The organism is Lysobacter sp. TAB13 (assembly GCF_052113885.1).
GTDB lineage: Bacteria > Pseudomonadota > Gammaproteobacteria > Xanthomonadales > Xanthomonadaceae > Lysobacter > Lysobacter gummosus.
In genome coordinates this window covers 1-57,671 of sequence record NZ_JBFRDR010000022.1, presented here as the reverse complement: position 1 = coordinate 57,671, position 57,671 = coordinate 1, and the positions used below count along the sequence as shown (strand labels likewise).

The window sequence follows — 57,671 nt, the reverse complement described above, 5'->3', positions numbered from 1 at the left end:
AGACTTCCTGCGCCAGCTTTTGTGGGAGGGAGCTTTAGCCCCGATGCTCTTCGCTCAGGTCACCACGCCCTCACATCCCCACCCAAAAAACAAAAACGCCCGGCCAAGCCGGGCGTTTTCGCAAACATAGAATCGGCCGCTAACCTCAGCCCGCATCCTGCATCTTGAAAGTCCCCGGCAGCGCCGTATTGCGCTGATCGCCCCACATCATCATCGACACGAAGTCCTCGCAGCCGGCCTGGCCGCTGCGCGAAATCGCGGCGAACACCTCATCCGGCGTCTTGGCGATGGCGATCTGCTCGGTCACATCGTTCGGGAACGGCGTTATCCGCCCGGAGTCGAGATCGCGCAGACGCTCGCCGCCGTGTTCCTTGCCGCCCAGGTTGCCCACGCTCTGGCGGGCGCGGTCGCGCAGCGACATCAGGCTCGAATCGGTGAATTCGAACTGCAGATGCTGGTCGCCGTCGAACTTCTTGTTGAGCTCGCCGGGGTGATAGGCCGAGTTGAAGTACGAAGCGGCGACATCGCTGGTGTTGGGCAGCACCAGGGTCCACTGGGTGGAGTCCTTCACCGGCTTGCCGTCGGCGCCGACCTGGAACTGTATGTCGGTGGTCTTGCCCATCGACTGGTAGCTGTTGGTCTGATCGACCGTGCCGTCCTGCCAGACGTTGCGGGTGATGGTGAGCTGGCTGCTGTTGCCGATGCCCAGCGACACCGGGCCCAGGTCGATGCCCAGGCGCGCGGCATGCTCGGCGTTGAACACCTCGGTGGTGCCCGAACGCTGCACGCCCGGCGGGCTCCAGTCCGGCACTTTGCCGCCGCTCATGAAGGTTTGATAGGCGTCGCGGCCTTCCTGCGTCGACAAGTCGATGCGCGCGGTCTCCAACGAGCGGGTTTCGCTGCTGGTCTCCACGCTCAGGCCGATCGAATACGAACCGACCTTGCCCAGGCCGAACATGGTCGCGTTCTCCACGGTCTTCATGGGGCCGGCGTAGACCTCCACCACCGAGCCTTCCATCTTGCGCACGCCGAAACCGGCGCCGTCGAGTTCGGTGTGGGTGCCGCCGATACCGGCATAGGACTTGTAGTTGATGGCGAAGTCCGAACCGGTGAGGTTCTGCCCGCGCATCATCACCGAGGTGCCCTCGGGCATCGACAGCGGATCCAGCGGGTTCGGCATGCCGCTCATGTCGCCCTTGTCGAGCTTGGCGCCCTGCTCGGGGGTGACGCTGGCCTCATAGCTCAGGCGCGAGCCTTCGAATTCCATGTAATGGCCGACCACCGACGGCGCCTTCAGCGCGGCCTTGAGCAGCTTGGAGTTATCGACCAGTTCCTTGACGCCGTCGGGCACCTGGTTGAAGCGGTCGGCGTACTTGTACAGCTTCTGCAGAGGCGTCTTCGAAACCTCCAGGCCGGCTTCGGTGTGCAACTGCACCGAGGCCTTGAACTGCTGGCTCTTCTGGAAATCCACGCCGGTCTGCACGTCGGACAGCTCGACCTTGCCTTCGGCGACGATGTCGGTCTTGAGCTGCGGCGAGACCACGCCCGGCGTGCCGATGCCGGCGATCGGGGTGCTGTAGGTGACCGACATGCCGGGGTTGATCGCATACGACAGCACGTCGTCGGGCAGCAGTTTGAGCAGTTCGTAGCTCGAAGCGATCTGCTCCGGGGTCGGCTGGTCCGGCAGTTTTACGCCCAGCGTGTCGAGCGCGCCGCGCACGGTCGGGAAGTCGAGCTTGGCCACCGCGCTGGGGTTGGCGTCGGTGCTGTTGGTCAGGTACGACGGCACCTGCGTCGGCTTGTCGGTGGCCTCGCCGACGATGCGCTGCAATTCCTTGACGTAAGGATTGCTGTCGAACGCATCGCGCGACTGTTGGTACTCGTAATTGGCGGTGGCGCCGTTGAGGCCGCTGTTGCGGAAGTCCTCGAGCTTGGGCTCCATCCGGTCCAGCGCCGACTGCGCTTCGGTGCGGCGGGTGTTGTTGAACTCGGTGACGCGCGGCTGGTAGACCGAGTTATAGACCTCCGAGGGCATGCTCGAAGACAGATCGCTGTTCTTGGGCAGCGGCAGGCCGTGGATCGAGCGCACCGCTTCTTCCGGCGTCTTGGCCTCTTTCGGCGGGGGCGGCGGCGGGGGCGGAGGCGGCGGGGGCGGCGGTTCCGGCGGGGGCGCCTGCGGGGCCTTGGCGGCATCGAGGATGGCCTGCCGGTCTTCCGGCGGCAGATTGCGCAGAAGCTGGTAATTGACGCCGTCGATGCCGCTCATTGCTGATCCCTCGTCGTGGGTAGGCGGGCGCCCCGAAGCGCCCAGACCGTCACGATAAGAGTGCGCGTTCAGCTAGGGAACTGGGGCCAACCCTAGACCTGTCCAGTGCACCGCCAGCGCCGCCGCGCCTGCAGGCCCGGCCTTGCGCCAGACCGCGGCCAAGCCCGCGCGACCGGCCGAAACCATGACGCGGCGCACCGCAGCCGCGCCGTTGCCATGCCCGGATTCGCCGCAGCGCGCATTCCCCGGGTGACCCCGGTCGCGGAACCGAAAACCGGGGCCGCAAACCCGGTCCGACCGCACTTGCCAGTCAAACAAATGCAGTACAAAAGCCGCGCGGGAATTTTTAATTCTCATGGGGAAGACGAACATGAACGAATATTCCGTCCGCCAGTCGGACCGCCGTCAGCCGTGGTTGTCGTCGTTGTCGTTCGCCGTAATCGCCGTACTTGGCCTCGCCGCTTCGGCCGCCCAGGCCCAGGCCGCGCCGGAGGACCGGGCCCTGGCCCAGCGCCTGCGGATCGAAGAATCGCTGGCGCGGGTCGATCGCCAGCTCTACGCCGGTTATTTCCGCCAGGCCTACGCCCGCTATCCCTCGATTCCGGCCGGCACTTTGGAATCGGTGGCTTATGTAATGAGCCGTTGGCAGCACCTGCGTCCGCAGACCGCGGCCTACGGCGAGCAGCACCAGCACATGCCGCAGGCCTACGGGGTCATGGGCCTGTACCACGGCGAAGGCTTCGCCGATCAGGTCGGCGAGGGCGCGCGTCTGCTCGGTGTGCCGGTCGCGCGCGTGCAGCGCGATCCGCTCAGCAACATCCTCGCCGCCGCGGCTTTGCTCGACCGCGAACTGCGCGCCGACGGCGTGAACGCCAAGTCGCCGGTCGAAGCCACCCGCGCCGCCCTGGAGCGCTATGCCGGTTTCGCCCGCGGCCAGGACAAGAGCGCGGTGCAGTCGCATGCCCGCGCCAGTTTCGCCTTCGATGTGTTGTTGGCGCAGGACAAGGGCGTCAACGATCGCGGCATCGTCGTTCCCGAACGCGCGGTCGCCTTCGAACGCGCGTTCGATGCGCGCACGCTGGTGCAATTGCGCGCGCCGTTCGTGCGGCTGGACGTGGCCCGCGACCGCGTCGAAACCGGTCGTCTGAATCCCAAACAAGGCGATGCGTTCGCGATCGACCCGCTCAGCGAAACCCTGCAGGCGCCGGTGTCGGCCGCGGCCGACGAAAAGAGCACCGACTATCCGCCGGCGCTGTGGGTCGCATCGCCCTACCACCACGCGCGCACGTCCTACGACTCGGTGACCATCCACACGATGCAGGGCTATTACGCCGGCAGCATCTCCTGGTTCCAGAACAATCCCAACAGCGTCAGCGCGCACTACCTGATCCGCAGCTCCGACGGTCAGATCACCCAGATGGTGCGCGAGGACCGCGCCGCCCATCACGTCGGTGTGCATAACAACACCACGCTGGGCATCGAGCACGAAGGCTTCATCGACAACGCCAGCTGGTACACGGCCGCGATGTACAACGCCTCGGCCGCGCTGACGCGTCACTTCTGCGCGACCTACAGCGCGATCAGCTGCGCCAGCGCGTTCCGCGGCCCGGCCGGCAGCGGCATCAACGTGTTGCCGGCCAGCGTCAAGGTCAAGGGCCATCAGCACTACAGCAGCCAGACTCACACTGATCCGGGCATCAACTGGGATTGGGCGCGTTACTACAACCTGCTCAATCCGGGCAATCCGCCCGGCGGCGGCAGCGTGATCGACAACTTCGAAAGCACGGTCGGCCACTTCGATACCTCGCCGTCGTATTCGGGCAGCACCACCGGCATCTCGACCGCGTCGCTGAGCGAGCGCAACTGCACCACGCGCAAGAACGGCGAGTGCTCGTTGCGGGTATTGCTGAAGGACGACACCGCCAGCGCCAACGCCTGGGCGGTGCGCCTGTTGTCGGCCAGCGGCACTCCGGCCAGCAACGCCAACTTGACCCGCGCCAACGGCAAGGTCGGCTTCTGGGTCTACACCGGCGCCACCGGCCTGAGCGCGGCGATCGGCATCGACGACAGCGACGGCACCGAGCGCTCGCTCAGCCGTGCGATTCCGGCCGACACCTGGACCTACCTGGAGTGGAGCCTGACCGACGATGCGCAGTGGGACGCGTGGGTCGGCGGCGCCAACGGCGCGATCACCGCGGCGACCGTGAAGCTGGACGCGGTGTGGTTCTACCGCGACCAGACCGCGTTCGACGTCAACCTGTATCTCGACGATGTGCAAGTGAAAAACTGAGGGGCGGGCGCGCAGGCCGCAATCCCGCAGCGGCCTGCGCGCTTTTTCTCGTTATCGGATGAGCTCGGCCGGGTTTCAGCCCTTTTGTGGGAGGGCCCTTCAGGCCCGATGCTTTTCGCTCAGGCTCGACGCATTCACAACTGCGAACAGCATCGGACCTGAAGACACTCACACAAAAACCTTCGTACATCGCAGCGAACAGGCCGGACCAAACGACAGGGGGAAACACCGATGTCGGAACCCAACGATTCACCCGCGCCGAAGCGCCGCCGGCCACGCCGCGCACCCACATGGCTGGCGATCCTCGCGTTGCTGATCGCCGGTGTGGTGTTCGCGCAATGGCTGCGCACCGCGCGCGGTGATGCATCCATTGGAATCGCCGCCCCAACCGCCGTCCACATCGCCGCGACCGCCGGCGACCGCAATCTGCCGATCCGCGTGCGCGACAGCGTCAGCGGCCGCACCCTCGATTCGAACCTGACCGTGCACGCACGCGGCGCCCCGGCGCGCGTGCAGGATCTGCGCGCCGCGGCCAGCGGCGAACGCATCGCCACGCTGGCGCCGGGCGACTACGAACTGGTGATCGGCGCCGCCGGCTACCAATCGCTGACCACGCGCACGCGCATCGACGCCGCGCAGCCGTTGCCGACGACGGTGTGGCTGACGCCGGCCGCGCCGTCGGACGCGCTCGACCTGCTCGCGCTGAAGGCCGCGGCCTGCGCGCGCTGCGCCATCGTCAGCGGCCATCTCTACGATCGCGCCAGCGGCCGGCCGCTGACCGGCGCGCAGGTGCGCAGCAGCCAGGGCGCGCGCACCATCAGCGACCGCGACGGCTATTTCGAATTGTCCGCCACGCTGCCGCGCGCGCTCGCCAGCGACAGCGAGGCGCTGCCGGCGACGTTCGATCTGAGCATCGAACACGCCGGCTATCGCGGCCAGCGCCTGAGCGGCCTGCCGCTGCTCAACGACAGCCGCCATCTGATTCTCGATCTGGATCGCGGCGACGGCCTGGTCTCCATCGATCGCCACCACGTGCAGCAGCGCGCGCGTCAGCGCGAGGATCAGCAGCGGCCGCAGTCGGCCGAAGACGCGCTTCGCGCGCAAGCCGATGCGGCCGCGTCCGCGGATGAGGTCGGCCTGGATCCCGCGCGGCCGCAATCGGTCGCGCTCGCGCAACGCCTGGCCGCGCAGGCCGCGAGCGTCGCCGTGCCCGCCAGCATCCGCGTGGGCATCAATTGCTCCGGGCGTTCGTGCACGTCGGTGTCGGTATACAACTTCGAGGACTATGTCGGCCGCGGCCTGGACGAAGAGTGGATTCCGTCGTGGAATCCGCAATCGCTGGCCGCCGGCGCGGTGGCGTACCGCAGCTTCGCCGCGTACTACGTCGCCCATCCGGTCAACAGCCGCTACGACATTTGTTCCAGCACTTCGTGTCAGGCCTTCAACGCCGACAGCGTCGCCGCTACCGTCGCCGCGGCCGCGGCCACCCGCGGCGTGCTGTTGACCCGCGACGGACAGAGCGCGGCCTTCAGCGAGTACTCCTCCGAGAACAACGCCTGGGACGATCCCGGCGACGGCCTGTCGTGCGTCAACAACGATCTGAGTTGCGGCAACGGCAACAACGGTTCGCCGCGCAACGGCTGGCCGTGCCTGTCCGACGAAGTGGGGCGCGGCCGCGGCTGCTTCGGCCACGGCCGCGGCATGAGCCAATGGGGCACCCAGCGCTGGGCCGCGAGCAACGGCCGCGACTGGCGCTGGATCGCCAACCATTACTTCAATGCCAACAACAATCCCGGCGGCCAGCGCAACGCGTTCCTGGCCAACGACGGCGGCGGCCCAGGCGGCGGCGCGGTGGTGCTGGACGACTTCGAAAGCAGCGTCGGCCGCTTCGCCAGCGCGCCGACCTTGTCCGGCAGCACCGCCGGTATTTCGACCGCGTCGCTGGCCCAGCACGACTGCGCCACGCGCAAGAACGGCGTGTGCTCGCTGCGCGTGCTGCTAAAGGACGATCCGGCCGTGGCCACCGCGTGGTCGGTGCGGCTGCTGTCGGGCGGCGGCACGCCGGCCAACAACGTCGAGCTGATCCGCGACGGCGGCAAGGTCGGCTTCTGGATCTACACCGGCGCCAGCGGCCTGCGCGCGTCGTTGAGCATCGACGACAGCGACGGCACCGAGCGCGCGGTCGAACGCGCGATCCCGACCGGCCAATGGACGTACCTGGAATGGTCGCTGGACGACGCCGCGCAGTGGAACGCCTGGGCCGGCGCCAGCAACGGCCAGATCGACGGCGCCGGCGTGCGTCTGGACGCGGTGTGGTTCCTGCGCGAACAGACCAGCTTCGACGTCAACCTCTACCTCGACGATGTACAGATCGTGCACTGAGTTTCACCACCGATGTTTCGTCCTGTTGTCCCGACCTTGTCGCCGCGGCGCGAAGCTCGCGGCCCCAATCATGGAGTTGTGCTCATGAAGTCAGTCAATCGCACCCGCGGCGCGCTGGCGCTGTTCGCGTTCGCGGCCTTGTTCGGATCGGCCGCGCAGGCCGCGCCGACGTTCCAGATGCCGTTCCCCTGTGGCCAGGTCTGGTCCGGCCAGACCCGCAGCAATCACAGCCCGGCCAACGCGGTGGATTTCAACCGCGCCAACGACGAAGGCGACACCGTGGTCGCCGCCGCCGCCGGCACCGTCAGCGTGGTGCGCAATCTCGGCGATACCAGCTACGGCAAGTACGTGGTGATCGATCACGGCGGCGGCTGGACGTCGTTGTACGCGCATCTGAATTCGTATTCGGTCTCGGTCGGGCAGAGCGTGGCGATGGGCAAGTCGATCGGCACCGTCGGCACCACCGGCGGCTCGACCGGCCCGCATCTGCATTTCGAAGAACGCCTCAGCGGCAGCGCGCAGAAGATCAAGTTCAACGGCTCGCAGATCACCTATTGGGGCACCGGCAACTACACCAGCCACAATTCCTGCGGCAGCAGTGGCGGCGCTACCGGCACGGTCAACACCAACGGCACGCCGTTGAACGTGCGTTCCGGCCCGGGCACCTCGTATTCGGTCGTCGACAGCTTGAGCGACGGCGCGACGGTGACGATCCAGTGCCAGACCACCGGCACCTCGGTCAGCGGCACCTACGGCACCAGCAACATCTGGAACCGGATCGGCAGCGGACGCTTCATTCCCGATGCGTATACCTACACCGGCTCCGATGGGCGGGTGGCGCCGGATTGCTGAGGCGCGCGCGGCCCTCACCCCAACCCCTCTCCCGCAAGCGGGAGAGGGGCTTGAGCAAAACCGCCCACATGCAGTCCCTTCTCCCGCTTGCGGGAGAAGGTGCCCGGAGGGCGGATGAGGGCAGCTCAACACCCGCCGCGCGTATGCTTGAACCCGACCCAGCCACCTTTCGCCGATGACCGCCACGCGCGTTCTATTGATCGCCCTCATCTCCGCCGCGGTCGGCGCCGTTGCCGGCGGCGCGTATGTGGCCCATCGCGATGCCGCGTCGATCGCGTCGCCGACGGCACCGCCAGCGGTCTCTCCGACGCCGCCGAAGCAGCCACCGGCCGCGAACCAACAATCCCCCTATCCCGAATACCTGTCGCTAGGCGGCAACCACGTCAGCTTCCAATCCCTGCGCGAGCGCGCCAGCCGCGATCCGGCGTTCCTGCAAAACCTGTTGCAGCGCTTCCGCAACGAAACCGACCCGGCCGCGCGCGGCGAACTGCTGTCGCTGCTCAACGCCGTCTCCGGCGAGGACGTGCTGCGCTTCGCCCTGTCGCTGGCGGCGAGCACGCGCGCGCAGGACGAGCGCGACGGCCTCGACTTGCTGCGCGCCTATTCGATGGATCGCGCCGAGGTCCGCCAGGCCGTGCTGAGCAAGCTTGAGCAAAACGGCGATCCGCAGCGCACCGCCGAACTGGTCGGCATGCTGACCCCGACCACGATGCCCAGCGAAGACGCCGCGCCCGTGGTGGCCGAACTGAGCGCGCTGACCCGCCACGCCGATCCGGCCGTGCGCGCCGAGGCGGTGTTGCAGCTGGCGCAGTGGGACGACGGCGCCCAGGCCGAGGACGTACTGCATCGCGCCTTGCTCGACGCCTCACCGCAGGTGCGCGGCAAGGCCATCGCCGGGGTACAGAGCTCGCACCTGCGCAGCGACCGGCTCAAGGAGGCGCTGCTCGACATCGCCGCCGACCCGGCCAGCAGTCCCGCCGACCGCGGCGCGGCCGCCTTCGCCCTGCAGGACTTCCGTCTCAACCGGGCCGAATACGGGATCTGGCGCCGGGCCCAGACCCAGGCCGACCGCGACAGCGGCGAGGGCGGCTGAACAACGGTTCGGCGCAGACTGGCTCTCCAAGTACCCCTGCAGGCGGTTTAGGGGGCATCCAAAGCGTGACCGCGAGCCCGTTCAGCTCGTCCGCTCCAATAGTGCTGAACCGGGCTGGCGTGAGCCGGGTATTTTCCCGCTTCGTTGAAATAATTTCTCTTGAAATCAATTGGATAGAATTATGGTCAGGGCCGTTTACGCATACTTGCGCGGCCTGAACCGATACCTGTAATTGATAATTTTGTGCCAAATTTGGCAAATCGTCTGAACATCCAACCCCCAAGCCAATTGATTTTCCCCCCGGACGCAACTACGGTGTGCGGGCTGAGTTAGTCAAGGGTCACCGTAGGTCGTGACCCGATGCCGTAGATCAACGATCCACAGATCCACTCCATCGTTCCACGCTTCCTCCTTGCAACCAGCCCCACCGCCGTGCAAGCGGCATTCCAAATACATACGTTTCAAGGAGTTAGTAACATGGCAGATCGTGAGATCGGAACCGTCAAGTGGTTCAACGATGCTAAGGGCTTTGGCTTCATCTCCCGCGAAGGCGGCGATGACGTGTTCGTGCATTTCCGCGCGATCCAGGGCCAGGGCTTCAAGAGCCTGCAGGAAGGCCAGAAGGTCTCCTTCGTCGTGACCCAGGGCCAGAAGGGCCTGCAGGCCGACCAGGTTCAGGCGGTCTAATTCGCCCGTACCCGTGACCTGCGGCGCAAGCCGCGAGTCGCTCGAAAAGCCCGGCGCAAGCCGGGCTTTTTCGTTTTGGGCGCCCGGGCCGCCGCGCCGATGCCCCGATCGCCTCATTCCCGCGCCGGGCGTTTTCCATCACCATGATCCGTCCCCCACGCGATGCGCCGCCATGAGCTCACCCGACAACGAATCCGATTACGAAGACGACGCCTTCGACTTCAGCGGCAACGACGACGATGAGGACCTGGACGAAGAAACCCTGTTCTGGCAGTTGCTGCTGCTGATCAATCCGGGCGACGAAGAAACCGCGCTGCACCAGTTCGGCCGCTTCCGCGAGCTGCGCGAGGGCGCCGACGACGACGGCGAGGCCATCGACACGCTGCAGGAGGTGATCGACTGGACCTCGGGGTATCGGGTGGAAGAGGGCGACACCCAGTCCTTCATCGATTCGATCGCGCAATTGGCCGCGCGTTGGAATCTGCAGGTGGATTGGGGCGTGGAAGATCCCACCGACGAAGAGTTCCTGCAGAGCGTGGATGTGCCCGAGCTGATGTCGACCGCGCACGACCGTCTGCGCGAGCATGGCTATACCGTGTGGAATCGCGATACGCGCGACGATACCTTCGCCGGGTGGATCACTTTGCGGCGCGATGACGAGACGATGCAGGCGGTCGCGGCGGCGTTGGGGATCGATATTCGGCCGGGTAGCGATGCTTTTTGAGGGCGGCGGATTTGTAGGTTTCGTCGCGATTTGAGCGGAAAGCATCGGGCCTGAAGGGCCCTCCCACAAGAGCTAAAGGCATCGGGCCTGAAGGGCCCTCCCACGAGAGGCCGCGGCTTCGCAATCTCTTGTGGGAGGGCCCTTCAGGCCCGATGCTTTCCGCTCAGCCCGCCGCGCACCGACGAATCAGTGCTTACAAAACGCCGCCACCCGCGGATGCCGCTGCTCGAACGTCCCCAGCTTGCCGAACAGCCCATCGAAATAACCCACAGCGATCGCGACCACCTTGCGCAGCTTGTGCTGCTCGCACACCAGCACGCAGGCCACCTGATGCAGGGTCAGCAGCTCGATCAGCCAATGGATCGACCAGCGCGCCGAGTTCGAGCGCAGCGCATGCACCGCATTGCGCGAAGCGTAGTAACGCCGCCACGCCACATGGTTGCTGGTCGAGAAAATCCCGCGTTTGACGTACTCGCCGACCTGCTGGCGCATCTGCACGGCGGTGTTGACGAACACCGGCACGCCGTTGCGGGTGGCGCGCATGCCGTATTCGATATCGACGTACTCGATGAAGTAATCCTCGCGGAACTCGCCGACCTTGCGATAGGCCGCGGCCGAGATCGCCGAACCCGAGGAGATCACGAACAAGGTCGGCACCAGGCCTTCATTGCGCTCGTCGATGCGCTCGGGCTTGGGCATGCGCAACTCCGGGGAGAACACCGGCAGGTACTTGCCCAGGTTCACCTCGAACACCTTCGGCCCGACGATGAACGCGTCGGTGCCGGTGCGCGCGCAGGCCCGCATCATGCCGTCGAAGAAATCCGCGCCGAGCTGCGAGTCCTGGTCGAGCAGGAACATCACCTGGCAGCCGCGCGCGAACACCAGCTGCGCGCCGCGGTTGTAGGCGCCGGAGATGCCGCCGCGGTTGGCGTTGTGCACCACCTCGATGCCGGACTCGCGCAAGCGCGCGTGCAGGTCCGCATCGGCCTGCGGCGAGTTGTCGACCGCGACCACGTGGCGGCAGACCGCGCGGGTGGCGGCGAGCTGTTGCAGGTGCGCGGCGCTGGGCTGCCACAGCACGACGATCACGCCAAAAGAATCGGGATCAATGGACGTCCCGCCGTTCTCCGAGTTGCGAACGGACACTCCCGAGTTTGCGGCGTCACCGGCCGAAGCAACTTCATTCCCCGTCGAACCGACTTCCGCGCCCGCCACCACCTCGGCCCGACTCAACGAAGCATCGCGCGCCTCGCCGCTCATGCTGCCGCCCGCATCGGCAATGCCTGCGGCGCCGGCGCGTGCGCGCGCTCCAGCAGCAGGGTGTTGGCCAGATCGCGCACGCGCTCGGCTTCCACGCGCGGCAGCGATGCGGTGTCGCAGGTCAGGGCGAAGTCCAGCTCGCCCGCGTAGCCGGACATCAGCACCGCGGTGGTGCTGCGCCAGGGCAGGCGCGCGGTCGGACTGAACACGGTTTCGACCTTGAACTCGCGGTACTCCTGCGGAATCTCGATGCGGCCGATGTTGGACAAGGTGGTGTCGAACTGATCCAGGTCGGAGCGGCGCTCGGCGACGAACTGGCCGAACACCGACTGCATCATCTCCAGGCCGACGAAGTATTCGTAGACGTTGCGCGCCATGCGCTCGATCCGCTGATTCAAGCGGGTCTTGAACTGCCGGGCCTGTTCCCAGAACGCGGCGTCATCGACCTGATCGGGCGCGAGCTTGGTGTCGAGCGCGACGATCGAGCCCGGCGAGGCCGAGAACAATTGGTCCGCACCGATCAGCGGCAGGAATTTGCGGATGTCGATCGGCGCGAACACCTTGCCCTTCGCGCTCGCGCCCTTGACCGTGCGGAACGCCAGCGAGAACGCCACCGCCATCGCCGCGAACATCGTCACGCCCTCGGCGCGCGCGCGCGCGGCCAGCGCGCTGGTGGCTTCGCGCGGCAGTTTCCAGTGCAGCACGTAGAACTCGCCCTGCGGCACCGGCTTGCGCTTGCGGCGCAGGGCGAAGAACAGGCGGAACGCCAGCGCTTTCCAGGCCGCGCTGCGGCGGATGCGGCGGTCGGCCAGCACCTGCGCCGGCAGAATGTCCTGCAGCGCGTTGAAGCTGGTGTGGCGGCCGATGTCGAGCTGCGGGTTGTCGCACAAGGCCAGAGTTTCGCGCAGCAGGGTCATCATCGACATGCCGTCGCAGATGACGTGATGGCAGACCACCAGCAGTTCGCCGACCGGCTCGCCGCCTGCGTCCACATCGTGCACCCACACCATGCGCATCAGCGGCGCGCGTTCGCTGGCGAAGCGGGTTTCGCGCTCGATGTCGGACTGGCGCTGCCATTCCTCGTCGTCGCGGCGCTCGGCCAGGCGCAGCGGGATCGGCGCTGGATCGTCTTCCAGCACGATGTCCGGCGGATCGCCGTCGATGATCGAACAGCGCAGCATCGGATGCTTCAGCTGGACTTTGTCCAGGGCATGGCGCAGTTGCGCGGGGTCGATGCGCCCGCGCACGCGCGCGGCCTGGACGATGGTGAAGGTGGAATCGCGATCGACATACATGATTCGCTCGCACAACATCATCTTTCGCTTCATTCGGTGACTCGTGACAAGTGGGGGAATTCGTTACTGCGGGGCGGGGCGTGCGGCGGTCTTCAGCCTCGGTCTGCCTCGCCCCGCCCGGACGCGGGGCGTCCGGGCGTTCGGCGACGCGCGAGCCGATGGCTCGCAAGCCGCGTCCCCTCATCCCACCATCGGGAGAGGGGGTGTTTCAGTGATTACGCGGCTACCGATCAGCAATCCGGAATCACCGCGCCGTTGTTGTCGCGCGCCTCGTCATTACCCCAGCGGCTGAGGTAATAAGCCGAAACCCAGGCGCCGGCCGGACCGACGTCGAGATCGGTCTTGAGCCAGTAGTGGTTGTAGCTGCTGCCCGAACGCACTTCCTCGCCCCAGGCCTTGCAATAGACGTAGTTGGTGCCCTGGTAGAGCGTGCCGACCGGCGTCAGCGTCGACGGCCACTTGTAGCCGGTGGCGTTGGCGAAGGTGTCCACCCAATACTTGCCGGGCGGATTCGGCGGATTGCCGCCGCCGTTGATCAGGCTGTAGTAGTTCGACCACGGGAAATATTTGCCCGGGTCGTAGCGGTTCTCGTTGCCTGACAACATGCCGTGGCCCTTGACCCGCACGCTGTCGGGGACCAGGTGGAAGGTGTCGTAACCCGGGCCGCTCCAGGCGCTGGCGCAATTCACGCCGCGGCGCGCGCAGATGCTCTTGGTCAGGCGCGCCGAAGCGTTGACCATCGCCGCCGACCAGTTGCCGGCGTCGGCGGCGCGGCCGTCGTGCTCGATGCCGACGGTGTAGTAGTTATGGTTCTTGGCGTGCCAGGCCTGATGGTACTCGCGCACCATCTGGGTGATCTGGCCGTCGGACTTGCGGATCAGGTAATGCGCCGAGACCTGCGCGGACGGGTTCTGGAACCACGAGATCGAGCCGGCGTACGAGCCTTCCATCGTATGCATGATCACCGCGCTCATGGCATTGGAGGCGGTGCTGTAGTTGCTGGAGCTGGCCGGATTCCAGATCGCTTCGCCGAAATCCACCGCCTTGGCGCCGACATCGGTGGCCGGCGCCTTCAGAGCGGGCGCGGCCAGTTCGCGCGCCAGCGCATCGTTGACGCGCACGCTGTCGTCGCCGGCGTTCATCAGCAAGGTGGGCGCGCGCAGCTTCTGCAACTGCCCGGCATCGAAGGCGCGTTCCAGCTTGAGCGGCTGTGCCTTGATCTGCACGCCTTGCTCGTTCACGCCGCGCTGCAAGGTCTGCAGCACGCCGTAGGCGAAGCTCTGCCGCGCGTAGTCGGCGATGCCGCCGTTGGCCGCGCCGTAACCGGCGTAGCGCGCGAGCACCGGCGCTAGATCCTCGGGTTGGGCGAGCGCGCGGCTGCGCTTGTCGGACTGGCTGGCGGCGAGCGCGCGATCGAGCAGCGCGGCGGCGGCGAGGATGTTGCTTTCCGGATCGTCGATGACTTGCCGCGCGCTGCGGCCGATCAGGCGCGCGCCGTCGCCGACCTGGTCGGCGAAGCCGCCGCCGTGGTACAGGCCCATGACGCCGAAGGAGCGCGGCATGTGCAGATCGCGCGGGTCTTGCGCCGGATCGGGGCGAACGTGGGTCCAGTTGGTTTCGGCGTAGGCGATGGCTTCCAGGGAACCGGCGGGCAGATTCGGATAGCGCGCGTAGGCGCGGCGGAAATACTCGGGATACCACGCGCGTTGCGCTTGCGCCAACACCAGGGCGCTGGTCTTTTCCAGGTTCAGTTGCAGCGTATCGAAGCGGTCGCTTGCGCCGGCCAGGGCCGAAGTCAGCAGTAGCGAGCAGCCCAGGGCTGCGGCGAGAGAGTGCGGATGCATCGAACGATCTCCTTCGGACGCGGCTGCGATAAAGCCGCGTGGTTGCAAGGCAAGCATGGATCCCGTTCGTTCATTGTCGTGAGCGAGAGGTCGCGTTACGTGATCCGTTACCGGAAACCGCTGCGAGATGACAGCTCGATTTGTGCCCGCGTTTCCACATCCGCGCTTTGACCACCGACACATCCGTGCGATTCATGCCGATGAACGCGTAAGCTCGGCGACTGCGCTCGCGCACGAACGGATGTAACAAAAAAACGCTCGCGATCGCCGCGATGCGAATAAAAAAAGGGCGGCCATGGGCCGCCCGGATCGTCGTCCCGGGTTTTCCCCAGGCGGCGATAGTTTCGCTACCGCGCAGCGAGCGTCCGGCGCCAGCGCCGTCGCGCATGAGGTTTGTAACGCGCGGCGCATGCACGCCGCGCGCGATTCACACCGCCAGCGCGAGTTGCGGCAAGCGTTGCCGGAACTGGCGATGCAGCAGCCACAGGCTCAGCGCCGCCTGCAGGGTCAGGGTAGCGACCGACAGCCACCACAGCTGGCGCAGTTCGAAGCCGGGCTGCGCCGACAGCCATATCGCCGGAACCGCGAACGTTACCAGACGGCTGGCGCTGCTGAGCAGGGCCGGCACGGTGTTGCCCAGCGCCTGGAACAGGCCCGAGCAGCTGAAGATCAGGCCCGAGGCGATGAAGTTCCACGAGATCACCGCGAGAAACTCCGCCGCGACCCGCACCACCGCTTCTTCCTGGGTGAAGCCGCGCACCAAAAGCTCCGGCTTCCACTGGCACAGCAGCGTAAGCACCAGCATCACCGCCGCGCTCATCAACGTCGCCGCGCGAAACGTAGCGACTACCCGCTCGGGCTGCCGCGCGCCCACGTTCTGCCCGGCCACCGGCGCGGTCGCGAACGCGATCGCCATCGCCGGCAGGAAGATCGCCTGCATGATGCGCGAGCCGATGCCGTAACCGGCCTGTGCCTCGGCGCCGAAATGGCGGATCACCCAATAGATCAGGCCCATGTACACGAACATCAGCGCGAACTCGCCGCCCGGCGGCAGGCCGATGGCGAGGATGCGCTTCCACACCGACGGCCGTATCCGCAGCAGGGCCGGATCGGCGCGGACGTATTTCTCCAGGCGCAGGAAATACCAGACCATCAGCACCAGACCGGCGCCGATCGCGATCGAACTGGCCAGGCCGGCGCCGGCCACGCCCATCGCATGGCCGGTCAGCCAGCCGGCGATCAACACCGGCGCCAGCACGATGTTGAGCACGACGGTGAAGATCTGCACCAGCATGGTCGGCTTGGCGATGCCGGTGCCGCGCAAGGCCGCGCCCATCGCGGTCGGAATGAATTGCAGCGCCAGCCCGGGCAGGAACCAGTGCAGGTATTCGATGCCGGCCGCGGTGGTCGCTTCATTGGCGCCGAGCATGCGCATGTACGCGCCGGCCAGGGCGTACCCGGCGACCAGCACCAGGACCATGCACGCCAGCGCCAGCAGCAGGCTCTGGTTGAACACCACGTTGGCGTCGTCGCGATCCTTGCGGCCGGCGGCCTGGGCGATCAGCGCCATCGTGCCGACCGCGAGGATCTGCGTCAGCGCCATGATCACGAACTGCACGTTGCCGGCGGCGCCGACGCCGGCGATCGAGGCATCGCCCAGGCGCGCGACGAAATACAGATCGACCAGCACGTACATCATCTGGAACAGCATGCCGGCCGCGATCGGCGTGGCCATGCGCAGCAGGTGGCCGGGAATCGAGCCTTGGGTCAGATCCTGCATCGCGATCACGCAAGGAAGAAGTCGGAAGTCACGACGTTACCGCGCATGCGCACGGCCTGCACGACGTAAAAAAACAACGCGGGCGGCCATGGTGCCGTGAATCGGCCGATAAGGAAAAACCGGGCGCGCTGCGGGGCGCGGCGCCCCGGGCCTTGTTACCAGGTGTCTTCCAGATACCGCGGCTTGCACGCCAGCCGTCCGCCCACGATCAGCACCAGCAGGCAGGCGCCCAGCATCGCGAACGGCCACACCCAGCCGTGGCTGAGCTCATGCAGCCAGCCGAACGCCAGCGGCCCCAGGCAGCTGATGGTGTAGCCCAGGCCCTGCATGAAGCCGGACAGGGCGGCCGAACCGCCCGGCGTGCGCGTGCGCAGATTGATCAGGGTCAGCGCCAGCGGGAACGTGCTCGGGCCCAGGCCGATCAGGCCGACCCACAGGAAAGTGCCGTGCATCGGCGCCAGCAGCAGGCCGGCGAAGCCGCCCAGATACGCCAGCACGCAGGCCAGCACGATCGGGAACGGATTGGCGATGCGCACCGCCAGCATCGGCATGCACAGCGCGCTGATCATGCCCAGGGTCGAAAACAGCGCGACCATGCTGCCGCCCAGCGCGGCGCTGCCGCCGGCTTCGACCAGCAGCTTGGGCAGCCAGGTGAACATCGAATAGGTGATCAGCGAGGTCATGCCGAACATCAGCGTCATGCCCCAGGCCACCGGCGAGCGCCAGACCTTGCCGCGCGCGACCGGCGCGGCCGGCACGGACAGTTCCGGCGCTTCATCGCCGATAGCGACGGCGTGATCGTGCGTGTTGGCCAGTTCGCGCGCCTGCGCCGAACGGCCGCGCGCTTCCATCCACAGCACCGCCAGCCACGGCAGCGCCGCGGCCACCGCCACCAGCGACCACGACGCCAGCGACACGCGCCAGCCCGAGGCCTGCGCCAGCGGCACCGCCGCCAGCGCCGGCAGGATCGTGCCCAGTTGCAGCACGGTGATGTAGGCGGTGCTGACCGTGCCGACGCGATCGCCGAAATAGCGCTTCACCAGCGGCGGCAGCACCACGTTGCCGATGCCCATGCCGGCCAGCGCGATCGCGTTGGCGGCGAGCAACTGCCCGGTATCGCCGACGAAGCCGCGCGCCAGCAGGCCCAGCGCCGCCACCGCCATCGCCAGCAGCGCCGCGCGCTCCAGGCCGATGCGATGCGCCAGCGCCGGCGTGGCGACGCCGAACAGGGCGAACGCCGCGGTCGGCACCATGCCGAACACGCCGGTCATGGTGGAACCGAAGGCGAATTCGCGGCCCAGCGCATCCAGCAGCGGCGTCAGCGAGGTCACCGCGGTGCGCAGGGTGAAGGCCGACAGCACGATGCCGACCAGCACCCAGGCGCGGCCCTGCCAGAGCGGACGGGCGAGGGGCGTGGGGGCTGCGGTAGCGCTCATGGCGTGATGCGTCGTCGAAAGAATGGGGGAGTGGTGGTGCGAGTCGCCGCGATCGGCCTGCATGCAGGCTCGCATCGCGAAAGCGACCCGAGCGATGCGAAACCTTGGGAGAGCCGATCGCCGACATCGCGAAGGATATCGGCCGGATGCGGGAGCGAGGTGGACACAGTGTGGCCACTGGCCGGCATGCGCGCCAGCACCGGCGCGGCAACGGTCAGTTGCGGCAAAGTCGCCGCGGCGCCTCAGCGGCGCCGCGGCATCGGCGGTTCACGCCGTTCAGGCGAAGTACGGCCGCTCGATCGCGAACAACAGGCGCTTGGCGCCGTCGCGCCAGGCGTTCGGGCAATCGCGGCCCAACAACACCACGGCGGTGGCGTAGGCGATGCCGCGCGAACGCGGCGAAACTTTGCCCAACGCGCGCTCGGCTTCGGCGGTGGAGGCCGCGCCGCCGCGGCGCACCGCGTCGAAGAACGCGGCGATCTTCGCGGCTTCCTCCGGTTCGGCGCGCATGGCTTCCTCGCGCAATCGCGGCGCGGCGGCGTGGCGCTCGCGCATGGCCAGGGCGGCCATCGCCCAGGCCGAGGCCGGATCGCCTTCGACATGCACGGTCTGCGCCAGCGCGCGCGTCACGATTTCGGCCGGCGCGCCGTCGGAGGCGGCGACCATGCTCAACACGCGCGCGTCCAGTTCGGGCGATCCTTGCTTGGTCGCCAATGCGTGATCGAAAAAGCCGCCCTTGAGCGCGGCATAGGCCCAGTACGGCGATTCGCGCGCGATCGTGTTGTTGTCGATCGACAGCAGACGCTTGAGCTGCCCCGACTCCGGCGCGGCCACCTGCGCCGATTCGCCTTCGATCGCACGCTGCGCGCGCGCCAGCTCCGGTCCCAGCCAATCGGCGACCTGCGGCATCTTCGCCGCCTGCTGCAGCAACGGCAGCGCCTGCGCCCACTGCGCGCGTTCGCTGGCGCCGTAACCGGCGGCCAGCGCGAACCAGCCGTGGTCGGGCCAGCGTGCGTGGCCTTCGGCGAAGGCGCGATCCTGGGCTTCGTCGTCGGCCGTGCAGCGCACCGCGACGTAGCGCAGGTCGGCCGAGTCGGGCGTGCGTTCGGACAGGCCGCGATGGCGCGCGCACACTTGCGCGTATTCCGGCTTGCCCTTAACCGCGTCCTGCTCGGCGCGCAGCGAAACCACTTCGGTCGGCGCGCGGCGCAGGCGTTCGCCGATCACGCGGGCGAACTCCGGCGTCTTGGAGGCCAGATCCAGCCATTGGCTGATGTGGCGCGAATCGGCCGCATCCCAACGCGCATGCGCGGCGACCAACGCGATTTTCTCGTCGTCGTTGGCGGCCAGCTGCAACTGATCGGCCGGATCGAACTCGGCGAACTCCTGCAAAACGCTGCGCGTACCGCCGTCGCCATTGCCGCTGATCTGCTTGGGCGGCTGCTCGAACACGTAGTCGGCCGCCGCGGTGCTCCAGCGCGGTGTGCCGAGCTTGCGTTCGGGAACTTCGCCGCGGCTGCCGTAGACCGCGGTCCATTCCACCAGCGGCGTGGCCGAGGCGATGTTGTAGACGACGTGCGAGGCTTGTTCGCGGTCGCTGTCGAATTCCTCCACGGTCGCGCCGTCGGCGGTGCGCGCGACCACGTGATGGCTACCGCTGCCGGGCAAGTCCACGGTGAGGTGCTGCAACGGCGGCAGATCGAGGGCGTGGCCGTCGATCTCCACCCGCATCGCTTGGGCCAGGCCGTTGATCACGGTGATCTTGGCCACGCCGATGGAGGCGCCGACGAACAACACCGCGCCGACGATGCTGCCGGCCACCGCCACGCGCGACATCGACGGCACCAGGCCGTCGGCGGTCTGGAAGCGATCCCACCAGCCGAGCTTGGTCTGGCGCTTGCGTCCGGACCCGGGCTTGAGCAGGTTGTATTCCTGCGGCACCGCGGCGGGCGAGTCGGGCGTGATCGCGGCGAAGCGCTCGTCGCCGGACGTTGCGGCTGCGTCGCCGTCGCTAACTGTTGCCGGCGCATCGCTCGCGCCGAACGCAGCCAGCGCATCGGCGCCGGCATGCGCGCGCGCATGCACCAGCGCGGCGACCTCATCCTCGGTCGACAGCAACGCGCCCAGCGCGGCCTTGCGCAGCGCCGCCAGCGGCCCGAGCGTGCCGCGCACCCAGTTGTCGATCACGCCCAGCCACTTCTGGATGTTGTCGCGATCGGCCAAGGGCAGGCGGAATTCGCCCATCACCTCGGCCCAGTCGCTCGCCTCCAGGCGCTCGGCGATGCGCCGGTCCAGGCGCACTTGCCCGGCGTGATCGTGCAGCCGGTGCAGCGTGCGCTGCAGTTGATTGGCCGCCGCCACCAGGCGATTGAGTTCGTCGGAGGACACGCGGCGATCGGCGGTGACCACCTCGTAGGTGTTGACCAGCAGCCCGTTGATGTCCTGCACGTCGGCGTAGCTGTGATCGGCGTAGTGCAACACCGCCAACTGGCCGCGCAGCAGCGCTTCCCACGGCCCGCCGAGCGCGCGCGCCGCGGTCAGATGCACGCTGCGGCAGCGGCGATCGTGCTCGCGCACGTCCTCGCGCAGCGGCGTGAGTTCTTCGTCCAACTGGGCGATGACCTTGGGCAGTTCCTTGGCCGGCAGTTCGCTGCCGCGCCAGTGCAGCACGCCGCCGGTCGCGCGCAGATGGCCTTCGCGCATGGCCTCCAGGGTGCCGCGCTCGGCTTCCAGTTCGCGCAGACGTTCGAGCGCGTCGCCGTGCGCGGTCGGGTACAGGCCGCGCAGATGCTCGCCCAGGTCGGCGCCGGCGGGCAGGGGGTAGTACAGCTCATCGCAACGGTCGTAGTCGCGCACGATCGAGCGGCCCAGGTAGGTGCCACGGAAGCGCCGGTCCAGGGCCGGATCGGCGTAGTCGCGTTCCAGATGGCGCAGCGATTCCTCGATCGGCACCGGCGGCAGCGGCTCGGGCGCGTCGATCATTTCGCGCGACATGCGCTCCTTCAGCGCCTGGCCGTCGCGCAGCAGGCTCATCGCCGGGCGCGGATCGATCTCGCAGGCGATGTAGCTGCGCTTGATGTTGCGCTCGCGGTCGCTGTTGGCCGGATGCGTGGACCACATCTGCGGCGGCTGCGCCAGTTCGTTCTTGAACACGCGATGGCGTTCGCGTTCGCTGCCCGGCAACTGCGGCGGCTCGCCGTATTCGGCGTCGGCGAAAACACGGCGCAGATGCTCGATGATGCGGGTCTGGACCGCGAACAGATCGGCCACCGGGCGCTGGTTGGCGTATTCGCGGCCGGCGAAGCTCAGCGCGCGGTCCCAGGCATCGTCGGCGGCGCCCAGGCGGTGCAGGGCGTGCACCAGCGCATCGCTGCCGGTCAGCGAGGCGGCGACCAGATCGGCCTGATATTCCATCTCGCGCGACAACGCGCGCTGCGCCAATACCACCAGCCGGAACACCATCTCCACCACCGAACGGATCGACCACACCACCAGCGACAGCAGCCAGCCGACCCAGGCCACGCGCAGGTCGAAGCGCGACAGCGCGCGCAGGAAATCGTCGAAGGCGTCGCGCTTGGCGATGATGTGCGCGGCCACCTGCTGGGCGATGTAGACCCAGCGCCCGACCGCCATGGTGCGCTGGGCGAAATGGCCGAATTCGTGCGCCAGCACCGCCTTCAGCTCGCCCAGGTTGAGCACGTTGACCAGCGCCAGGCCGATTTCCAGGTTCTTCTTCGACGGCACGATCAGGTTGAGCAGCGACAGGTCGTAGAACACCCCGGCGTTGACCCGCGGCGACAAAAACACCCGATGCGGACGCGGCGCACCGGCCTCGTCCGCCAGCCGGTGCAGGAAGGCGAACAGATCGGGCTGATCGGCCGGCTTGAGTTCCATGTCCTCGCCGCTCTTGCCGCGGCGCTTGAATACCAGCGCCTTGGCCATGAACACGCACAGGAACGCGGCGCAGGCGCCGGTGATGCCGTTGCCGATCAGGTTCTGGCCGTTGCTGTTGGCGATGCTCGCGAACAGCCGCCAGGCGGTCCAGCCGAACCAGACCAGCAAGGCGAAGTAGATCGCGACGAAGCCGAGCAGGCCGGCCATGGCCAGCCAGGCGTGACGGCGGTAAGCGGCACTGGGCGCAGTCAGTTGCGCAGGCACGGATGCAGGTCCGGCCGGATACATCGAGTCCATGTTGTCCCCATTGAGCGTTGGCGCGGCGCGAGGGCCGCTGCGGTCGGCGCCCCGGCCCGCCCGGGCCGTCGCGCGGCGCGGGCGCCCTGGCCGGACGCCGGGCTATTTTGCCCATAGTTTTGTGACCCAGTCATCAGTCCGGTGGGCCCGGCCGGACCGCGCCGGCGGCCGCTCCCGGCCGCCGCGATGGAACGCACCGATCCGCCGGTGCGGCCGGGCGCGGCTTGAGGACGGCCGGCGCCGGCCGCATCGTCTTTGCACCTATTCGATGCGCCTGGCGCGGAGTTTCACCATGAGTTCCTTGTCCCCCGGTACGGCCCCGCGCGTGAAGATCGATTTCGTCTCCGACGTCGTCTGCCCGTGGTGCGCGGTCGGCCTGAATTCGCTCGAGCAGGCCATCGCCCGGCTCGGCGACGAGGTCGAGATCGAACTGCATTTCCAGCCGTTCGAACTCAACCCGCAGATGGCCGCCGAAGGCGAGAACATCGACGAGCATCTGGCGCACAAGTACGGCCTGGGCGCGCAGCAACTGGCGCAGAACCGCGAGGCCCTGCGCCAGCGCGGCGCCGCGGTCGGTTTTGAGTTCAACGCGCGCGATCGCATCTACAACACGTTCGACGCGCACCGCCTGCTGCATTGGGCCGGCGTCGAAGGGCAGGCGCAGGAACGCGCGCTGAAGCACGCCTTGCTGAAGGCCTATTTCACCGACGGCCGCGACGTGTCATCGCACGAAGCGCTGGTCGCGGTGGCGATCGAAGCGGGCCTGGACGGCGAACGCGCCAAGGCGCTGCTGGCCTCGGACGAATACGCCGACGCGGTGCGCGAGCAAGAGCAGTTCTATCAAAGCCAGGGCATCCGCGCGGTGCCGTCGGTGATCATCAACGACCGCCACCTGATCCAGGGCGGGCAGCCGGTGGAGCAGTTCGAAGCGGCGTTGCGGCAGATCGCCGGCGTGCCGCAAGCGGCGGGTTGATTGCGGTCGCGGTGCGACTGCGCCCGCAACGCAGTCGCACCGCGCCCAACGCAGAGGCGAAGCTTCGGAATCTTTTGTGGGAGGGGCTTCAGCCCCGACACAAGATCGCGGTGGATCCTCGGTAGGCGACGTTCGCAATCATCGCCGAGTCTTGTTCAAGCCGCGATCCGCCCGTAGCATGCGCGGCGCGACCGAAGTGGATCGCAGCCCCTCTTGCCAGCCCGGCTCGCGCCTGCCAGCCCTCTTTTTCGTAATCGCCGCGCCGCGCTGACGGCCCGGCGGCATCCGCCGCAAGCGACCGCGCGCACAGTCCCGACCCGCCGCCGCGCGGATTCGCCGATCTGTGCCGCTTCGCGTCTTCGCATCAACGCCCTTGCAATACCGTTGCCATCAAGCGACTCGCATGCTTCGGTCTTTCACCAGGCAGGGAGGGTTCGATGATCGGCTTCGACGGTATCGCGCGCGCAGTACGCATCAGTCTCATCGCCAGCGGCTTGCTCGCCGGCGCATTCGCAACCGACGCCGCCGCGGCCGGCCTGTCGGCGCAATCGGCCGCCGACCGCGCCGCGCTCGCCTTGCGCTGGGCGCCGGTGCATTACCAGGACGTCGACCAGACCGGCAGCCACGCACTCGGCGGCGCCGCCGACTACGTCACCCGTTACGACTTCGACGGCGACCTCGACGGGCGTAACAACTGGGATCGCGCCGGCCAGTCCGCGTATCCGCTGGCCGCGCACGGCTACTACTCGGTGGTCGAAACCAGCACGCACTGGTTCATCACCTACCTGTTCTTCCATCCGCGCGACTGGACCGATTCCTTCTTCGACACCGAACACGAGAACGACGCCGAAGGCGTGCTGTTCGCGATCGCCCGCGACGGCTCCACCTACGGCACCCTCAAAGCCGCGGTGACCGTCGCCCACACCGACTTCTTCTCCTTCGTCCCCGCCGGCAGCAACTGGACCGCCGGCGCCGAAAGCGTGGACGGCTCGCTGTCGTTTCTGACCTACCAGGGCGCCCCGCATCCGGTCACCGCGCAGGAAGCCAAAGGCCACGGCCTCAAAGCCTGGCCCGCCTACAACATCAACGGCGACGGCGTGATCTATTACCCCTCGCTCACCACCGCGGAAGTTCCGTCCAACGCCGACGACCGCGACGTCAAATACAAACTCATCGACATCTTCGAACCCGGCGGCATGTGGGAGCAGCGCAACAACAGCTGGCTGTTCGCCGGCTACGGCAGTTTCGCCGGAGACAAGACCGGCGGCTGCGGCAGCGGCGCGATCGGCTGCAACACCAACTCGGCGAATGCGCCCTGGGGTTGGGACGACAGCAACGATGGTCCGGGGCGGGGGATGTTGGCTAGTGATCCGGTGGGGGTGGTGACGAATTATTTTCGGATTCCGGAAGGGGTGAGTGCGAGTTATACCTACAACCCTTATCGGTAATGCCGAATGTGTGGATCAGAAAAGTAAAAATTCGGGCCGTACACATACAGGCAGCCTATGTCGTCTTGCGCGTTGCCTTTCGCTCGGTGATCCTGGATGAGGTCTGTGCGACGGTTCTTAGCATGTGGGACCGTCGTGATAAAAGATCGACACTCAGCATAGTGTCGCGGCCATCGTAATCGATCGAGTCTTGTAGACTGGACTGCAGGGACGCTCCGGTGCTGTGCCTGTTGCCGGAAATCACGGAAGAAAAAGATGAGCCATGCCTTTTGGGGACATTTCATGAACTTGTTCGGATCGCGCCGCTGCTGGCTGGTGCTGACGTTATTGCTTGTCGCCTCGGCTGCTGATTGCCAAATCATTCCGGGCGACCAAGGGATGTGGTACTACCCCTCTTCGCTGGCTGGTGGGGGCGAAGAATGCCGGACGCCCGAGGTCTATGCGGCAACACCCGAGGAAGTGGCCGTACTGCATATGCGGCATAACAATGCCGTTACGACCATGGAATGCTTCCAGAAGTGCACTAATCCATATACGCATCTTGGCACGACGATCGTGAGCCCCACTCGAGCCGTGGCGCGTCTCAAGTCTAACTGCACTGATTCCACGTATGAGTACGATATCGTAAGAAAGAAGAGTCCTAAACCGCCCAGCTGTCCGAGCGAGGGGCAGGTGGGCGCAGGGCAGGGTAGCGCGGGAAACCCCTGCAACCTGGGTACGGGGAATAAAGTCCAGGCCGCTACCGATTATCGTGATGCGGACGGTGATCTGACACTCACGCGTTACTACACCAGTGGCCCAACTAATACGGCTTATGCCCCATTGGGGCCGAATTGGCAGTTCAGCTACGGCCATCGCGGATTAGGCTTCAACCAACCCGTCGCCGCCAGTTTGGTCCAGGAGATGCAAGCGTTTTTCTGGCGTCCTCAGGGGAACGCGATTTTTTTCCACTACGACGCGGCCAGCGGAACTTGGACGGGCGACCCTGATGTAAGCGAGCGGCTGACCCAATTGATTGCGCCGTCGGGATTACACGATGGTTGGATTCTGTCGGCCAAGGCAAGCGGTACGCGAGAAATCTACGATGCTGCAGGGCGACTAATCCGGCTCGAAGACACTCGTGGGCCTTACAACTGGTTGACTTACGACGTAAACGGGCAACTGAGCAAGGTTACCGATCGTAAGGGACGATCCATCGCGTTCGTCTTCGATAACTACAAGCAACTGACTAAAGCTACTTTGCCTGACGGCGGTGTGATCACCTACCACTATCTGTCCGGGATGTTTTCGTGGGTTACTTATCCCGACGCCACGCCGGGGAGTCCGAGCGATAATCACTGGGTCCAATATCACTACGAAAAGGCGGGGCAGCCGCAGTTGTTGACGGGAATCGTCGACGAAAATGGAAATCGTTCTTCCACTTGGGATTACGACGCCGAGAATCGAGTCAATCTAAGTGTTCACGGAACTACCACCTCAGCCATAGATCGCGTCGCTATTTCCTATGAAGCCGACGGTTCAGTGACGTTGACGCAGTCCTTGGGCGCGGTCACGACGGTTAATTTCGAAACGCTGCATGGCGTGCGACGCCTGAGCAGTCAATCCGGCCTGTGTCCGAGTTGTAACGGCGGGCAGATCAAGAAAAAAACATTCGACGCAAATGGATATCCCGACGTCGTTACTGATTTTCGTGGCATTGAGACGAACTACGATTACGATGCCGCCGGACTGCTGACTCAGCAGATTGAGGCTGCGAACGATGCGAGTGGAGCGAAGCGTGCCACACAGACAGACTGGGATGTCGGACTGCGCGCGCCGGTACAGCGCCGTTTGTATGATGCATCCTCGGTTTTGCTGCGGACTGATGCCTGGACATATAACGCACGTGGTCAAACCGTAACGCAATCGAAATCGGACGGGACTGCTACGCGTACCAGTGCGACGACTTACTGCGAACAGTCCGGTATAGACGCTGGTACCTGTCCCTTGCTCGGGTTGGTCTTGTCGATGGACGGACCCAGAACCGACATCCCCGACATCACTACCTTTGCCTACTACGCTAGCGACGACGTGACCTGTGCCGCGTCGCCAACCGACTGCCCGCATCGGAAAGGAGATCTTTGGAAAGTGACGGATGCGCTTGGGCACGTCACTGAGTTTGTGCGCTACGACGGCGCGGGGCGTACCCTTTCGGTCAAGGACTCCAGCGGAGTCATCACGGATACCGAATACAACCCTCGTGGCTGGGTTGCGGCAACGAAAGTGCGAGGCGCGAACGACAGCGTCGAGACGGACGATCGGATCACCCGCTTCGAATACTGGCCGGTTGGCACGGTCAAGAGCATTACGTTACCTGGTGGTTCGCGTACCAGCTACGCATACGATGTAGCGAAGCGACTCACCGATATCGTCGATGGCGACGGCAATACGATTCATTACACCCTCGACAATGCCGGCAACCGCAGGCAGGAGGACACCAAGACCGCCAGTGGAACGCTCAAGCGGACGCTGTCCAGGGGCTATAACGTGTTGGGACAGCTGCAAGTGCAGAAGGATGCCTCGCAGAACGCGACTTCATTTGCTTACGATCCCAATGGCAATCTCAATACGACCACCGATGCTTTGGGGCGCGTCATCGATCAGGATCTGGATTCGCTGAATCGACTCAGTCGCACCTTGCAGGATGTGAATGGATTGGCGGTCCAGACGGCGTTCAAATACAACGCGCTGGACCAGCTGGAGAAGGTGACTGATCCGAAGGGTCTGGACACGGTCTACGCCTATAACGGGTTCGGCGAACAGACTCGCCTAACTAGTCCGGATACCGGCGTTACCAACTACACCTACAACGCCGCGGGGCGGGTCGCGACCAAACAGGACGCAAACGACCCCGAGCCGCACCGCTACACCTACGACGCATTGAATCGTCCCAAGACGGTGTCCTACACCGCCGCGGGCGGACCGGATGTGGAGTACGACTACGACACGGTCAACAGCGTGTGCACAGTGGGCGAGACTTTCGCGATCGGCCGCGTCACAGCGATGCGCACCGACGGTACCGAGCTGAAGTATTGCTACGACCGTTTCGGGCAGGTCGTGCGTAAGGTGCAGACGGTCGATAGCAAGAGCCTCACCTTGCGTTACGCCTACACCTTGGGCGGACAGCTGAGCGCAATGACCTATCCAGACGGTGTTGTGGCCGATTACGTGCGCGACAGTCAGGGCCGTATCAAGGAAGTCGGCGTGACGCCGGCCGGCGGTGTGCGCACGGTGCTGCTGGCCGGCGCGACCTACGAGTCGTTTGGTCCGGTGGCCGGCTGGACATACGGCAACGGTCGCACCATGGCTCGTGCCCACGATCAGGACTATCGCGCAAAGAGCATCTATGACTCGTCAACTGGTGGCTTGTCGCTGAATTACGGCTACAACGCCGTTGGCGAACTGACCGAGCTAAAGGACGGATTACAGAGCGCTACGCTGGCGAAGTACGACTACGACCCTTTGGGCCGTCTGACTGTCACTCGCGACGGCCCGACCGGCACGCCGCTGGAGACCTACGCCTACGACGCCACCGGCAACCGCACCAGCGTGCAGAGCGGTGCGGCAAGCCCGCAGACCTACGTATATTCGATCGGTAGCCACCGCCTGCAAAGCGCGAGTGGTATATCCCGCACCTACGACGCTGCGGGTAACACCACCAGCATCGGTGGCACCGCGCAGCAACTCGTCTATAGCGACCTGGATCGTCTGAGTCAATTCAAGGTTGATGGCGTGGCCAAGATGTCCTACTCATACAACAGTAAAGGCCAGCAGGTAGGCCGCACCAGCAGCACTAGCATCCTCCACTCGATCTATGCCGAGGACGGTCGCTGGTTGGGCGAGTACAGTGCCACCGGTGTGGCCCACCAGCAAGTGATGTGGCTGGACGATCTGCCGGTGGGTGTTATCAGCGGCATAGGCAGTGCGCAGAAACTGTTCTATATCGAACCGGATCACTTGGGCAGTCCGCGAGTGGTGATCGATCCGAGTCGCAATGCGGCCGTTTGGAAGTGGGACTTGAAGGGCGAGGCGTTCGGTAACAGTCAGCCGAATCAAGATCCGGATTTGGATGGGACTAAATTTGTATTCGACCTACGGTTTCCGGGGCAGCGGTACGATGCTGCTAGTGGATTGAACTACAACTATTCGCGAGATTATGAGCCAAGTGCGGGGCGGTATCTGCAAAGCGATTCAATAGGGTTGGGGGGTGGGATTAGTACCTATGGCTATGTAGGACAAAATCCGAATAGTTACGTAGATCCGGATGGTCGTTTGTTCTTTCTCTTACCGTTGGTGCCGCCTGCTCTTGTGGCTCTGGGTGAGGCTGCGGTTTTTGTAGGGTCGGCTGTGGTGGTGGCGTGGGCAGGAAGTGAGCTGATCAACGGGCTTAATGCGCCAGAAAAATCTGAGGGCTGGTCGGCTGCTTCTTCCAGATTCAATAATGATCCTGTTGTATTGAAGCCGGTTGATCCAGGCAGGGATTGTAATGGAAATTGTAATCCCTGCCCACCGGGAGCCAGTTGGACAGTTAACAAGCCTGGCCACGGGCATCCGACCAGTACCGTTCATGTGATCGTATACAATCAAAATCCCGAGACTTGTATTTGCTATCCGGACCGCCCAAGTCAGGGCCTTCAAGGAAACTGAATATGAGAGATGTGACCTCCGAGGTTCAGCGATTTAGGATGGCATCTTTGGAGGTCTGGAATAATTACTTGATGCCTGGGCAGGGAGTTCTCGACTTAAATGCTGAAGAATCTTTTTATGTGATAGAGCGGGAATTGTTGAGGTGTCTCGTATTTCGCCAAGATGCTGCGCAGGCTGACGGGTATCGGAAATTCGGGTGCGAATCGCTGGTTGTCCAGTTGGCTAGCGGTGCCGGAGAAGTTGGTGTGCGTTTCGGCTCTCCTGATGCCAACGGAAACATTATTTGGGGTCCGTTGGAAAATTTTGATCCGGAAAATCAGTCTGTTTTCTTTTTCTTCGATTTTTTCGATTGGTTTCATTATGGCGTCATCGAATACGATCTGGTTCGCGCAGTTGAGCGTGGTAGCGGGCGTCTGGTTTTGTTGCCTCAATCTAAATGCTCATTCTTGATGTCTGACGGCGCTTCAGCTCGCGAGCGTTAGTGGCACTGTGTTAATCCTCTTTCTATTGGTGGCCGTCATCGGTTTCATCTAATGATGAGGGCGGCCGGTGTTTCGACAGCCAGGGGTTGCGATACTTGGCCGGCCAGTCCGCCAGCTGGTCAAACATCTGTCTGTGGCTGCTCGGTGGAGTCGGTGGTCCGGTCTGCCGAGCTGCCGCATCCTCGCTTGCAAGCCAACGAACTTACATAAACACCACCTGACGAGCGCTCGCTAAGGTCAACCGCTCGCGGCTTGACTCCGCCCATCCAAAAAAAGAGAATGATCGTTCATTCTACGATGTGGCCGCGGTCTGTCCGACCGCAACAACGACCTGAGGCTCCCCCATGCCGTCGCGCAAGTCCCTGTCCTATAAGACAATTCTCACTGTTTCCGTGCTCAGCCTGGCCCTGGCGGCCTGCGGCAAGGGAGGCGATCAACAAGGCGGTCCTGGCGGACCCGGCGGCCAGAAGGGGCAGGTCACGGTGGTGACCCTCAAGCCCGAGACGGTCACGCTGACTCGCGAGTTGCCGGGGCGCACCAGCGCTTCGCTGATCGCCGAGGTGCGGCCGCAGGTCAACGGCATCGTCGAGAAGCGCTTGTTCACCGAGGGCGGTCTGGTCAAGGCCGGGCAGCCGCTGTATCAGCTCGACGACAAGACCTACGCCGCCGATCTGGAAACGGCCAAGGCCACGCTTGCGCGCGGTGAGGCGTCGTTGAATTCGGCGCGTCTGAACGCCAAGCGTTCGGCCGATCTGGTCAAGATCGACGCGGTCAGCAAGCAGGACGACGAAACCGCGGTCGCCACACTCAAGCAAAGCCAGGCCGATGTCTCGTCCGGCCGCGCCGCGGTGCAGAGCGCCAGCGTGATCCTCGGCCGCGCCCGCATCACCTCGCCGATCACCGGCCGCATCGGCAAGTCGGCGGTCACCGCCGGCGCGCTGGTCACCGCCAATCAGGCCGATCCGCTCGCGGTGGTGCAGCAGCTCGATCCGGTCCACGTCGATATCAGCCAGTCCAGCGCCGAGCTGCTCGCGCTGCGCAAGCAGATCGCCGCCGGCACCCTGACCGAAGCGACCACGCCGGTGACCATCGTGCTCGAAGACGGCAGCAAGTATCCGCTCGAAGGCAAGCTGGCGTTCTCGGAAGTCACCGTCGATGAAGGCACCGGCAGCTTCCTGCTTCGCGTGGTGGTGCCGAATCCGGACAACATCCTGATGCCCGGCATGTACGTGCGCGCGCTGGTCGGTACCGGCGTGCGCCAGAACGCGCTGCTGGTTCCGCAGCAGGGCATTTCGCGCGACCCGAAGGGCAACGCCACCGCGATGGTGGTCGGCGCCAAGGGCACGGTCGAGCCGCGCGAACTGCAGGTCAGTCAGGCCATCGGCGACAAGTGGCTGGTCGAAAGCGGCCTGAAGGCCGGCGACAAGGTCATCGTCGAAGGTCTGCAGAAGATCGGCCCGGGCATGCCGGTGGACGCGACCGAGAAGGGCGCAGCGCCGGCCAAGCCGGCCGCGGCCCCCGCCGGCGCGCCGAAGCAGTAATCGGAGAAATTCATGGCACGGTTCTTTATCGATCGCCCGATCTTTGCCTGGGTCCTGGCGATCATCATCATGTTGGGCGGCGCGATCGCGATCACCCAACTGCCGATCTCGCAGTATCCGACCATCGCGCCGCCGACCGTATCGGTGAACGCGTCCTACCCCGGCGCTTCCGCCAAGGCCGTCGAAAACTCGGTGACGCAGATCATCGAGCAGAACATGAAGGGCATCGACGGCTTGCTGTACATGTCGGCGACCAGCTCCTCCGACGGTCAGGCCGGCGTCACGCTGACCTTTGAAAGCGGCACCGACCCCGACATCGCTCAGGTGCAGGTGCAGAACAAACTGCAGCTGGCCACTCCGTTGTTGCCGCAGATCGTGCAGCAGCAGGGCGTGAGCGTGTCGAAGGCCAACTCGGCGTTCTTGCTGGTGATCGGCTTCGTGTCCGAAGACGGCAGCATGAACGGCGCGGACATCGCCGACTACGTCGCCGCCAACCTGGTCGATCCGCTCGCGCGCGTCAACGGCGTCGGCAGCACTCAGCTGTTCGGCACCAAGTACGCGATGCGCATCTGGCTCGACCCGGACAAGCTCAACACCTACAAGCTGACCCCAACCGACGTCATCAACGCCTTGCGCGCGCAGAACGCCCAGGTCGCGGTCGGTCAGCTCGGCGGTACGCCGTCGGTGAAGGGCCAGCAGCTCAACGCGACCATCACCGCGCAGGATCGCCTGCAGACCGCCGACCAGTTCAAGAACATCGTCGTGCGCGCCAACAGCTCCGGCGCGGTGCTGAAGCTGTCGGACGTGGCCCGTGTCGAACTGGGCCAGGAGGACTACAGCACCATCGCCCGCTTCAACGGCAAGCCGGCGACCGGTATCGCGATCTCGCTGGCGACCGGCGCCAACGCGCTGGCTACCGCGCAGGCGATCCAGGCCGAACTCGAGCAGCTCAAGCCTTCGTTCCCGAAGGGCCTCAAGGCGGTGACGCCGTTCGACACCACGCCGTTCGTGCGCGTGGCGATCGAGGAAGTGATCAAGACCCTGCTCGAAGCGATCGTGCTGGTGTTCCTGGTCATGTACCTGTTCCTGCAGAACTTCCGCGCCACCTTGATCCCGACGATCGCGGTGCCGGTGGTGTTGCTGGGCACTTTCGGCCTGCTGGCCTTGTTCGGTTACTCGGTCAACATGTTGACCATGTTCGCGGTGGTGCTGGCGATCGGCCTGCTGGTCGATGACGCCATCGTCGTGGTCGAAAACGTCGAGCGCGTGATGAGCGAGGAAGGTCTCTCGCCCAAGGAAGCCACGCGCAAGTCGATGGACCAGATCACCGGCGCGCTGGTCGGCATCGGCCTGGTGCTGTCGGCGGTGTTCGTGCCGATGGCGTTCCTGGGCGGCGCGACCGGCGTCATCTATCGCCAGTTCTCGGTGACCATCGTTTCGGCCATGGGCCTGTCGGTGCTGGTGGCGATCGTGCTGACGCCGGCGCTGTGCGCGACCATGCTCAAGCCGATCGAGAAGGGCCATCACGCTTCCGACAAGGGTTTCTTCGGCTGGTTCAACGACAAGTTCGATCGTGGCAACACGAAGTACCAGGGCGTGGTGCGCGGCATCGTCACCCGCGCCGGCCGCTTCATGATCGTATTCGCGGCGATGGCGGCGCTGATGGCGGTGTTGTTCATCCGCCTGCCGTCCTCGTTCCTGCCGCAGGAAGACCAGGGCTTCTTGTTCACCATCGTGCAGGCGCCGGTCGGCGCCACGCAGGAACGCACCGGCGAAGTGCTCAAGAAGGTCGAAGAGCAATTCCTCAATGACAAGGCCGTGGATTCGCTGTTCACCGTGCAGGGCTTCAGCTTCGCCGGTAACGGCCAGAACGCGGGTATGGCGTTCTCGCAGCTCAAGCCGTGGGAAGAGCGCGCGACCACCTGGGGCGATCGCTGGCGCTGGCTGACCAGCTTCGGCAAGACGCCGATGCCCGACAACAGCGTCAACGGCGTGGTCGGCCGGGCGATGGGCAGCTTCATGCAGATCAAGGATGCGTTCGTGTTCGCGCTGGCGCCGCCGGCGGTGTTCGAACTGGGCAACTCCAACGGCTTCGTGTTCTACATGAAGGACAACGGTTCGCTGGGTCACGATGCACTGGTCGCCGCGCGCAACCAGTTCCTCGGCATGGCCGGCAAGAGCGAGCTGCTGCAGAACGTGCGCCCGAACGGCATGGAAGACACCCCGCAGTTCCGCGTCGATGTCGATAACCAGAAGGCCGCCGCGCTGGGCCTGAACATCGCCGACATCAACTCGACCCTGCAGGCGGCCTGGGGCGGCCAGTACATCGACGACTTCGTCGATCGCGGCCGCGTCAAGCGCGTCTACATCCAGGCCGACGCGCCGTTCCGCATGGCGCCCACCGACTTCAATCGCTGGTACGTGCGCAACGACAAGGGCGAGATGGTGCCGTTCTCGGCCTTCGCCACCACCCGTTGGGAATTCGGTTCGCCGCGCCTTGAGCGTTACAACGGCGTCTCGGCGCTGGAAATCAACGGCGAAGCCAAGCCGGGCGTGAGCTCGGGCCAGGCGATGGCCGAGGTCGAGAAGCTGGTGGCGCAGTTGCCGCAGGGCATCGGTCTGGAATGGACGGGCCTGTCGTATCAGGAACGCCAGGCCGGCGCGCAGACGCCGCTGCTGTACACGCTGTCGCTGTTGATCGTGTTCCTGTGTCTGGCGGCGATGTACGAAAGCTGGGCCATCCCGACTTCGGTGCTGCTGATCGCGCCGATGGGCATCCTGGGCACGGTGCTGGCGACGTGGCTGCGCGGCATGGAGCGCGACGTGTACTTCCAGGTGGCGATGCTCACCACCGTGGGCTTGTCGAGTAAGAACGCGATTCTGATCGTCGAATTCGCCAAGGAGAACCTTGAGAAAGGCATGGACCTGATCTCGGGCACGTTGGCGGCCGTTCGCGACCGTCTGCGCCCGATCATCATGACCTCGCTGGCCTTCGGCCTGGGCGTGTTGCCGCTGGCGCTGGCGAGCGGCGCCGGTTCCGGCGCACAGCGCGCGATCGGCACCGGCGTGCTCGGCGGCATGGTGGTGGGTACCTTCCTGGGTATCTTCTTCGTCCCGCTGTTCTTCGTGGTGGTCGAGAAAGTATTCGTCCGAAAGAAGCACGCGCCCGCTGAGCAGGGCACGCAAGGAGCGCAGAGCCATGAGTAAGTTTTCGATCCACGCCCTGGCGCTCGCGATCGCGGTAGCGACCACCGGCTGTCTCAGCCTGGCGCCCAAGCTGCCCGAGCAGCAGGCGGCGATTCCGGCGCAGTGGCCGCTGCCGCCGACCACCCAGTCCTTCGTCGGCGCGCAACCGCTGACTTCGGACCCGGCGGCGGCCTCCGCCGCGACGGATTCGTCCGTCGCGGTGGCCGACATCGGCTGGCGCGATTTCTTCGCCGACCAGAATCTGGAAAACCTGATCGGCCGCGCGCTCGACAACAACCGCGATCTGCGCGTGGCCGTGCTCAACGTCGAGAAGGCGCGCGCGCAGTACCGCATCCAGCGCGCCGACCGCGTGCCCGCGCTGGGCGCCACCGCGCAGCTCGATCGCAGCGGCGGCGACAACGTGCCGGTGACCGATCAGTACCGCGCCGGCGCCGCCATCACCAGCTTCGAGCTCGACCTGTTCGGCCGCGTGCGCAGCCTCAGCCAATCGGCGCTGCAGCGTTACTTCGCCGAGGAAGAGGCGCGCCGCAGCGCGCAGCTGAGCCTGATCGCCGAAGTCGCCAACGCCTATCTGACCTTGGCGGCCGATCGCGAACTGCTGTCGGTGTCGGAAGCGACCTTGAAGAATCAGCAGGCCGCCTACGATCTGACCGAGAAGCGTCGCGAACTGGGCGCGGTGTCCGGGCTGGAACTGAGCCAGGCGCGGACCCAGGTCGAACAGGCGCGCGCGGATTCGGCGCGCTATGCCGGCCAGGTCGCGCAGGACATCAACGCGTTGAATCTGTTGGTCGGCGAAACCGTCGATCCGGCGCTGCTGCCGCAGAAGCTCACCGACGGCGTCACCGGCCTGGCCGGATTGCCGTCGGGTCTGCCGTCGGAAGTACTGCTGCGCCGTCCCGATGTGCTGCAGGCCGAGCACACCCTGCGCGCGCAGAACGCCAATATCGGCGCGGCGCGCGCGGCGTTCTTCCCGTCGATCAACCTGACCGGTTTCCTCGGCAGCGCCAGCAACGAGTTGTCGGGTCTGTTCGACTCGAACACGCGCGCGTGGACGGTGAACCCGGTGATCAATCTGCCGATCTTCCAGGGCGGCAAGCTGCGCGCGAATCTGGCTTCGGCCAAGGCCGACCAGCAAATCGCGCTGGCCCAGTACGAGAAGGCGATCCAGTCCGGTTTCCGCGACGTCGCCGACGCGCTGGCGCTGACCAAGACCCTGGCCGAACAGCGTCAGGCGCAGGAAGCGCTGGTCGAAGCGGCCTCGCGCGCCGATCAGCTGTCCACCGCCCGTTACAAGGCCGGCCGCGACAGCTATCTCAACCAGCTCGATGCGCAGCGCACGCTGTACGGTGCGCAGCAGGGCTTGGTGACCACGCGCCTGAGCGAGCAGGCCAACCGGGTCACGCTCTACAAAGTCCTCGGAGGTGGCTGGAACGAGCGCAGCCAATGAGCACTCCGGGCAAGCCCACCGCCAAGGCCGCCGCGCGCGCGCTGGCTCAGCGCGAGCGCATTCTCGTGGCGGCGCAGAAATGTTTCGTCGTGCACGGCTTCCACGCCGCGAGCATGGCCAACATCGCCGACACGGCGGGCATGAGCGCGGGCCTGATCTACCGCTATTTCAAGGGCAAGAACGACATCATCCTGGCCATCATCGAGCGCCAGCTCGAAGAGGCCCGGGCCGATATCGCCAAGCTGCACGCGACCAGCGATCTGGTCGCGGGCATCGCGGAAGTGTTCGGGCAGTGGCAGGCCAACGATCCCAATGTCACCAGCGCGGCCTTGTTCCTGGAGCTGACCGCCGAGGCCACGCGCGATGAGGAAATCGCCGTGGCCACGCAGGCGTCGGATAACGTGTTCCGGTCCTTGCTGGGCGATTGGTTCGTGCGCGCCGTCGCCGACGGCGGTTTGGGCGTGTCGCAGGATCAGGTCGCCACGCGCGTGCTGATCCTGCAATGCCTGATCGAAGGGCTGGCGATGCGCGCGATCTCGCAGCCGGATTTGAGCGTGGATCAGGTCAAGTCGGCGTTGAATCAGTTTCTGCCGAGTTTGTTGACGGCGTGAGAGGTCGGGGTCGGGATTCGACCGCGAATGCTTCCAGTGAAGGCCGCCCCGTGCGGCCTTTGTACTTTTGTAGGAGGGGCTTCAGCCCCGATGCTTTTCTTTCAGGTATCGATTGAGCTGAAAGAAAAGCATCGGGGCTGAAGCTCCCTCCCACAAATCATCCTTGTAAGGCCTTCGCCAACTCACCCACGGTCTTCAACGCCGTCTCGATCTTCTTATCCCACGGCTGCCCGCAGCTGAGCCGCACGTGGTGGGCGTAGTCGCCGCGGTTGGAAAACAGATGCCCCGGCAGGATGCCGATGCCGCGCGCCATCGCCGCTTCGAACAAGGCCTGCCCGTCGACGGCAGCCGGTAGCTCCACCCACAAGGTCATGCCGCCGGCCGGTTCGGCCACGCAGGTGCCGTCGGGCCAATGATCCAGCAAGGCCTGCCGATAGATCTGCGCATTGCCGGCCAAGGTCCGGCGCAAGCGCCGCAGTCCGCGTTCCATGTCGTGGCGGGCGAAGAAATCGATCAGCGCCATCTGCGGCAAGGTCGCGGTGGCGACGGTGGAAAAGCTTTTGGTCCGCAGCAGTTCCGAGCGCCGCCGCCCGCCGAGCATCCAGCCCACGCGCAAGCCCGGCGCGAGCATCTTCGAGTACGAGCCGCAGGTGACCACATGCTCGCCGTCGTCGTAACGGCGCAGCGGCGACGGGCGTTCGCCGGAATACGCCAGTTCGCCGTACAGATCGTCTTCGATCAGGGCCGTGCCGTGAGCGGCGCAGGCGGCGACGATCTCGCGCTTGCTCGCTTCGCTGGTCAAGCTGCCGAGTGGATTGTTGAAGTTCGGCACCAGCAGCGCGGCGCGGACCGCGTGGCGTTCGAGCAGTTCGCGCAATTGCGCCGGATCGATGCCGCGGCCGGGATGGTTGGGAATTTCCAGCACGCGCAGGCCCTGCGCCGACACCGCCTGCAGCAGGCCGTGATAGGTCGGCGATTCCAGGATCACGATGTCGCCCGGCCGGGTGATCGTGCGCAAGGTCAGGCTGATCGCCTCCATCGCGCCGGCGGTGACGATGACTTCGTCCGGATCGATCTCCACGCCGCATTGCGCGTAACGCTGAGCGATGCGCTCGCGCAACTGCGGTAATCCCTGCGGCACGGTGTAGCTCAGCGCGGTGTGCGGATCGCGCCGCATCGCGCGCGCGACCGAAGCGGCCAGCGCCGCGGTCGGCAGCATCGAGGCGTCCGGGGTGGCGGCGTGCAGCGGAATCAGGTCGCGACGCGATTGCACGTCGAGCACGCCGAGCAGGGCGGGATTGCTCACCGGCATCGGCGCGCGGGCGAGGTGGCGCGCGCGCGAACCGCGCGGCGGCGCGCCGGCGGCGGCGCGCACGTAGTAACCCGAACGCGGCCGCGCTTCGATCAGACCTTCGCGTTCGAGTTGCTGGTAGGCCTCGACCGCGGTGGCCAGGCTGATGCGCTGATCGCGGCCGAGCCGGCGCAGCGACGGCAGGCGTTCGCCGGCGCGCAGCACGCCGCGCTGGATCTGGCGGCGCATGCGGTCGGCGAGGCGTTCGTAGAGCAGGTCTTGGGACATGGGGGCCAAATCCGATGACGTATACGAAGCCCCTCTCCCGCTGGCGGGAGGGGGGGGTGGGGTGAGGGTGACGCGCAAGGAGCAAAAGCATTCGCGCCTTTGGCGCTCACTCCCCTCACCCTAACCCTCTCCCGCAAGCGGGAGAGGGAATAAGCATGGTTGGATGAGGACACCGAGGTTCTGTATCTGGGCCCTCAAAACTGTACCGGTCGAAATTGATCCTAACTGAATCTGTATCGGTCCGCAGCCCGGTCCTAACCTGAGCCTCCCGATCCCGCAGCCCCGGCGCGTGCACCGCGCAGTCCCCCATGACCCCCGTCGCCACCCCCGCCGAATCGCGCACCGCCCTGATCCAGTTGCTGGTCGCCGAACTGCTGATCGGATCGGTCGGCGTGTTCGTGCACGAAAGCGGTCAGAACGCGATCACCGCGGTGCTGTTCCGCTGCGTCTTCGGCTGCCTGTTCCTGCTGGCCTGGGGCAGCGCGCGCGGGTTGTTCCGCGGCTTGCTCGGCGAGCGCGCGCTGATCCGCTCGGCGATCGTCAGCGGCGTGCTGCTGGTGCTGAACTGGGTGGCGCTGTTCGCCGGCATGGCGCGCTCGTCGATCGGCGTGGCGACGATGGTCTACCACTTCTTCCCGTTCGTGATCCTGGGCATGGCGGCGATGTTCTACGGCGAGCGCACGCGTGCGGCCGATCTGGGCTGGACCGCGATCGCCTTCGTCGGCGTGCTGTGCTCGGCCGATCCGTTCAAGTTATGGAACAGCGCCGGCAGCGGCTATCTGATCGGCGTCGGCATGACCTTCGTGGCGGCGATCTTGTGCGGCGCGTCGTTGCTGCTGTCGCGGCGGATCAGCCGCGAGCGGCCGTTCGCGGTGGTGCTGATCCAATGCTTGGTCGGCGTGGTCATGCTGGCCCCGTTCGCCGATTACGCCGCGGTGTGGACGCCGGGCAGCCACTGGTTCTGGCTCGCCGGACTGGGACTGATCCACAGCGGCGTGTGCTACGTGCTGTTCTATTCGTCGTATCCGCGCCTGCAGGTGGCGACGATCGCGGTACTGGCCTTCATCTATCCGGTGATCGCGTTGCTGCTGGACTATCTTCTCTACGGCCGCACCCTGGCGCCGGTGCAGAGCCTGGGCGTGGCGCTGATCGTGCTGGGCACGTTGGGCGTCAATCTGAAATGGCAGTGGCGCCGGCCGCTGCCGGCGCGGGCCTGAGCGTTCGCGAACGCCGTAGGTTTTTCTCGACCCGGTCCGTCGTCAAGACGGGGCAGCAGGCGATTGCGCCTGCTCGGCCGGCGCAAGGACGCGCCGGCAGGGTATTTGTCGTTCGCCGATGCGATGCCGCAGCGAGCCGATTACGACTCAGTCGGCGAGCACCAGCCGCCAGGCGCCTTCGACATCGTCTTCGATCACCGTCCACGGCACCTGCTCGGTACCGCGCAGGCGTTCCCAGCCCCGGGCCAGTTCGTCGCGGATGTCGTCCCAATGGCGTTCGCCGTGATGCAGGCGCGCGCCGATGCCGTAGGTGATCGCCAGTTCACGGGTGTGGTGCGAGATCGCCGCCGCGCTGGCCGAAGCCGGGTCGCCCGGTTCACTGTCGGGCGAAGAGGAAAGCCAGTCGACGTAGCGAGGGGGCATGGGATATTCCGTTGGCATTCCTTTTGCATTAGGACGATATCGGTTTTATGTTCGGCCGGGGTTACGGGAAGTGGCTAGCTCACATCCGAAACGCGAGCCAGGTCGCAAACATGCATTCGGGTTTTCGCGCGCTCGTTCGTACTCCGCCGAAAGTCGGAGACGCGTCGCGGTCAAACTGAACCTTGAGTGGGGCGCGTGCTGAATGCGCGCGATGTTCGCGGGCACGCCGCGTCGCGGCCGCGCAGTGAATCGGCCGTCGATAAACCATTCGTTTCCATGGCCGCGGCCGGATGCACCGCCGGCAAAAAAACGCCGCCCACCAGGGGCGGCGCCCGAGCGCTTCCGTGCGCTCAACCCTTGATGCAGACCACCTGGCGCAAGGTGTGAACCACCTCGACCAGATCGGTCTGAGCCGCCATCACCGCTTCGATCGGCTTGTACGCCGCCGGCGATTCGTCGATGACCGCCGCGTCCTTGCGGCATTCCACGTGGGCCGTGGCCTCACGATGGTCCTTCAGCGTGATCTTCTGCCGCGCCTCGGTGCGGCTCATGACCCGGCCGGCGCCGTGGCTGCAGCTGTGGAAGCTGTCCGCGTTGCCCTTGCCGCGCACGATGTAGCTGCGCGCGCCCATGCTGCCGGGAATGATGCCGAGCTCGCCTTCGCGCGCGCTCACCGCGCCCTTGCGCGTGACCCACAACGATTCGCCGAAATGTTCCTCGCGCTGCACGTAGTTGTGGTGGCAGTTGACCGCGGTTTTTTCCAGCTGGAACTTCGGCAGCTGGATGCGCATCGCGTGCAACACCCGCTCCATCATCGCTTCGCGGTTGTGGCGGGCGTAGTCCTGCGCCCAGCCGACCGCTTCGACGTAGTCGTCGAACAAAGGCTCGCCTTCCAGCAGGAAAGCCAGGTCCTTGTCCGGCAGATGGAAGCCCAGCACGCGCCGTTCCAGTTTCAGCCGCGCCAGTTCGATGAAGTAACTGCCGATCAGATTGCCGGTGCCGCGCGAGCCCGAGTGCAGCATCACCCACACCGCGCCGGCCTCGTCGAGACAGACTTCGATGAAGTGGTTGCCGCCGCCGAGCGTGCCGATCTGCTTGTCGAGCTTGTCGGTGCGCAGCTTGCGGTGCTTGCCGTGGATGGCCTCCAGCCGCGACGCCAGGCCCGACTTGGCCAGACGCGTGGCGTGGCTGTCGGGCAGACGCCGGTGTTCGCCGCCGCGGCCGTTGCCGACCGGCACGCAGTGCTCGATCGCCGAACGCAGCTTGGCCAGGCTGTCGGGCAGATCCTTCGCCCGCAGCGTGGTGCGCACCGCGGCCATGCCGCAGCCCAGATCGACGCCGACCGCGGCCGGGATGATCGCGCCGCGCGTGGGCACCACCGAGCCGACGGTGGCGCCCTTGCCCAGGTGGACGTCGGGCATCACCGCGACCCAGGGGCCGACGTGGGGCAGGGCGGCGATGTTGCGCAGTTGCCGCCGCGCGCCTTCGTCGACCGTCACCCCGCGCACCCAGCCTTTGACCGGCACCGCGCCTTCTTCGGCGTGTAGCAGTTCGAAGCTTGATGTACTCATGTCAATGTTCCTTGTTGCGCGGGCCGACTCGTGCCGGCCCGCGGTATTGGTTTCTTCGCCGGGGCAATCGGTCGCCGGGCTCGCCCGCGACCTGCGAGTCCGCCCCGGTTTCGTTCTTCAACCGGTGCCGTTGCAGTTCGACGCGGCTCAGCTGACGCTTGCTGCGGGCATACACATCGCCGCGGCCATACAACCGACCGCCGCAGTCGCGATCGCAGCGACCGCAGGCCGAGCACGCGTGCGACAACGCGGGCCGCCGCGCGATCACGTCGAAAGGCGGCAAGTACGCCAACGTGCGCCGTTTCTGCTCCGATCCGGGGCGGGCCGGAATCGCCGGGATCGGCGCCAGCTCGACTTCGTACCAGACCCCGCCGATGCGGCGCAGCTGGGTCCATTCGTCGATCGCCACCACATCCTGGCGTTCCGGTTCGCGCCGTCGCCGGCGCTTCTCGTACCAACCCAGACGCTGCTCGTACATGAAACGGATACCGGCCTGATTGAACAGCAGCAGGCCGTTGTCCGGATGCACATAGAGCCGTTGCCCGGATTGCGCCAGCGGCCTGGGACCGCCGTAACGTCCAAGCTCGTACAACTCGCCGTCGACGGCGCCCACCTTGGTCGCAACGAAATCATCCAGGTGCTGATGAATATGCTGCTGCACGGTATTGCGCCGGTCGATGCCGCTGCACAGGTCAGAGAACACCCGATCCCACGGTCGGCCGACCTGACGTTCCAGGTAGCGTTGCAGCGGGCGCAGGTTTTCGTTGAGCCACTTGGGATGGCGTTGATGGCGAAAGCGCAGGCTTTCGTACTGTCTTTCGTCTTCGCAATCGCCGGGCGGACGCGGGCGCGGAGTGTTGAGCCCCCCTTGTCGCGGCCGTTCGACGATCACTTTGAACATATCGTTTCGCATACAAACTTTGGTCCGATAGATAACCCCGCGCCGCGATCAGCGACCGCGCACGGTGAGATGGCCGCCCCGTTCGGGGCGGCGTTCGCGTTTGCTTGACGGCATGCGCGCTATCGGAAGCCGGACGGCGATGGCGCCGTCCGGTCCTGCGTTCAGCCGTTGCCCTTCAGGCTGACCAATTGCTTCATGACTCCCTCCAGACCGCCGAACACGGTCAGCTTGTCGATCTTCTCGGTGATCTTTTCCAGGGCCTCCAGCTCCTTCAGGCGCATCAAGACCGGGCTTTCCTCGATCAGCTTGGCGGTGTTGAGCAGGCTGCGCGTGGCGTTCGCCTCTTCGCGGCGACGGATCACGTTGGCCTGCGCGGTCTTCTCCGCCTGCACCACGCCGTTGAGGATGTCCTTCATCTCGCCCGGCAGGATCACGTCCTTGACGCCGACGCCGAGCACTTCCAGCCCCGCCTCGGCGACCGGCCCGCGCACGTAGGCGAAGATGTCCGCGTCGAGCGAAGCCTTGTCGCCGAGCAATTCGTCCAGGGTCTTGGACGAGATCGCCTTGCGCAGGCCGTACTGCAGCTCGCGATAGACGTGGTCCAGGTACTTGGCGACGCGGGTGCGCGCGGCGACCGGATCGGTCACGCGCAGGCTCGCGGCCAGGTTCACGCGCAGCGACACCTTGTCGCGGGTCAGCAGTTCCTGGCCCGAGACTTCCATCGCCTGCACGCGCAGTTCCACCACCTCGACGGCGACGTTCTTGCGCAGGTTCCAGAACGCATACGCACCCGGCTCCAGACGACGCACGAACTTGCCGTCCACGAACAGCAGGCCGGCCGATTCGGTCGGCACGTTGCCGGCGACCGCGACGCGGTCGAGGTAGCTGAGCTGACGCAGACCGTTGGCGACCTCGCGCTCGACTTCCAGGCCTTCGCTCAGGGCGATGGCGCGGATCTCGATGCTGGCCAGGCCCTTCCAGTACAGACGACGGCTGCCCGGCGCGAGCACATCGGCGATACGGCCGTTGCGCAGCACCAGCCCGACTTCGTCGTTGCCGATGTCGGCCAGGACGAAATGCATCTGCAGGCGCTCGCCCAGGCCGGCGATCAGCGCCTCGCCATCGTTGCCGGTGTACTGGCTGCTGCCGATGTCGTGCGGGACCAGCACCAGCTCGCGCTTGAAGTCGCTGAGGCGATGGACGCCGGCGCCGAGCACGCGCTCGATGCGGCGGTTGCGATAAACCAGGACGCGCTCGGCATCGCCGACCACGACCTTCTTCATCCAGAACATGGTGTTCTCCTTGAGGTTCCGGTGGATCCGATCCGTGGTGGTGACCGTTGCGACCGAATCGGTCGTCGCAAGGGCGCGGTGAAAAACGAGGGTGGTCGTGGCGCCCGCGGGCGCAGCGATGGGTTCGCCATGCGCGCCGGGCGCGCAGAGCGTTGCAGCTTGTTCGCCGCGTGAGGCGCCGAACGCAAAAGGTGGAAACGCCCCTGACGCCGTCACCGCGAAACCCGCGCGCGGATTGCGCGGAGCCGGTGCCGCCAGGCATCGCGACGATCCTTGTCGCCGATGCCTGCGCCGCGCCGTTCCTGCGCCTTCAAGGCGTGGGTCCGGCGGTGCCGCCGCTGCTGCGTTTCGTTGCGCGTCCTGCAACAGCGACGTTTGGCGAAACGCCGCACGGGGCGTTTCCTGGGTTGGAACTTTCGTTCCGATCAGACTGCTTTTGAGGCAGTTTTGGTGGGATAGCAGGACTCGAACCCGCGCATGCAGCAATAAATGCTGTGCTCTAACCGCCTGAGCTATATCCAGGGTGAAAGGGTCGGACTCGAACCGACGGCCTGCGCACTAAGTCGCCGCTCTAACCGACTGAGCTACCTTCCAAAGCAGAACCCGTCCGCGCACTTCGGCATACGCCACGGCACAGCCGCGCGCACCGGACGGGATAGCAACCCGTGCCGCTGAAATGCGTTTCTTTGGTTCTGCGCACTGACGTCTGTTTCCAGACGGCAATTCGTTCGGGCGCAAGCGCCCATGTGGGTCGATCGCGCACGCACCGCTCGTGCCGAAGCACCGGAGCACAGCGCTCAAAGCGCCTCTGCGGTCGAACCCCTGTGTCTACGATGCTTCGGGGCCGTGTGCGATCAAGCTTGTTTTCAAGGGTTATGGTGTCCTTTGCGAGCGCTGAAACGAAAACGCCCCCGGTGTTTGACCGAGGGCGTTCGCTTCCTCGGAAGATCGGGCGACCGATCTTCCTTGGCAAAGAAGATCAATCCGGCGTGTGTTGCGCCTGGCGACCGCGCATCGACAACGCGCAGTCGAACAGACCGGGGCACGAGGGCCGCAGGTCGTTCTGTTTGGCGATGTGGTTGTCGAGATGCATGTGAAGGCGGTCGGTTGATTGCGTCGCAAGGACGATGGGCGCGAACTCTACGCTCGCAAAATTACGGATGCAAGACCGTTCGTCGTCTCGCGAAAGGTTTTTCGCGGTCGACGTGATCGATTCGTGTTGGGATGTGGTGAGTGGTTTTGAGTTGCGATGATAGTTCGAGGGTGCGCGTGCCCTCACCCCGGCCCTCTCCCGCAAGCGGGAGAGGGAGCGAAAGCGGGGCGATGCGATTGCGTTGCTTGCGATCAGTATTCGTCGATTCTCGCCAACAACGCATCGGTATCGATCACCTCGGCGAACTCCGCACGCAACGTAGCCAGATGCGCGCGGCTGATCGCGTCGGCGGCGATCACCGTCCCGTCGGCGTCGGTCAAATCGAAACAGCAACAGGCATCGCCGACCACGACCGTGCGATAACCCAGGTTGCTCGCCATGCGCGCAGTGGTGGACACGCACATGTCGGTGCTGATGCCGAACAGCACCACGGTGTCGATGCGCAACCGGCGCAGGCGCAAGTCCAGATCGGTGCCGATGAAGGCGGCATTGACCGATTTGCCGACGATCGCTTCGCCGTCGAGTGGTTCGAAGCCATCGCGAAAGGCATGGCCCGGATGCGTGGGCTGCAACGGCGAGGCGTCGTGGATGGAATCGTGGCGCACATGGATCAACGGCAAGCCGCGCTCGCGCCACGCCGCGAGCAGGCGTCGGCCGTTTTGTTCCATCGCCGGATTGTTGCGAGGGCCCCACGGCGGATAGTCGAAGCCGCGCTGGACATCGATGGGAATGAGGACGGTGCGATGCGATGAGCTCATGGGGATCGGTTCGTTCGGGTGGAATGGCGCGCGCGGGCAATCAGTCGGCGTCGCGGCGCGGGCCGCCGTAGGCGCGATGCACGATCGCGACGCGCTGCTCGAAGCGCTGATACCAACGCCGATGGCCCAGGTCGCGCGCGGCCACGTGTTCGGCCTGATCGCGCCAGGCACGGATCGACTGTTCGCTGTCGAAATAGGCCACGGTGATGCCGAAGCCGTCGCCGTCGCGGGTGGATTCGGAGCCGAGAAAGCCTGGCTGCCGGGAGACCAGTTCGACCATCCGATCGGCGGCGACGGCGTAGCCGGCTTCGTCCTGGCCGTTGCGCTGGGAGGAAAAAATTACCGCGTAGTAGGGCGGCGCGGGCAGATCGGCGAATCGGGAAGCGGAATCGGACGCGGACATGGTCGGGACGGGCGCGGCGCGCTGGGCGATGCGACATGGTGCGCATTGCTCCGTGCCGGTCTCAACCCGGCACAATGACGGTCCCGGCCGGCGCGGCCGGACAGCCGCCACGGGTTCCCATCATGAAGACGCTGGACGAAGTCGATCGCAAGCTGATCGCGTTGCTGCAGGACAACGCCCGTCTATCGACGGTGGCCCTGGCCAAGGCGGTGAGCCTGTCGCGCAGCACCGTGCAGGAACGCCTGCAGCGCCTGGAGGCGGCCGGGGTGATCGCGCAATACACCGTGCGCCTGGGCAGCGGCGGCGATCCGCTGTGCGCGTGGCTGATGCTGCGTTACGCGGAAGGCTTCAGCTGCGACGACATCGTGCCGCCGTTGTCGGAATGGCCGCAGGTGCGGCTGGTGCACAGCGTGGCCGGCGAAACCGATCTGATGGTGCTGGTGGAAACGCGCTCGCCCGGCGAGTTGGCCGACCTGCGCGAGCGGGTCGCGGCGATGAAGGGCGTGGACGATGTCACCACCATCCCGATCCTGCGCACGGCGCTCGATCGCAGGTAAGCGCGCTTCACTCCGAATCCAGCTTCGCCAGCGTCAACACCCAGTCCGGCACCGTGGGTTCGCCGGCGAAGAAGCTCGCAGGCTTGTTCGCGCCGATCGCCCAGCGATGCAGCCAGCTCGGCCCGGCCGGGCCGGTGTAGGCGTCGGTGCGCTCGTAGGCGCGATCGCGCATGGCCTCGTCCAGGCCGATGAAGCGGTAGCCGCGTTTGCGCGCCATCGCGATCAGGTCGCCGTAGCTGGCGGCGTTGAGCGCGTTGGCGTGGATCAGCCATACCTGCGGCAGGTTGTAGCCGAGCAGGGCGATGGATTGCTGTTCGTAGTAGTCGAGTTTGCTGCCCATGTACTTGATGTAATCGCGGCGCAGCCTGGCCCTGAGCTTGGCCGCGCCGGGGCGTTCGGCGGCGTGCAGATAGGCCGCGGCCCAGATCCAGTCGGAGTTGTCCACGGTCACCGGCGCGATGCGATAGCCGTGCGCGTCGAGGAATTTCGCCAGATCGACCTTGTCCTGAGCGCTGCGCCCGGCGCGCAGATAGGGATGGCGGAACCAGTGCGGGGTCTGCCCGCGCGCTTGCAGCATCGGCCGTAGTTGCCGTTCGCCGCGCAGGATGTCGTCTTCGTAGGCTTTCAGCCCCACCGCGTGCAGATCGGCGTGGCTGTAACTGTGATTGCCCAAGGTGGCGCCGGCGTCGAGCCAGTCGCGCAGCATCGTCACGCGTTCGGCCTGCAACTGGCCGCCGTCTTCGAGCTTGCCTTCGTTGACGAAGCCGATCACCGGCACGCCGGCGCGGGCGATCGCGGCGATCAGGCGGTGGTGGTCGGCGATGATCTGCGCGGTCGGCACGGCGGGCAGCTGCACCCAAGGCAGATCGTCCACGGTCATCGCGATGCGCCGGTCCGGCGCGGTCTTGGCTTGCGGTGCCGCGGCGGCCGCGCCGCCTGCGAGCAGCAACAGACCGGCGAAGAGGCAGCGCAAGAGCGTGGAATGGGCGAGCGTCGAATGGAGCGTGGCGAACGGGCGCATGCGGACCTCCGATCGGGGATGCGCCGATCATCGCCGCGCCGGGGTCGCCTGCCTACTGCCGCGGTTCGCAGTCGCGGCGTGGGTCGCTAAATGGCCGGTCGTGTTCGCCGCCCGCGTCGCGCGACGCGGGCCGGCGCTCGCCGCCGATCCCGAGGATCGCGCCTCAGTCGAGCTTGCGCGAAATGAAGTAGTAGGCCAGATTGCCGATCCCGATCGCGCCGAGCAGCACCGCGACGGTGCCGGGGTTGGCGTCGCGCCAGCCGGCGCTTTCGATGATGCCGAAGCCGGCCGCGAGCAGGACCATGACGATGCCCCAGCGCAGGGCGCCGTGGCGGCGGCGGATGTCTTCGTCGCGGGCCATCGAGCGCAACAGCTCTTCGGCGCCGCCGGTCTGCAGCAGTTTGCTGCGGAAACGCGCCTCCACGACGATCTTGATCGCGAAGACGATGCAGACGAACAGGGTGATGGGGACAAGGATCTCGGGCATGGCGGCAGTCTCTGTGGGTTCGGGTCTGGCTGCAATGGATACGGGGCCCTCGCCGTCGGTTGCAGCCGGCGCCGCCGCGGCCCGCCGGGCCCGGCCCGGAAGCGCGAGGGACGGCGCCGYCGCCCCCGGCCCCAGCGCCGGCCCGACGCGGGGCCGGACAAGTGACAGGTATCACCGCGTCAGCGGTGCGCTCGCCACTGCAACCGCGCGCGCCCTGGCCGCATCCTCTGGGCCATGACCGGTACAACCCCATGAACGACGACCGCACCCTGGTGGAAGCCGTACTGGCGCGCGCGCCGGGCGCGTTCGAGCGTCTGGTGCGCGAGTACCAGGGGCTGTGCTGGCACATCATCCAGCGCATGGTCCGCCATCCCGACGACACCCGCGAGCTGTGTCAGGAAGCCTTCCTGCGCGTGCACCAGTGCCTGCACCAGTACCGCCACGAGAGCCCGCTCAAGTCGTGGATCGGCCAGGTCGCGTATTCGGTCGCCAAGCGCCATCTGGAGCGCAAGCGGATTCCGATCGTGGAAGTGGCCGACGACGAGGATGCGCTGTCGCCGCTGGATAGGGTCAGCGACGGCTTCGATCTGGAAGCGGCCTGCGCCGATGAGGAAATCGCCGCCGGCCTGCATGCCGAGATCGAGGCGCTGCCGCCGTTGCAGCGCACGCTGCTGACCCTGTATCACCTGGAAGAAGTGCCCATCGGCGAAATCGCGCAGATCACCGGCCTGGCCGAGGGCACGATCAAGAGCCACCTGTTCCGCACCCGCGCGCGCCTGCGCCAGCGCCTGGAAGCCCGGTTGGGAGAATTCGCATGAACCACAAACCCGAAAACACCGCCGCCGACGCCGCCGCCGGCTTCGACGATCCGCGCATCGCCCGCGAATGGGAGCTGCAGGAACGCGCCCAGCGCGAGGAACGCGGCGGCGCGCCGATGGACGAGGCCGATCCGCGCCTGGCCCAGTACCGCCTGCTGACCCGGGCCCTGCGCGCGCCGGTGATGGAGCCCATTCCGTACGGCTTCGCGGAACAGGTCGCGCGCCGCGCGCAAGCCGTGGCCGCCGGCAACGACCGGGTCGAACGCTATCTGCAGCAACTGCTGCTGGCCGCGCTGGTAGTGGCGGGCGTGGCGATGGTCTGGTCGAGCAGCGACAGCTGGTGGCCGGCGCTGCAGGCGCAGGTGCCGGCCGGCAGCCTGTCCTGGGGCGCGCTGGCCGGCGGCTGCTGTCTGCTGACCTGGGGCTGGCAAGGCGTCGCCCGCGCGATCGGCCTGGACGCCGCGCCCCGGCATACGGCGTGATCGGCTGAGGCCCGCCGCGCCGTTGACTGCGGCGGCGCGCGCGGCGATGACGGCAACGCCTGAGTCCACGGCGTTTGCCGCAGCGGAAATTTTCTATCCCGTTCGAACAAGCCGCCTTGTGGCGCACGCGCCGTTCCGGCGATCCCCGCCTGCGATCGCATAACTCGCCCTGCATCCGCCCATCGCCGGATGTGAACTCCCGCATGCTTTAAACGCCGCCTCGCGCAAGCTCGCGCGCGTCTTCGCGTGCGCGCGCGAGCGCGAATCGGCGAGGTTTGTTGTGGGAGGGCTGAAGCCCCCCCCACAACAAACCTCGAAACGGACGGACCGCTCGAACAAAACGCGAAACCGCATCCGCGCATTTGCGGTATCGCGACGGCGTGCGCAGTTCGCTGTCATCAGTGCCCTGCGCGTGTCACCCAAGTAACAGCCATCGCCGGACCCCCTCACCAGACTCGCCTGACATGCATACAACAGGAGAGGCGAGTGATGGAACGTACAGGACTCGAACGTCCCGATTTCAAGGCCGCCGACGAAATGTTCGCCAACGCGTGGCGGGTGAGCCTGCCGGAGCTGGAAGCGCGGGCGCGGCGCTTCGCCGAAGGCCAGCGCGACCGCGCCGAGGAATTGCTGGCCAATACCGCGATCAAGGCCCTGCTGTTCATGCGCCGCTCGCCGCAGACCATCACCGATCCGTGCGGCTTCCTGTTCGTGGTGCTGCGTCACGTATTTCTCGACAGCGTGCGCCGGCGCGGGCGCGACCGCGAGGTGTTCGACCGCAACCGCGAGGTCGATGGCGACTCGGCCGGCTTCGCCCACGAAGGCCTGACCGCCTTGCAGAAGCTGGAACTGGACCAGCAGCTCGACCGCGTGGTCGATGCGGTGGCGCGGATGAGCCGCGAGCAGCGGCGCTTGTTCGCCTACCGCTTCATCGACGACCTGCCGTATCCGGTGATCGCCGAGAAGCTGCACATCAATCAGCCGCTGGCGCGCAAGCGGGTGGAGCTGCTGCGCAATCGCCTGAAGCTGGTGATGTCGCGCGATTGAACCGGCGCGGCCGGGCGCCGCGCTTTCACAAGCCCACCGGGACCGCGTTCCACCCGGATAGACCCGTAACGAACTCAACCCAAGGACAGGCTCATGGCCGATACCCCCGTCAACTCGCAGATCACCGACGCCGTCACCCAGACCAACGTCAAGGTGGTCGCCGAAGCGCCGGCGCAGGCCATCGCTTCGTTGTACCAGGTGTCCAGCCATTCCACGGGCCTGGCCTTGCAGAACGCGGTGCACAGCCAGCAGGTGCTCAATCAGATCTCGACCGCGGTGGTGTCCAAGGCGGTGCAGCTGATCATGGCGGTGGGTGACAAGACGTGATGCGCACGCTGTCGACCATGCATGCCGGGATTGAGCGGGAAGAGGGTTTTCGACGCGCGGGAGAGGTGCGATGACGTTCTGGTTCGGTAAAGACAAGGATCCCGCGGCGACGCCGGCCGCGCCCGCGAGCGCGCCGACGTCGCCGCCGGCGAGCGCCGCTGCCGCGCCTTCGCCCGCGGCCGGCGCGCCGCCAGTCGCGGCGGTCGCGCCCGAGGTGGTTGCGTCCTCGCCCGCGCCGTCGCCTGCGGCGCCGACGGTGGCCGCGGCTGCGGAAGTCGCGCCTGCGCCGCCTGCGGCCGTTGCCGCGAACACCGCGCCCGCAACCCCCGCCGTTGCCGCCGCAGCGCCAGCCGCGTTCCCTGGCACGCCATCGCCTGGCGGTGGTGCGGCCGCGTCGTCGCCACCGTCCTCCGGCGGCGACGCGACCGCGCCTTTGGCCGCGGCCGCTGCGCCTGCAGCAGCTGCGCCGAGCTCGAACGCGAGCACGAATGCGTCCAACGCGACGCCCGCGAACGCAGCCGCGGCCGATCCGAGTCCGACCGCCGCCGCGCCGGCCGCCGCCGCGCCGGCCGCCGCCGCCGCGCCATCGCCTGTATCCGCCGCCGCGCCGCCGAAAACACCGCTGGCGGCGGCGCGCGAACGCGCGGCCCAGGGCGGCGGCACGACCCCGCCGGGAGCATCGGCAACGCCGCCCACTACGCCGCCGACGACACCACCGACGCCTCCCCCTCCGCCGCCGACCGACGCGCTCAACCAGAAGATCGTGCAGGCGGTGCAGTTCACCAACGCCGAAACCGCGTCGTACTCGCCTTCGCAGATCGCCACCGGCCCGGACATGATGATCAGCCAGGCCGCCGGCCTGGTCGCGCAATCGGCCGCGGTGTATTTCGACGGCGTCACCAAGATGGCGCTGGCCAGCCAGGGCGTGCTGATAAAGCAAATGACGCAGGAACTGGTCGAAGGCAACATCGAACCGGCCGCGGAAGACGCTTTGGGCATCCTCGCCACGGACATCTTCATTGCCGCCGCCGCCGCCGTCGCCGCCGCCGCCGGCGCGATGGAAGCCGCATCGGCAAGCTACGCCATCGATCAAATCGACAAGAGCATCGACAAGTACTCCACCTTGTTGCAGAACCGCAAGAGTTCCTGAGCGCCCAGCGCTCGGGAACGCGCCGCCGCCGTATCGCCGTAGCCGTTTCGTTTCATCGCACCGTCCGACATTCCGTCATCACCGTCGCCGCCGCCAGCGCGCGGGCGCTGCATCCGCGCCCGCCACGCCGCGCTGTCGCCGCGACTTTCGCAAAGGATCCAGGCCGTGGCTTACTTTTCCTTGCCCTCGCTGACGCTGCCCTGCTACCGATTCGATTACCACAGCCATTTCGGCGGCATCCTGCCGGTCGAGGACGAGACCGCGACGGCCGCGCAGGCGCTGCAGCTGCCGGTGGCCTACACCCAGCAAGGCCGCGACGGCACCATCGAGGTCGATGTCAACGTGCAGATCGCGCAAGGCCAGCAGCTGTCGCTGGCCGGCGCGTTCGGCGGCGCCGCCGACGCCGGGCAGGGCCGCCGCGGCGCGTTGTCGTTGTTCCTCAAGGCGCTGGCGTTGATGGAGGAAAGCAATCCGCTGGCGACCCTGGCCGCCAGCGGCAATCGCCAGCGCTACGAGCGCGGCGAATGCATCGCGGAGGACATCTACATCGCCTGCGTGTGCCTGGTCCGGCGCCTGGAACTGGCCGATCTGAGCGGCGCGGCGGCGACCGATCCGGTGCTGTACAAGAGCGTGCGCGGCGCGCTGGAATCGATCGCCAAGCGCTCATCGCTGCCCGGCGCGGCCGATACCCTGGCGCCGCTGCTGCCGACGCTGCGCTACTTCAACGACAAGATCTACAGCGCGAGCAAATACACCCCGTTCGACGATGCCTACCGCGCGCGTTCGTTCGCGTTGAAGAAGCTGCGCGCCGAGCCCGGCGGCGAAGAGCGCTATCTGCAATGGATGGCGATGAGCCTGCTGTATCTGGAAAACGAAGGCATCGGCCATGCCCAGCTGGCCTTGGGCGAGGACGAGATCCGCGCCGCCAACGCCGTGGCCAGCAGCTACAACGCCGCGCGCAGCACCCAGTACAAGCTGCTGGGCCACACCTCGGCGGTGTACGGCGGCGACAAGGAACTCGAACGCGACCTCAACACCAAGCTGTTGCCGCTGTTCCAGGACGCGACTCTGACCGAGGTGGTCGGCATCGATCTGCTCGGCAGCGAGAACAAGGTCGGCAACTACGCCGAGCTGTTCGCCTTCCTGACCGCGCAGGCCAGTCAGGCGACGCCGCCGTTGACGCAGTACTTCGGCAGCGGCGCGAACGCGCGCGCGCTGCAGTTCGTCAATCACATTCACTGCGGCGAAGGCATGGGCGTGGCGGCCGACAACCGCTCGGCGATCGGCTATGCGATGGCATACTCGGCGCAATTGCCCGACGCGCCGTTCTATCGCGCCTACGCCGACTACGTGCTGACTTGCCTGGCGGCCGCGCAAGGGCGGCAGGCCGACCATCCGCGCGGCAGCGCCGGCACCCACGCACTGTCGGACAACCAGGTCTCGGGCTTGTTCGACGAATTGTTCCGCAACGACTCGCTGACCGTCGGCGGCCTGACCCTGCGTCGCTACGACGGCAACAGCGCGCGCACCCGCGAGCTGGTCGCCTACGCCGGCAAGCGCAACATGATGGCACTGTGCGAATCGCTGGACCTGCCATCGGCGCCGCCGCCCGCGGGCGCGCCGCCATCGCCGCCACCGCCGCCCGCGCCGAGTTACTACACGCTGCTGACCGCGCCGGCGACGTTGCTGAGCTTCCGCCTGGGCCACGCCTACTACTACCGCAGCTTCGTCGCCGCGCGGTATCCGGCGATCGCCTTCGACACCAACCTGGGCAGCAACGCGATCACCGGCGCCTCGGGCCTATTCGCTTCGGTGGAGGGCTACCGGCTCAATCGCGGCTTCCGCCATCTCGACGGATATGTCGATACCGACCTGCTCGTTGCCGTCACCGACACGGTGATGTTCACCGGCTTGCAGGCCCTGAGCGCGGATCAGGTCAATCAGCTGATGGAACTGGCGCGCAGCGCCAAGACCCTGCCGCTGCTGTTCACCGCCGGCGCGCCAGTGATCACGCCGATGCTGAGCGCGGCGATGGCGCCGATCATCCAGAGCATCGGCGCGGCGAATTGCTACCAGGGATTCCAGACCCTGGTCACGGCGATGATCGGCGAAAATCAATCGCGCAGCGTGTGGTTCGCCGCTCTTGCGCGCGCGCTCAACCTGTTCATCAACTGGCGCTGTTATCTGCTCGGCTCCGACGCGCAAGGCGTGGAGCACACCGACATCCAGGACGAATACCTGCGCAGCGTGCTGCTGCTGGCCTACAACCTGGTGCCGTTCGATTCCGCGCCGGGTGCGACCGACGTGGTTGGCAACCAACTGCAGCAACTGGTCGGCGATGTCGCCGCCGCTTACTGGCAAAGCACCATCGGGCCGCTGGCGGGCTATTCCAGCCAGCGTCAGACCACCGCGACCATCGCCGGCTACAAGGCGCCCGCGTCGGTCGTCACCGTGACGCGCAGCGCGGTCCCGGCCTGAAATCCGCCCGCATTGCGTATCGCATGACTTGTAGGACCGGAGTTCGCTATGGACGAGAATCTGCATTATCTGTTGCATGAGGAACTGGAAGGCCTGTTCGATTCGCCGGCGGCGCCGGAAAAAACTGCGAGCGTCGGGGCGGTGACGGGCGCGGTCGCAGCGCCGGCTGCACAACGGGTAACGGCGGCCGAGCCGGCCGTCACCGCCGCATCGAACGCGACAACTGCGACGGTGGTCGCACCGGCGTCGGCGCAGACCGCCGAACTGGAGCTTTCGACCGAGGCGATGATCAAGCGCCTGATCGAACTGCTGGCCGAACCGAAAGTGTTGCAGGCGCTGACGCGTCTGCTGGGCGTGCGCTGAATGTCGGCCGTGGCGAAACAGCCGCTCGCCGCGCCGGCCGCGCGCTCGGACCTGGACGAACAACTGCGCGTGTTCGCGCGCAATTACTTCGACCTGGAGCTGACCGAGGCGCAACGCGCCGAGCTGGCCCTGCACCTGACCGCGTCGGACGCGCGCACGCGCGCGCAGGCCGGCGCGACGGCCGGCGGACGCCGCGGCCAGGCCGGGGATGCGATCGACGAAGAGCGCCAGCGCATCCAGGCGGTGATCAAGCAAAGCCTGGGCCGCGCGCAGGCCGCGCTGATCAGCAATGCACAGGCCGAGCGCGCGGCCGAGAGCGCCGTGCTCGGCGCGCTGGAACGCACCGACTCGCTCGAGGGCCTGCGTCCGAAGGATCTGCCGCCGGGCGCCCAGCCGCCGTTGATCTCGCAGATCGCAGGGCGCCTCACCGAGCTGATCAAGGCCGAAGTCGATGCCTGCTTCCAGCAACAGTTCGGCCCGCTCGCGCTGCAACTGCAGGCGGTGATCGACACCGCCCAGGCCAAGGGCCTGCTGCCGAAAAAAGACGAAGACGCCGCCGCCGGCGACGCGTCGAAAAGCGAAAAATCTCCGGAAAAAACCGCTGTCGCCGCGACCTCTGGCGAAGCGCGCGACAAGTCCGCCAAGAGCGCGGCGCCGGCTTCACAACGCGATTGATGACTCGTTCTTCAGCAACGTACGGCATCGGCCGTACTTCATCCTAAGGAGCTCGACATGGCATTCCCTACCGCCGTCAACGATCAAATCACCGATGCCGTCACCCAGTCCAACGTCAAGGTCATCGGCGAGGCGCCGGCCTTTGCGATGGGTTCGATCTATCAGTCGATGGCCCACTCCACCGGCATCTTGTTCGAGAACGCAGTCTCGGCGCAGCAGCAGCAGAACACGCTGGCGCAGGCCGCCGCCAACCAGGGCGTGATGCAGATCTACAGCCTGGATACCACCGCCGCCGCCGGCGCCACCGAGAAGGTCGCCCAGACCGGTGTGTCCGACAACCTCACCAGCCTGATGACCGTGCTGCAGGCGTTCAAGTCCTAAGCCGTCGATCGCCGCGATCCGGCCGCGCAGGTCGGATCGAAGATGCCGGCTCGCGGTTTGTGTGAGCCGGGCCGGCATCGGCCTTCGCCGCTTGTGACGCTTGAAATCCGATTACCGCTACCGAGGATTCACTCATGGCATATCCCACCGCAGTCAACAATCAGATCACCGACGCCGTCACCCAGTCCAACGTCAAGGTCATCGCCGAGGGCCCCGCCTTCGCGATGGGCTCGATCTTCCAGGCTTCGGCGCATTCCACCGGCATCCTGTTCGAGAACTCGGTCGCCGCTCAGCAGCAGCAGAACACCTTGGCGCTGGCCGCGGCCAACCAGGGCGTGATGCAGGTCTACAGCGTCGACACCACGGCCGCCGCGGGCGCGACGGAAAAGATCGGCCAGACCGGCGTGGCCGACAACCTGACCAGTCTGTTGACCGTGTTGAACGCGTTCAAATCGCCGTCCGGCCTGTAAGCCGCGACGGACGCGATGCCGGACCGCCGCAGGGCGCCGGCATCGTAGCGGCCACGCGCGCCGCGAGCAGCAGTACGGCGACGACGCCACGACTGCACAGGAACCATCGCTGTTTCGGCCATCGTCCTCGCCGCGGCTTTCGAACGCAGACGTCCACAGGGGGCGTTATGAAACCTGCCACCGGCCGCGGTCGCGGCCGTCATCACCTGGGCGCCCGCAGCGGTCGCCACGCCGCCGCCGCTGCCGGCGCGCGGCCGAGCTTATGTCCCTGACACCGGACGACGGCAACGCGGTGCGCCGGCGCCGTTGGGGCCTGGACCGCTGCGCGCTGCTGCGCGGCCTGCCGCCGACGCTGCTGGAGCACATCGCGCGTCACAGCACCGAGCTGAATCTGGAAGAAGGCGATGCGCTGTTCTTCAAGAACGATCCCAGCGATTTTCTCGCCTTCGTCGTGCACGGGCGGATCTACAAGCTGCTGTACGGCCCCGACGGGCAAGAGCTGATCGTCGATACGATCGAAAGCGGCGAGACGGTCGATGAGACGCCGCTGCTGGATACGCATTCGCACACCTTCACCGCCGTGGCCTACAGCGCCACGCGGGTATTGCTGCTGTCGCGGCGGCACTTTCCCAGCCTGACCTGCGATCCGGGGGTGATCGAACGCGCCCACGTATCGCTGTGCCTGCGTTTGCGGCATGCGGTCGAGAGCCTGGAGACCATGTGCCTGCATCGGCTGGAGTCGCGCCTGGCGCGTTATCTGCTTTCGCTGATGCACACCCAGTCGCGACCGCGCGAAGGCGATTTCGAAGTCGCCTTGCCGCCGACGCAGAGCATTCTGGCGGCGATGGTCAACGCCAGCCGGCCGAAGTTGAATGCGCAGTTGCAGACCTGGCATCGCAGCGGTTTGGTGAGCCGCAAGCGCAATATTCTGCGCATCAACGATATCGACCAGTTCCGCTGCAAGGCGTATCTGGGGCGCGATGCGGAGCGGCCGGATCAACGCGCGCGGTCGACGGCGGCGCGGCGTAGCGCGTGATTTTGTCAGCGCGCGCCGTCGTGGCGCGTTTCCCCCAATAGCGCCGAACCCCGAAAATTGCTGCTGTTCCCCCCTTTGAAAAAGGGGGGCTAGGGGGGATTTGCTTTTAGCCACACGGCCCGAAGAGCAACCGCAAAAGCAAATCCCCCACGTCCGCTTCGCGGCCGTTCGCCCCCTTTGTTAAAGGGGGCAGCAGCAAAGGCCGCGGCGAACGACAAGGCGCGAACCGTTCCGTAGTACCGGATTCCCCCCTTTGAAAAAGGGGGGCAGGGGGGATTTGCTTTTAGTCGCATGGCCTTGAAGAGCAACCGCAAAAGCAAATCCCCCACGTCCGCTTCGCGGCCGTTCGCCCCCTTTGTTAAAGGGGGCAACAGCAAAAGCCGTGGCGGAACGACACGCGACGAACCTGATCGGCAGTGCCGGATTCCCCCCTTTGAAAAGGGTCTTAGGAAGCAAAGCTGTCCCATAACGCAGCTATCTTCCTGAAATGCAAAAGAAAAGCAGGTACTACAGCCGTTCGAAAATCAGCGAGGCCCGATTTCGGGCGCTCGTGCGCTGTTGGGCACTGGATCTCACCGCCACCAACA

Annotated in this window: 44 protein-coding genes, 1 tRNA gene and 1 pseudogene; 28 read left to right on the top strand and 18 right to left on the bottom strand. The window is 66.1% G+C overall.

Annotated features, from left to right (window positions below; genetic code table 11):
• Positions 1-145: 145 nt before the first annotated feature.
• Positions 146-2,266 (bottom strand): hypothetical protein, encoded by a 2,121-nt coding sequence (locus AB4Y92_RS20810; protein WP_441821401.1) that lies wholly within the window; start codon positions 2,264-2,266, stop codon positions 146-148.
• 370 nt (positions 2,267-2,636) lie between these two features.
• Here AB4Y92_RS20810 and AB4Y92_RS20805 point away from each other — a divergent pair, with 370 nt between their 5' ends.
• From AB4Y92_RS20805 to AB4Y92_RS20780, 6 genes are all read left to right on the top strand, one after another.
• Positions 2,637-4,556 (top strand): N-acetylmuramoyl-L-alanine amidase, encoded by a 1,920-nt coding sequence (locus AB4Y92_RS20805; protein ID WP_441821400.1) that lies wholly within the window; start codon positions 2,637-2,639, stop codon positions 4,554-4,556.
• Between the two features lie 231 nt (positions 4,557-4,787).
• Entirely contained in the window at positions 4,788-6,938 is a 2,151-nt protein-coding gene (locus tag AB4Y92_RS20800; RefSeq protein ID WP_441821399.1) for a SpoIID/LytB domain-containing protein, read from the top strand.
• 84 nt (positions 6,939-7,022) lie between these two features.
• Complete coding sequence (locus tag AB4Y92_RS20795; protein ID WP_441821398.1) at positions 7,023-7,790, top strand: peptidoglycan DD-metalloendopeptidase family protein; 768 nt, start codon at positions 7,023-7,025, stop codon at positions 7,788-7,790.
• Positions 7,791-7,986: 196 nt separating this feature from the next.
• Positions 7,987-8,883 (top strand): HEAT repeat domain-containing protein, encoded by an 897-nt coding sequence (locus AB4Y92_RS20790; RefSeq protein WP_441821397.1) that lies wholly within the window; start codon positions 7,987-7,989, stop codon positions 8,881-8,883.
• 477 nt (positions 8,884-9,360) lie between these two features.
• Positions 9,361-9,570: a cold-shock protein gene (locus AB4Y92_RS20785; protein WP_057941511.1), complete on the top strand. Its 210-nt coding sequence runs from the start codon at positions 9,361-9,363 to the stop codon at positions 9,568-9,570.
• A 172-nt stretch (positions 9,571-9,742) separates the two neighbouring features.
• A complete protein-coding gene (locus AB4Y92_RS20780) occupies positions 9,743-10,294 on the top strand; it encodes a DUF6630 family protein (protein WP_441821396.1) in 552 nt (183 codons plus the stop codon).
• Positions 10,295-10,480: 186 nt separating this feature from the next.
• On the opposite strand, the gene AB4Y92_RS20775 is transcribed toward AB4Y92_RS20780, so the two are convergent.
• The 7 genes from AB4Y92_RS20775 to AB4Y92_RS20745 all read right to left on the bottom strand — a co-directional run bounded on the left by AB4Y92_RS20775 (position 10,481) and on the right by AB4Y92_RS20745 (position 22,067).
• Positions 10,481-11,383: a glycosyltransferase gene (locus AB4Y92_RS20775; RefSeq protein ID WP_441821395.1), complete on the bottom strand. Its 903-nt coding sequence runs from the start codon at positions 11,381-11,383 to the stop codon at positions 10,481-10,483.
• A 167-nt stretch (positions 11,384-11,550) separates the two neighbouring features.
• On the bottom strand, positions 11,551-12,882 hold the full coding sequence (locus tag AB4Y92_RS20770; RefSeq protein WP_441821394.1) for a condensation domain-containing protein: 1,332 nt from the start codon (positions 12,880-12,882) through the stop codon (positions 11,551-11,553).
• Between the two features lie 197 nt (positions 12,883-13,079).
• Entirely contained in the window at positions 13,080-14,693 is a 1,614-nt protein-coding gene (locus tag AB4Y92_RS20765; RefSeq protein WP_441821393.1) for an N-acetylmuramoyl-L-alanine amidase, read from the bottom strand.
• A gap of 70 nt (positions 14,694-14,763) precedes the next feature.
• Positions 14,764-15,081 (bottom strand): hypothetical protein, encoded by a 318-nt coding sequence (locus AB4Y92_RS20760; RefSeq protein WP_441821392.1) that lies wholly within the window; start codon positions 15,079-15,081, stop codon positions 14,764-14,766.
• Between the two features lie 39 nt (positions 15,082-15,120).
• A complete protein-coding gene (locus tag AB4Y92_RS20755) occupies positions 15,121-16,473 on the bottom strand; it encodes an MATE family efflux transporter (RefSeq protein ID WP_441821391.1) in 1,353 nt (450 codons plus the stop codon).
• A gap of 155 nt (positions 16,474-16,628) precedes the next feature.
• The gene (locus tag AB4Y92_RS20750) at positions 16,629-17,909 is read right to left on the bottom strand and encodes an MFS transporter (RefSeq protein ID WP_441821390.1); all 1,281 of its coding nucleotides are present in this window, start codon (positions 17,907-17,909) and stop codon (positions 16,629-16,631) included.
• A gap of 276 nt (positions 17,910-18,185) precedes the next feature.
• The gene (locus tag AB4Y92_RS20745; RefSeq protein ID WP_441821389.1) at positions 18,186-22,067 is read right to left on the bottom strand and encodes a M48 family metallopeptidase; all 3,882 of its coding nucleotides are present in this window, start codon (positions 22,065-22,067) and stop codon (positions 18,186-18,188) included.
• 325 nt (positions 22,068-22,392) lie between these two features.
• Here AB4Y92_RS20745 and AB4Y92_RS20740 point away from each other — a divergent pair, with 325 nt between their 5' ends.
• The 8 genes from AB4Y92_RS20740 to AB4Y92_RS20705 all read left to right on the top strand — a co-directional run bounded on the left by AB4Y92_RS20740 (position 22,393) and on the right by AB4Y92_RS20705 (position 36,495).
• Positions 22,393-23,073, top strand: coding sequence for a DsbA family oxidoreductase (locus AB4Y92_RS20740; protein ID WP_441821388.1), 681 nt, complete (start codon positions 22,393-22,395; stop codon positions 23,071-23,073).
• 437 nt (positions 23,074-23,510) lie between these two features.
• The gene (locus AB4Y92_RS20735) at positions 23,511-24,521 is read left to right on the top strand and encodes a hypothetical protein (protein ID WP_441821387.1); all 1,011 of its coding nucleotides are present in this window, start codon (positions 23,511-23,513) and stop codon (positions 24,519-24,521) included.
• 255 nt (positions 24,522-24,776) lie between these two features.
• Positions 24,777-29,207, top strand: coding sequence for an RHS repeat-associated core domain-containing protein (locus AB4Y92_RS20730; RefSeq protein WP_441821386.1), 4,431 nt, complete (start codon positions 24,777-24,779; stop codon positions 29,205-29,207).
• A 2-nt stretch (positions 29,208-29,209) separates the two neighbouring features.
• Positions 29,210-29,689, top strand: a complete 480-nt coding sequence (locus AB4Y92_RS20725; RefSeq protein WP_441821385.1) for a hypothetical protein — start codon at positions 29,210-29,212, stop codon at positions 29,687-29,689.
• 344 nt (positions 29,690-30,033) lie between these two features.
• Positions 30,034-31,230, top strand: a complete 1,197-nt coding sequence (locus AB4Y92_RS20720; protein WP_235111676.1) for an efflux RND transporter periplasmic adaptor subunit — start codon at positions 30,034-30,036, stop codon at positions 31,228-31,230.
• A 12-nt stretch (positions 31,231-31,242) separates the two neighbouring features.
• Positions 31,243-34,437 (top strand): efflux RND transporter permease subunit, encoded by a 3,195-nt coding sequence (locus AB4Y92_RS20715; RefSeq protein WP_441821384.1) that lies wholly within the window; start codon positions 31,243-31,245, stop codon positions 34,435-34,437.
• Positions 34,430-35,884 (top strand): efflux transporter outer membrane subunit, encoded by a 1,455-nt coding sequence (locus AB4Y92_RS20710; protein WP_441821383.1) that lies wholly within the window; start codon positions 34,430-34,432, stop codon positions 35,882-35,884. Before AB4Y92_RS20715 ends, AB4Y92_RS20710 begins: the two co-directional genes overlap by 8 nt.
• The gene (locus tag AB4Y92_RS20705) at positions 35,881-36,495 is read left to right on the top strand and encodes a TetR/AcrR family transcriptional regulator (RefSeq protein ID WP_441821382.1); all 615 of its coding nucleotides are present in this window, start codon (positions 35,881-35,883) and stop codon (positions 36,493-36,495) included. Before AB4Y92_RS20710 ends, AB4Y92_RS20705 begins: the two co-directional genes overlap by 4 nt.
• A 157-nt stretch (positions 36,496-36,652) precedes the next feature.
• Here AB4Y92_RS20705 and AB4Y92_RS20700 read toward each other — a convergent pair whose 3' ends face one another.
• On the bottom strand, positions 36,653-38,074 hold the full coding sequence (locus tag AB4Y92_RS20700; RefSeq protein ID WP_441821381.1) for an aminotransferase-like domain-containing protein: 1,422 nt from the start codon (positions 38,072-38,074) through the stop codon (positions 36,653-36,655).
• 308 nt (positions 38,075-38,382) lie between these two features.
• Between AB4Y92_RS20700 and AB4Y92_RS20695 the strand changes: the two genes are divergently transcribed.
• Positions 38,383-39,291, top strand: a complete 909-nt coding sequence (locus AB4Y92_RS20695; RefSeq protein ID WP_441821380.1) for a DMT family transporter — start codon at positions 38,383-38,385, stop codon at positions 39,289-39,291.
• Between the two features lie 147 nt (positions 39,292-39,438).
• Here the strand turns inward: AB4Y92_RS20695 and AB4Y92_RS20690 are convergent, their stop codons facing one another.
• From AB4Y92_RS20690 to AB4Y92_RS20660, 7 genes are all read right to left on the bottom strand, one after another.
• Positions 39,439-39,714 carry a hypothetical protein gene (locus tag AB4Y92_RS20690; protein WP_441821379.1) on the bottom strand — a complete coding sequence of 92 codons (276 nt, stop codon included), beginning with the start codon at positions 39,712-39,714 and terminating at the stop codon, positions 39,439-39,441.
• A 350-nt stretch (positions 39,715-40,064) separates the two neighbouring features.
• The gene (locus AB4Y92_RS20685; protein ID WP_441821378.1) at positions 40,065-41,285 is read right to left on the bottom strand and encodes an RtcB family protein; all 1,221 of its coding nucleotides are present in this window, start codon (positions 41,283-41,285) and stop codon (positions 40,065-40,067) included.
• Between the two features lies 1 nt (position 41,286).
• Entirely contained in the window at positions 41,287-42,186 is a 900-nt protein-coding gene (locus tag AB4Y92_RS20680) for a hypothetical protein (RefSeq protein WP_441821377.1), read from the bottom strand.
• A 161-nt stretch (positions 42,187-42,347) separates the two neighbouring features.
• A complete protein-coding gene (locus AB4Y92_RS20675; protein WP_441821376.1) occupies positions 42,348-43,478 on the bottom strand; it encodes a slipin family protein in 1,131 nt (376 codons plus the stop codon).
• A gap of 523 nt (positions 43,479-44,001) precedes the next feature.
• Positions 44,002-44,072: transfer RNA gene (locus AB4Y92_RS20670), tRNA-Thr, on the bottom strand.
• Positions 44,073-44,822: 750 nt separating this feature from the next.
• Positions 44,823-45,389 carry an isochorismatase family protein gene (locus AB4Y92_RS20665; protein WP_441821375.1) on the bottom strand — a complete coding sequence of 189 codons (567 nt, stop codon included), beginning with the start codon at positions 45,387-45,389 and terminating at the stop codon, positions 44,823-44,825.
• A 40-nt stretch (positions 45,390-45,429) separates the two neighbouring features.
• Positions 45,430-45,792, bottom strand: coding sequence for an antibiotic biosynthesis monooxygenase family protein (locus AB4Y92_RS20660; protein WP_441821374.1), 363 nt, complete (start codon positions 45,790-45,792; stop codon positions 45,430-45,432).
• Between the two features lie 122 nt (positions 45,793-45,914).
• On the opposite strand from AB4Y92_RS20660, the gene AB4Y92_RS20655 reads away from it, so the two are divergent.
• Entirely contained in the window at positions 45,915-46,349 is a 435-nt protein-coding gene (locus AB4Y92_RS20655) for an Lrp/AsnC family transcriptional regulator (protein WP_441821373.1), read from the top strand.
• A 7-nt stretch (positions 46,350-46,356) separates the two neighbouring features.
• Here the strand turns inward: AB4Y92_RS20655 and AB4Y92_RS20650 are convergent, their stop codons facing one another.
• The gene (locus tag AB4Y92_RS20650) at positions 46,357-47,370 is read right to left on the bottom strand and encodes a polysaccharide deacetylase family protein (RefSeq protein ID WP_441821372.1); all 1,014 of its coding nucleotides are present in this window, start codon (positions 47,368-47,370) and stop codon (positions 46,357-46,359) included.
• A gap of 163 nt (positions 47,371-47,533) precedes the next feature.
• On the bottom strand, positions 47,534-47,857 hold the full coding sequence (locus tag AB4Y92_RS20645) for a DUF6249 domain-containing protein (RefSeq protein WP_441821371.1): 324 nt from the start codon (positions 47,855-47,857) through the stop codon (positions 47,534-47,536).
• Positions 47,858-48,108: 251 nt separating this feature from the next.
• Here AB4Y92_RS20645 and AB4Y92_RS20640 point away from each other — a divergent pair, with 251 nt between their 5' ends.
• The 12 genes and pseudogenes from AB4Y92_RS20640 to AB4Y92_RS20585 form a co-directional block, all read left to right on the top strand.
• Positions 48,109-48,675 (top strand): RNA polymerase sigma factor, encoded by a 567-nt coding sequence (locus AB4Y92_RS20640; protein WP_057941535.1) that lies wholly within the window; start codon positions 48,109-48,111, stop codon positions 48,673-48,675.
• Positions 48,672-49,157, top strand: coding sequence for a hypothetical protein (locus AB4Y92_RS20635; protein WP_441821370.1), 486 nt, complete (start codon positions 48,672-48,674; stop codon positions 49,155-49,157). The genes AB4Y92_RS20640 and AB4Y92_RS20635 overlap by 4 nt, the downstream gene beginning before the upstream one ends.
• A 489-nt stretch (positions 49,158-49,646) precedes the next feature.
• A complete protein-coding gene (locus AB4Y92_RS20630; RefSeq protein WP_441821369.1) occupies positions 49,647-50,204 on the top strand; it encodes an RNA polymerase sigma factor in 558 nt (185 codons plus the stop codon).
• 93 nt (positions 50,205-50,297) lie between these two features.
• Positions 50,298-50,531 (top strand): RebB family R body protein, encoded by a 234-nt coding sequence (locus AB4Y92_RS20625; RefSeq protein WP_057941538.1) that lies wholly within the window; start codon positions 50,298-50,300, stop codon positions 50,529-50,531.
• Positions 50,532-50,964: 433 nt separating this feature from the next.
• Positions 50,965-51,681: a hypothetical protein gene (locus tag AB4Y92_RS20620; RefSeq protein ID WP_441821368.1), complete on the top strand. Its 717-nt coding sequence runs from the start codon at positions 50,965-50,967 to the stop codon at positions 51,679-51,681.
• A 165-nt stretch (positions 51,682-51,846) separates the two neighbouring features.
• Positions 51,847-54,159 (top strand): hypothetical protein, encoded by a 2,313-nt coding sequence (locus tag AB4Y92_RS20615; RefSeq protein WP_441821367.1) that lies wholly within the window; start codon positions 51,847-51,849, stop codon positions 54,157-54,159.
• A 48-nt stretch (positions 54,160-54,207) separates the two neighbouring features.
• Positions 54,208-54,522, top strand: a complete 315-nt coding sequence (locus AB4Y92_RS20610; RefSeq protein ID WP_441821366.1) for a hypothetical protein — start codon at positions 54,208-54,210, stop codon at positions 54,520-54,522.
• 9 nt (positions 54,523-54,531) lie between these two features.
• Positions 54,532-55,197 carry a hypothetical protein gene (locus tag AB4Y92_RS20605; protein WP_441821365.1) on the top strand — a complete coding sequence of 222 codons (666 nt, stop codon included), beginning with the start codon at positions 54,532-54,534 and terminating at the stop codon, positions 55,195-55,197.
• A gap of 57 nt (positions 55,198-55,254) precedes the next feature.
• Positions 55,255-55,578, top strand: coding sequence for a RebB family R body protein (locus tag AB4Y92_RS20600; RefSeq protein WP_057941543.1), 324 nt, complete (start codon positions 55,255-55,257; stop codon positions 55,576-55,578).
• Positions 55,579-55,712: 134 nt separating this feature from the next.
• Complete coding sequence (locus AB4Y92_RS20595; RefSeq protein WP_057941544.1) at positions 55,713-56,048, top strand: RebB family R body protein; 336 nt, start codon at positions 55,713-55,715, stop codon at positions 56,046-56,048.
• Between the two features lie 262 nt (positions 56,049-56,310).
• Entirely contained in the window at positions 56,311-57,084 is a 774-nt protein-coding gene (locus AB4Y92_RS20590) for a Crp/Fnr family transcriptional regulator (RefSeq protein ID WP_441821364.1), read from the top strand.
• 487 nt (positions 57,085-57,571) lie between these two features.
• Positions 57,572-57,671 (top strand): annotated as a pseudogene (locus AB4Y92_RS20585) (IS1595 family transposase); the annotation flags it as partial.

Bases quoted from the DNA above. Each gene is read 5' to 3' on its own strand.
- AB4Y92_RS20750 (WP_441821390.1), bottom strand. From the start codon at position 17,909: ATGAGCGCTACCGCAGCCCCCACGCCCCTCGCCCGTCCGCTCTGGCAG.
- AB4Y92_RS20760 (WP_441821392.1), bottom strand. From the start codon at position 15,081: ATGCGCGACGGCGCTGGCGCCGGACGCTCGCTGCGCGGTAGCGAAACT.
- AB4Y92_RS20640 (WP_057941535.1), top strand. From the start codon at position 48,109: ATGAACGACGACCGCACCCTGGTGGAAGCCGTACTGGCGCGCGCGCCG.
- AB4Y92_RS20660 (WP_441821374.1), bottom strand. From the start codon at position 45,792: ATGTCCGCGTCCGATTCCGCTTCCCGATTCGCCGATCTGCCCGCGCCG.
- AB4Y92_RS20755 (WP_441821391.1), bottom strand. From the start codon at position 16,473: ATGCAGGATCTGACCCAAGGCTCGATTCCCGGCCACCTGCTGCGCATG.
- AB4Y92_RS20625 (WP_057941538.1), top strand. From the start codon at position 50,298: ATGGCCGATACCCCCGTCAACTCGCAGATCACCGACGCCGTCACCCAG.
- AB4Y92_RS20740 (WP_441821388.1), top strand. From the start codon at position 22,393: ATGAGTTCCTTGTCCCCCGGTACGGCCCCGCGCGTGAAGATCGATTTC.
- AB4Y92_RS20695 (WP_441821380.1), top strand. From the start codon at position 38,383: ATGACCCCCGTCGCCACCCCCGCCGAATCGCGCACCGCCCTGATCCAG.
- AB4Y92_RS20590 (WP_441821364.1), top strand. From the start codon at position 56,311: ATGTCCCTGACACCGGACGACGGCAACGCGGTGCGCCGGCGCCGTTGG.
- AB4Y92_RS20610 (WP_441821366.1), top strand. From the start codon at position 54,208: ATGGACGAGAATCTGCATTATCTGTTGCATGAGGAACTGGAAGGCCTG.
- AB4Y92_RS20675 (WP_441821376.1), bottom strand. From the start codon at position 43,478: ATGTTCTGGATGAAGAAGGTCGTGGTCGGCGATGCCGAGCGCGTCCTG.
- AB4Y92_RS20770 (WP_441821394.1), bottom strand. From the start codon at position 12,882: ATGAAGCGAAAGATGATGTTGTGCGAGCGAATCATGTATGTCGATCGC.
- AB4Y92_RS20715 (WP_441821384.1), top strand. From the start codon at position 31,243: ATGGCACGGTTCTTTATCGATCGCCCGATCTTTGCCTGGGTCCTGGCG.
- AB4Y92_RS20650 (WP_441821372.1), bottom strand. From the start codon at position 47,370: ATGCGCCCGTTCGCCACGCTCCATTCGACGCTCGCCCATTCCACGCTC.
- AB4Y92_RS20795 (WP_441821398.1), top strand. From the start codon at position 7,023: ATGAAGTCAGTCAATCGCACCCGCGGCGCGCTGGCGCTGTTCGCGTTC.
- AB4Y92_RS20800 (WP_441821399.1), top strand. From the start codon at position 4,788: ATGTCGGAACCCAACGATTCACCCGCGCCGAAGCGCCGCCGGCCACGC.
- AB4Y92_RS20710 (WP_441821383.1), top strand. From the start codon at position 34,430: ATGAGTAAGTTTTCGATCCACGCCCTGGCGCTCGCGATCGCGGTAGCG.
- AB4Y92_RS20765 (WP_441821393.1), bottom strand. From the start codon at position 14,693: ATGCATCCGCACTCTCTCGCCGCAGCCCTGGGCTGCTCGCTACTGCTG.
- AB4Y92_RS20785 (WP_057941511.1), top strand. From the start codon at position 9,361: ATGGCAGATCGTGAGATCGGAACCGTCAAGTGGTTCAACGATGCTAAG.
- AB4Y92_RS20690 (WP_441821379.1), bottom strand. From the start codon at position 39,714: ATGCCCCCTCGCTACGTCGACTGGCTTTCCTCTTCGCCCGACAGTGAA.
- AB4Y92_RS20705 (WP_441821382.1), top strand. From the start codon at position 35,881: ATGAGCACTCCGGGCAAGCCCACCGCCAAGGCCGCCGCGCGCGCGCTG.
- AB4Y92_RS20635 (WP_441821370.1), top strand. From the start codon at position 48,672: ATGAACCACAAACCCGAAAACACCGCCGCCGACGCCGCCGCCGGCTTC.
- AB4Y92_RS20780 (WP_441821396.1), top strand. From the start codon at position 9,743: ATGAGCTCACCCGACAACGAATCCGATTACGAAGACGACGCCTTCGAC.
- AB4Y92_RS20810 (WP_441821401.1), bottom strand. From the start codon at position 2,266: ATGAGCGGCATCGACGGCGTCAATTACCAGCTTCTGCGCAATCTGCCG.
- AB4Y92_RS20665 (WP_441821375.1), bottom strand. From the start codon at position 45,389: ATGAGCTCATCGCATCGCACCGTCCTCATTCCCATCGATGTCCAGCGC.
- AB4Y92_RS20685 (WP_441821378.1), bottom strand. From the start codon at position 41,285: ATGAGTACATCAAGCTTCGAACTGCTACACGCCGAAGAAGGCGCGGTG.
- AB4Y92_RS20655 (WP_441821373.1), top strand. From the start codon at position 45,915: ATGAAGACGCTGGACGAAGTCGATCGCAAGCTGATCGCGTTGCTGCAG.
- AB4Y92_RS20600 (WP_057941543.1), top strand. From the start codon at position 55,255: ATGGCATTCCCTACCGCCGTCAACGATCAAATCACCGATGCCGTCACC.
- AB4Y92_RS20720 (WP_235111676.1), top strand. From the start codon at position 30,034: ATGCCGTCGCGCAAGTCCCTGTCCTATAAGACAATTCTCACTGTTTCC.
- AB4Y92_RS20735 (WP_441821387.1), top strand. From the start codon at position 23,511: ATGATCGGCTTCGACGGTATCGCGCGCGCAGTACGCATCAGTCTCATC.
- AB4Y92_RS20730 (WP_441821386.1), top strand. From the start codon at position 24,777: ATGAGCCATGCCTTTTGGGGACATTTCATGAACTTGTTCGGATCGCGC.
- AB4Y92_RS20700 (WP_441821381.1), bottom strand. From the start codon at position 38,074: ATGTCCCAAGACCTGCTCTACGAACGCCTCGCCGACCGCATGCGCCGC.
- AB4Y92_RS20680 (WP_441821377.1), bottom strand. From the start codon at position 42,186: ATGTTCAAAGTGATCGTCGAACGGCCGCGACAAGGGGGGCTCAACACT.
- AB4Y92_RS20725 (WP_441821385.1), top strand. From the start codon at position 29,210: ATGAGAGATGTGACCTCCGAGGTTCAGCGATTTAGGATGGCATCTTTG.
- AB4Y92_RS20595 (WP_057941544.1), top strand. From the start codon at position 55,713: ATGGCATATCCCACCGCAGTCAACAATCAGATCACCGACGCCGTCACC.
- AB4Y92_RS20805 (WP_441821400.1), top strand. From the start codon at position 2,637: ATGAACGAATATTCCGTCCGCCAGTCGGACCGCCGTCAGCCGTGGTTG.
- AB4Y92_RS20645 (WP_441821371.1), bottom strand. From the start codon at position 47,857: ATGCCCGAGATCCTTGTCCCCATCACCCTGTTCGTCTGCATCGTCTTC.
- AB4Y92_RS20630 (WP_441821369.1), top strand. From the start codon at position 49,647: ATGGAACGTACAGGACTCGAACGTCCCGATTTCAAGGCCGCCGACGAA.